The organism is Photobacterium sp. DNB23_23_1 (genome assembly GCF_052873815.1).
In genome coordinates this window covers 1-53,183 of sequence record NZ_JBNNXT010000036.1, presented here as the reverse complement: position 1 = coordinate 53,183, position 53,183 = coordinate 1, and the positions used below count along the sequence as shown (strand labels likewise).

Sequence of the window (53,183 nt, the reverse complement as noted above, 5' to 3'; positions counted from 1 at the left end):
TTCAACAACCTGCTTGAAGATTGCCGCCGTCCAGATGGCGAGTTGGCCCGTGTTGACTTTGCCAAGCACGCAGAAGCTCAAGGTGCAATTTCCGAGAAACTGACGTCTGTTGACGAGTTTGATGCTGCCTTTGCCCGCGCGAAAGAAGCGGACCGCACTTACGTGATTGTGGTTGATATCGACCCTGTATCCCCTGCGGCATGGTCTAAGTGTGACTGCTGGTGGGAAGTGGGTTTGCCTGAAGTGACGCGCAACGAAGAGACGGCGAAGAAAGTCGCTGACTGGGAAGAAGGCCGAGCGACTCAAAGACGCGGCGTCTAACCGAAAAAGAATTCCGAACATTTAAATCTTTATATTTCTAATAATTTACCCGCAGGTATCACAGCTAGCTACATAAAGCATAAGGTGGTCGTGATACCTGCCAAGGAGTGAAGCAATGTTTAATGAAGAACGTCATTTTGACCAACCAATCCGCTGGGCAATGGTAGGTGGTGGCCGTGGTAGCCAGATCGGTTACTCACACCGCAACGCAGCACTGCGTGATGGTCTGTTCAAATTGGTTGCCGGTGCTTTCGATCTAGATCCAGCGCGCTGCCGCGATTTTGGTGAAAACCTAGGTCTAGATGGTGATCGTTGCTACGCCAACTACCAAGAGATGTTCGAGCAAGAAGCACAGCGTGAAGACGGTATCCAAGCTGTTTCTATCGCAACACCTAACTCGACCCACTACGCCATTTGTAAAGCAGCGCTAGAAGCAAACCTACACGTAGTGTGTGAAAAGCCAATCACTTTCACTACCGAAGAAGCAGAAGAGCTGAAAGAAATTGCGGCGAAAAACAACCGCGTTATCGGTGTGATGTACGGTTACAGCGGTTTCCCAATGGTTCAGCAGGCGCGTGAAATGGTTCAGCGTGGCGACCTAGGTGAAATCCGTGTTATCAACATGCAGTTTGCTCACGGCTTCCACAACGAAGAGTACGAACTGAACGATCCAGGCCTGAAGTGGCGTGTAAGCCCTGAAGTATCTGGCCCAACTTACGTACTGGGTGATATCGGTACTCACGCATTCTACCTATGCGAAGTGATGACAGGCCTTGAGGTTGACCGTCTATCTTGCATGCGTCAGAGCTTCATCAAGTCGCGCACTCCGTTAGAAGATAACGCACACGTAATGATGGAGTTCAAAGGCGGCGCTGTCGGCACGCTTTGGGCATCAGCGGTGAACTCGGGCTCGATGCACCAGCAGAAGATCCGCATCGTCGGCTCTAAAGCGTCTATCGAATGGTGGGATGAGCAACCAAACCAACTTCGCTACGAAGTGCAAGGCGAGCCATCTCGTCTACTAGAGCGCGGTATGGGTTACCTACACCAAGATGCACCGGGTGTGGCATCTAACCGTGTTGGTGGTGGTCACGCTGAAGGTTACTTCGAGTCTTGGGCAAACTTGTACCACCGCTTTGCGCTGGCATTCGATGCGGCTGACCGCGACGACCAAGCTGAACTAGCAGGTATCTGGTTCCCAGGTATTGACGCGGGTATCGAAGGTGTACGCCTTTGTGAGAAATGTGTTGAGTCTGCAGATCAAAATGCGGCTTGGGTAGATTACGAGTAATAGGAACGGACCATGACAAAGATTGCACTTCAGCAAGACCGTAAGCTGGATGCCATCGTGTTGGGACGTGCGGGCGTAGATCTTTACGCCCGTGAATCAAACACGGACATGGCTGATATTTCAGGTTTCAACAAATTCGTCGGTGGCTCAGCTGCCAACATTGCAGTGGCTGTAAACAGACTTGGCGGCAAGGTAGGGTTTATCGGTTGTGTCGCTGATGATGCATTCGGCGGCTATGTGAAGCAGTACATGTCAGGTCAGGGGATCAACCTTGACGGCATGATGACAGACAATTCAGGCTCGCGTACGTCAGTGGCGTTTACCGAGATGAAGCCAAGCGACTGCACGGTATTGATTTACCGCAACAAGGCCTCTGATCTGACCATTAAGCCAGAGCAGGTCGACCCAGAGTACATCGCAAGTTCGAAAGTATTGGTGGTAACCGGTACGGCGCTTTCAGAAAGCCCGAGCCGTGAAGCAACGCTTATCGCGATGGAGCATGCACGCCGCAGCAACACGTTAGTGGTTCTGGATGTTGATTACCGTCCGTATTCATGGCGCACCGACGTTGACGCATCAATTTACTACGGTATCGCCGCGGGTCTATCCGACATCGTGATCGGTAACCGTGAAGAGTTCGACATGATGGAAACCGTGCTGGCACCGGGTAACACCGACGATGATGCAACGGCTGACCGCTTCCTTCGCGCAAACACCCAGGTGGTGGTGGTTAAAGCCGGTGAGTTTGGTTCCAAAGTGTACTGTCGAGACGGTCATAAATTCCAGCAGGGTATATTCCGCGTGGACGTGCAGAAGCCATTTGGCTCTGGCGATTCATTTGCAGGCGGCCTGATTTGGACACTGGTTAACGGTGGCGAACTGGAAGACGGCGTCAAGCATGGTTCAGCAGCAGCGGCGATTAACGTCAGCGGTAACAGCTGTACTGAAGCGATGCCGACCAAAGAACAATTATTCGATTTTATTGAGACCAGAGAACAAAGCCTGTAACTGGTGCGGTAAGCATTGAGTTACTGGTTATTTTGGTCAGCCGGGTCAGTACTGCATGGATCTTCAGTCTTCCGTCAGTACACACCATCGAGACCCGGCTTTTTTATTCCCCAAAGCTTAAGTCAACAGGCCCTGATATCAGGCCTAAATAGCAGAACCATATAATTACAAGGCTGTACTGGTTGAAAGGATGATCAGGGCAGTGAGGAGAGAGTCATGGGTAAGCATATCCCACCGTTTGATAATAAGAACCAACCTATCATCGACATCAACGATGAAGTCACACCGCTGTGTTATTTCAACCAAGTACGCCTGTCGCAAGGCGAACAGCACCAGCACGTTGTTGAAGGCTATGAGTCAGTGATTGTACTGGCTGGTGGTACCTGTTCAATCAAGGTAACCAACGGCGAAAGAACCGAAGTATTCGACAATATCGGTCAGCGTAAATCTGTGTGGGAAGGCAATCCTGAATCTGTCTATGTCCCGCTTGGCTATACCGCAGAAATTGAGTGTGTGAGTGACACCGCTGACGTGATGATTGCCGGTGGTAAGTTCGAAGAGTCGCTAGAACCCTTCTGTAGCCGTGAAGATGAAGTCGATATGGTGCAGTACGGCTCTGACGACACCAAAACCCACCGTAAGATCAAACACGTACTAGGTCAATCTAATGCCGACAAGCGTGGTCGTCTGTTGGTCAGCGAGTTGTTTACTGTTGGTGCGGGTGGCTGGTCTGGTTTCCCTCCTCACAAGCATGATGAAGATCGCGTTAAGCCTGACGGTAGCAAAGAGACACTGTACGAAGAAGTGTACCAGTTCCGTTTCAACCCTGATTTTGGTTTCGGTGCCCAGTTCCTGTATGAGCACGAAGATGACTTTGGTCCGGTTTACCACGTGCGTACCGGCTCAGTGATTGCTATCGACAAAGGCTATCACCCAAGTGTCGCGGCACCGGGTTACGAGATGTATTACTTCACCATTATCGTCGGCAAAACGGAGAAGTCGCTGATCCAGCACTTTGACCCACACCATGAGTATCAAGTAGAGACGATCCCTGGCATCAAGGACATGATCGCTAAGTTCAAATAACACGGAGGCTTACCAATATGCTCGTTAATTTAAAAGATCTTTTGCCTGAAGCTGCGGCTTCTGATTATGCCGTACCTTGCTTTAACGTGTTTGGCTACGAAGATGCTCGTGCAGTGGTTGAAGCGGCAGAAGCGGTTAACAAACCCGTGATCCTTGCTTGTAACAAAGATGTGGCTGATTTCTACGGGGTAGAAACCGCTGCGGCAATGTTGCTGCCATTGGCGAAAAACAGCTCGGTGCCTGTGTGCTTACACTTGGATCATACCTACGAAGAAGAGATCGTCTTCAAGGCGTTGAAAGCCGGCTTTAGCTCCGTGATGTTTGATGGTTCTCAGCTGTCGCTTGAAGAGAACATTGCCCGTACTCGCGCCGTGGCCGATGTTGCCCATGCATTGGGTGCTTCGGTAGAAGGTGAGATTGGCTCGGTACCTTATGATGAAGGCCGTGACCATATTAAATCTATCTATACCGAAGCCGAAGAAGCTGTGCGTTTTGCCACTGAAAGTGGTGCGGATTGTGTCGCTGTATCGGTAGGTAACGTGCACCGTTTGACTGAGCCTACATGCACCATTGATTTTGGCCGCTTGGACAAGATTGCCAGCATGGTTGATATTCCGCTGGTTATCCACGGTGCCAGTGGTATCCGCGATGAAGATATGGAAGAACTCAAGCGTACCCGTGTATCGAAATTCAACATTGGTACCTGCTTGCGCCAAGCGCTGGGCAATAACTTGCGTGGCTTCATGAATGAAGAACCTGAGAAATTTGACCGGATTTATTTTATGCAGAAGGCCATGCCATTTGTGAAGGAAGAAGCAATTCGTAATATCAAGCTGCTGTCATAACCACTGTCGTAAAAATGTTGCCCTGTTAATCGCAGGGCTTTTTTTTCTTGTCGGTATCAGCGAGGGGGAGCATTAACATATGGAAGTCGCCGAACGAGTCGCCACGAGACAAAGCGCCCAAGATTTAGATCTAGACACATTGAAGGATCAAATCATTAGGCAATATGATGATTTAAGTCCTCGCCTTCAGCAAGTGGCAGATTTTGCTATGGCGCAACCGATGCTGGTGGCGGTTGAAACTATGGTCACCATTGCCCAGCAAGCCAATGTGCCTTTGTCTACCCTTAGCCGTTTTTCCAGTGCGATGGGGTTCTCAGGGTTTAGCTCGATGCAGGCAGTCTTTCGCAATCACTACTTCAATCGTCCACGCGATTACAAAGAGCGGGTACGTAAAGCAAGAAACGAAGCTGAGTTTGGCCCAGATTCAGCCGCTGCTATTTTCCATGATTTTGGTCAGGCAAATATTGAGGCGATGGAGCACCTGCAAATATCCGTGTCTCCACAGAAACTCGATAGGGCCGTCAGCTTACTGGAAGGGGCTGAAACCATTTATATCCAGGGGATGCGACGGGCTTATCCCGCCGCATTCTATTTTTGGTATGCCTTGATGAAGTCTAACAACAACGTGGTTTTGGTCGATGATAACGGTGGAATGCTATCGCCAATGACACGTTTGATGAGCGACAAAGATGTATTGGTCACCTTTACATTTACCCCTTATGCGCCAGAAACCACAGAGGTTATTGAGTTCGCCCATCAAAAGAACGTACCGATTGTCGCCATCACCGATAACCAGATGATGGCGCAGGGGAGCATAATGGATGTGTGCTTTGAAGTACAAGAAGGTGACAACTTGGGCTTCCGATCATTAAGCTGCTCGGTGTATCTTGCCCAGACACTGGCGGTGAGTTTGATGTGTAAAGATACCAAATAGAGCCTTGCTACGAGGCTCTATATGAAGATACATATGTTGGCAAATAATCACCATAATCGCGCAGAGCTATTAGGAGTAGGAGCCTATTAAAGAGTGGCGTTACCTGTATCTAATGATATTGGTTGCTTCAGCATGTGATTCAACCTTTAACCTGTCAAGCTCTCAAATAGCGACCTCTTGGCCAGAGACTTCTTAACTTGCTCCAGCCACTCGGCCCCTTCGGTCTCAAAGTAATCCCGCGTTGTTTCGTAGCCTAATGTGTAGAGTGTTTTCAGACTGTCGTTATTGACGTTGAAGGATCCCCACCGATCAATACCTTCTGGCGAGAGGCTGATATCGGGCAGTTTGATGCTTTTTAATAAGTGAGTAGAACTGTAGATCTCGAATACCCGGTCAAGAATGTCAAAGGCATCGGAGAACTCATGATTGGCTTTATGCTCTAATGGGCTTAAGTACATACCGAGATGGGCACGGCAAAGGCCGTGGATGAGATCGGTCGGGTAGTTATTGGTGATACCACCGTCAGCAAACAGCTTATCGCCGATTTTTACCGGGGTGAACATACCCGGATAGGCGGCAGAAGCCAGCAGAGCCTGAATGAGTTCCCCTTCTTTGATGACGACTTGTTGTGCAGCATTGAGATCAGTCGTCGCCACAAAGAGCGGGATGTCTAGAGCATCAAAGTTATCTCGTTTGATCCAACCGTGAAAATGACTGTGCAGTTTTTCAGAGTTAATCAATCCCAGCTTGTTGAATGAAAAGCTGCTGACTTTAAACATCTGGCTTTCAACAAAAAATGTCAGAATTTTCTCGGGGCTATGACCGGCAGCATAGAGAGCGCCAACTAACGCGCCCCCACTTGCTCCAGATATCACATCCGGTTTTACGCCCTGCTCGTCGAGGTATTGCAACATACCGATTTGCGCCATGCACTTAGAGCCACCGCCAGACAGGGTGAGCCCGAACTTATAGGGTTTTGAGTTGAAGAATGATGATGGCAACGTCTCTATCCTGCTTAGACCAGATTCAAACTGCTAATATATCACCAACTCAGCAAGCGTCATGGCGATATTGTGTAAATCTCGTACCTGGTTTATTGGCCGGGATCGGCTTTCGTCGGGATTCGGTGTAGCGCAACGTCGTCAACCTCTGTGGCGGAGTGACCTATGAAATCATGGGAAACCTTGGGCATGGTATGACATCACCGATGATCTTCTGCAGTTCGATTATATCAACCAGCCCTTACCGCTCTGGTTCTGGTGATGTTATCTCCAGTGCTCTATTCGTTTTTATAGAAATATATTTTATACCAATCTGGATAAGTAGTTGATCAAGTATTTGCACTGGAAAAATCGTTGTTATCAAGGCAGAGATTGCAGTAACTAGTGGCTCTAATTACAAAATATCTAACATAGAGAACAGCGATTTTAACCTGCAAGACTGATCAAATATTTATGTAGGTTGGTATTACAGTATCCATTTATTTCCCGGAGTGTCGCACTTATTATCTGAAAATTGGTATACAAGCTATAAAGTTGTTTGTAGCGATCACATTTCTTGAAAATAAGTATATATGAGTAAGAATAACTATAGGATACTTAAATCATTGCTTTTTCTTATAGGAACATTAGATGAGCGTGTACTTAAAATTGCGATCTACTTCGGTGCTAGCACTGTTAGCCTGGTATAACTTAGATCACAAACTTTCCTTTCACCTGTCTTCAGAATAAACGCTAGAGGCGTATTATTGCGTCGTCTCGAAAACACTCAGAACATTTAAATTAGTTGCTGTTTTTATGGGTTTATACTTGCAAAAGTAAAGGTGTTTTAACACGCTTAACCTTTAATACCAACTAAGTATCTTAATTTCATGTGTGAATATGGGGTGAATATGTGCTTTCAATGGGCAAGTCCATTGTTGCCGCTGCCGTTGGTAATGCAGTGGTACAATGAAGACTACAAGCTATCTGACTTTTTTCCTTCAAAATAAATAATAGGAGTCGTTACACTCCTACCATTTTAAATTGAACTAATACTCTCGATATTTCGTTATTTATTTAGCGTGATTTTACTCGGCCATAAATCTAATTAGATAGGTATATGTTGAGAACTGTTATTAGTTGATACCTATTCATACAAACAGAACACTATTTCATGGTGATATTAATCATCGAGTGAAAATAAAGGCATTATTATGGAAAACTTTAAACATCTACCAGAGCCGTTTCGTATCCGTGTCATTGAACCTGTAAAACGTACGACTCGTGAATACCGTGAGCAAGCGATATTAAAAGCAGGGATGAACCCGTTCCTGCTAGATAGTGAAGATGTCTTTATTGATCTGCTCACTGACAGTGGTACAGGTGCTATTACCCAGAACATGCAGGCAGCAATGCTTCGTGGTGACGAAGCATACAGCGGCAGCCGTAGCTACTATGCGCTTTCGAATGCGGTACAAGACATCTTTGGTTATGAGTTGACGATCCCGACTCACCAAGGCCGCGGTGCCGAGCAAATTTACATTCCAGTTCTAATCAAAAAACGTGAAATAGAAAAGGGACTGGATCGCAGCAAGATGGTCGCACTGTCTAACTACTTCTTTGATACCACACAGGGCCACACGCAGGTGAACTGCTGCGTAGCGAAAAACGTGTATACCAAAGAAGCGTTTGATACTGCAGTCAATGCTGACTTCAAAGGTAACTTTGACTTGGTTAAGCTGGAAGACGCGATACTTGAAGCTGGCCCGGCAAATGTCCCCTACATCGTCAGCACCATTACCTGTAACTCTGCGGGTGGCCAGCCAGTTTCTATCGCTAACCTGAAAGCTGTGTATGACATCGCGCAGAAATACGACATCCCGGTGATCATGGACTCCGCACGCTATGCTGAGAACGCCTACTTTATTCAGCAGCGTGAGCCGGGTTATCAGGATTGGACTATCGAAGAGATCACTCGCGAGTCTTATAAGTATGCCGATGGCTTGGCAATGTCTGCCAAGAAAGATGCCATGGTTCAGATGGGCGGCCTGCTTTGTTTTAAAGGCGAGTCCATGATGGATGTGTACACCGAATGCCGTACTCTGTGTGTCGTTCAGGAAGGTTTCCCAACCTACGGCGGTTTGGAAGGCGGTGCGATGGAGCGTCTAGCCGTTGGCCTCTATGACGGTATGCGTCAGGATTGGCTGGCATACCGTATTGGTCAGGTTCAGTATTTGGTTGATGGTCTGGAAGCTATCGGTGTTGTTTGTCAGCAAGCAGGCGGCCACGCGGCATTTGTTGACGCTGGCAAGTTGCTGCCGCACATTCCAGCTGATCAGTTCCCGGCCCATGCACTGGCTTGCGAGCTTTATAAAGTAGCAGGTATCCGCGCTGTTGAAATTGGCTCGCTCTTGCTAGGTCGTGATCCGGCAACAGGCAAACAGCACCCATGTCCGGCAGAGCTGCTTCGTCTGACGATCCCGCGTGCGACTTATACTCAAACACATATGGATTTCGTTATCGAAGCATTCCAGAAAGTGAAGGCAAACGCAGCGAATGTGAAAGGCCTCGACTTTACTTACGAGCCACCGGTTCTCCGTCACTTTACTGCCAGACTAAAAGAGGTAGAGCCAGTGAGGCAGGAAGCGCCGAAGAAGGAAGTAAAAGTCTTAGAAGAAGCTTAATAACAATAGAGCGCAACCGTTGGGTTGCGCTTTTTTTTAAAAAAAATATAGCTTAAGCCCATTAGTTTATAACGTGAAATTATAAGAGTGACAGAATTATGGATAAGAGTTTGTCATTACCAGTACGCGAAAGTGTGAAGGACAATAACCCGTCATTAATAGGGGGAGCATGCATTATCGCCAGTGTCTGTGTCGGTGCTGGAATGCTAGGGCTCCCGAGTGCGGGAGCGGGGGCATGGACCATTTGGTCAGTTCTCGCGATTACATTAACCATGATCGTAATGACCGTTTCGGGTTGGATGCTACTTGAGGCATTTAAACACTATGACCTAAAGGTTTCTTTCAATACGGTAACCAAGGACATGCTTGGCGATAAGGTCAACATGTTCAATAACCTGACAGTGTACTTTGTCGGTGGTATTTTATTGTACGCCTACATCACGTCTTCCGGCCTTATTCTTCAGGATGTTTTGGGTTTCGATAGCAAAATTTCCTCTATCTTATTTGTTTTGGTGTTCTCCGCCTTTGTGTGGCACTCAACGCGGGCAGTCGACCGGATCTCCGTTGTTCTCATCGCATTTATGGTTTTAAGCTTTGTGTTTGGTGTATCAGGGTTGGCCGTCAATGTCGATATGTCCATATTGTTTGACACGATTAATGAACAAACGATTTACGCACCTTATTCCATGGCAATGTTGCCTGTCGCATTAACATCGTTCGGCTATCACCATTCAGTGGCTTCAATGCGCTCATATTATGGCGAAGAGAGAAAGGCGAAAAACGCGATATTAGGCGGCACTGCAATCGCATTAAGCCTGTATATCCTATGGTTGTTCAGTATTTACGGGAGCTTGCCTAGAAGTCAATTTGGTCCTGTGATTGAGCAAGGTGGTAACGTGGATGCATTGTTGACCGCATTAGGCTCTGTCATTGCGTCTGAAAAAGTAGCCAATGCGATCAATATTTTCTCAATGGCGGCAATTCTGTCTTCTTTCATTGGTGTCGGGCTTGGAGTGTTTGACTATTTGGCCGATCTGTTCAAGTTCGAAGATACCAAACAGGGGCGTGCAAAAACCTGGTTGGTGACTTTCTTGCCACCTCTGATCATGTCGCTGCTGTTTCCTTTTGGCTTTGTTATTGCCATTGGTTATGCCGGTGCCGCTGCAACAGTCTGGACATGTATTATCCCTGCTCTGTTGGTGAGAAAGTCACGCTTACTAGAGAACGGCAATGAAGGCTTTAAAGCGCCAGGTGGCAAAGCCATGATAATGCTGGTTATGGGCTTTGGTGTGTTAACGGCAGTGTTCCATTTCATGTCGATGCTAGGCATACTCCCAGCATTTAGGGGCTAGTCAATTTCAATTCAATATCATAATGACTGACGGGTTACGCGACTAACCGAAAAAGCAGAGGTAACCTGTCTATTGCAATTATAGGGAAGCACTTATTATCTTTAATTAAGTAGAAGCGCAGCTTCAATGCTGCAGATACCAATCTGTAGCAACTTGATGTTATTATGCTAAGGTGTTGATATTAGTTGTGAATTGACAAGGATATAACAGACGGTTTTGATGGCGGTGATATGGTATAGCTTATTAATAAGCTCTATATACATCGAAGTAATCAATGAAAAAATATCTACTTGTCGTTTCTTTTGCGCTATTAACGAGTTTTGCTAGCTACGCTAAACCGACTGTTATTGTTAAGCCTGGCAATGGTCATAAAACCCCACCACACCGTGTGGCTAAACAATATATGCCACCGAAAGGTAAATGCCGTCTGTGGTATACCGGAAGATCAGCCAACAAACAGCCGAAGGTCGGCAGCTGTAAAAAACTCGGCAAGAAAATTCCACGTGGCGCAGTGCTGCTTCGCGGCTAAGCAATAACCAGACAACCAAGAAAATTTAATAACGCTGGTGAGGACAACGTCCCTCCAGCGTTTTTTGCCTCTTACAGAATAGAGTTGGTCGGTATGGTGAATTACATTACTGGTGGGTTATTTACCGTTTCGATATCAAAGTAATGGCATTATCATGATGCTCGTCTTAATTTGCTTTTGGCCTTATCGAACATAAATGGGGTAAGGAAAATAGCGAAACAGACCAGCCAAGGCCGCACATCATCTTTGATGTATAGTCCATATCCCGCCGCTGCCAGCAGGTAGATAAAGGGTATGGTCTTGCTGTGCGCCTTGAGTAACCTCTGCGCCAGAAAATACCCCGCAATCGCATTCAACCCCAACCACACTAATGATTCTGTCGCACCAATCGATGAACTCAGCGGTGCAGGAAGATATATCTGCGAAAAACTCCCCATTGGTGAAATAACATTAGTGGCTAGGTGAATACTGATCCCTGCACTTAACCCCGCCGCGATGGGCTTGGCATAGTTTGAGCGCAATAACACCGTCACAAGTAATGGCAATAGTACGCTGTGGGTGAGGATAGAGCGGTGATGCAGCAGGGACATCAGCTGCTTATCAGCATCAGGCCAGTAAAGCCCCAAATACAGAAACAGCGCGAAAACCACCAAGAGTAAGTGCTTCATGAAATGTCCCTTTTAAAAGTAAAATAATAACTTAGCTGGGCTAGAGAGGATAGAGATGAAATGTTGCGTGTAGGGGGAATAAAACCCGAAGTTATCAAGATAATGAGATCACAGTAAGAAATAGAAAACGTACACATTAAGGGTACTTGGTGTGTACGTTTTTATCGCTTCATCAACACTGCAGTTGCTTACCTAATCTGATACATATTCATAAACCAGTAACCTAGCTATCACTACTTTTTTCGATGGCATTTTCCTCCATATATGCGAATCTATCTACACCCTCTAGAATCATTTGAGCAAACGCTTTTGCTGTTTGTGACATAGGCTTATGAGCGGGAGTAAGTATGGCATGCTCAAATGTTACTAGAGGAGAAAAAGGGATAAAGAGAATGTTACCCGTTCCAGATTTATAGAGATTATAACTAGCAGCACTAATAGGATCACAAATGCAGGCACACAACTGCTGCTCTACAAATTCAAACCCAGAAATGTAGTTCTGTAGTTCAAACCTAGGACGGTAATTGGCATTATTCTCATCAAAAATTCTACGAATTTTGTCGTTGTCAGGGTGTTGATTAAATAAGGATACTAATGGAAATCCGTCTAGATCTTTTGGTGTGATGGTGCTCTTCTTAGCTAATTGGTGATCCTTATGAATTGCACAAACCCCTTTTAGTTTAATAGGCTCTACATTATATAAATCTGTATTCTTTGGCAGTTCACAGTAACCGATATCATATTGTTGAGAGGCTATCCAATCTTGAACAATCCTAGAACTTCGCATCATCATTGTTACTTCAAGCTCAGGCTTATCCTTAACATACCGCGTAATAAGGTGTGGCATAAAAAATAGCGCGACAGCAGGCATACAGGCAACTCTGAGCTTTCCTTTTTTAAGATCCTTTACTTCAGCCATTAGTTGAGTTGTACGTGTCAAGCGTTCAAGTATCACCTCGGCTTCTTCCAATAAATAGTGGGCCTCGGGAGTGGGTATTAGTCTCCCTTTATCCCTCTGGAAAAGCTCTAATCCTAATTCAGTTTCTAGGCTGTTAATCATTGAGCTAACCGCTGGTTGTGTTCTAGATAGTGACTTAGATGCCCTTGTTATAGAGCCTGTATTCATCACCGCCCTGAAGGTCTCTAGCTGTCTGATTGATATGCCTTTATTCATTTTGTCCTATAAGATTAATTTATGACATGTAAAGTATTTTATATTTGAGTTTATATTCTGTAAACGATAACGTAACCAAACACTTACAAAAGTTTCGGTTAAGGATGTGTCAATTGGAGCGATATTTCAGGTTTTTGTTAACAGGTTTGATTGGTACGGTCGCACTGATGCAGTTCATTCAGGTTGTTACTCGTTATGTTTTAGAAGTGCCAATTATGGGCCTAGAGGAAGCGATGGTAATACCTACCTTATGGCTGTATATGCTGGGTGCTGTCAATGCATCTAGAGAAAACACACAGATTAGAGCGAATGTTTTAGAGATATTTATTAGAACTGAGCGTGGCCATACTATTTTGGCACTAATTGGTGAAGTGATTAGTTTTGTTATCTCGGCGTGGCTCACTTACTGGGCTTGGGATTACGCTAAGTATGCATGGCGAGTGTGGAAAGAAAGCCCAACGTTGTATATCCCAACTTTTTATCATGAAATCGCAGTATTCATTGGGTTAACTCTAATTACTTGCTACATCGCAATACACATTACAAAGCTAATTAGGAAGCTTTCTTTTTCGTCATATTCAGTCAGTAAGGTATAAATTATGGTTGAAATTGCGCTATTAGCTGTAGTGGTGCTCGTGCTGTTGTTGACTCTAGGTGTTCCCTTGCCGTTCTGCTTCGGTGGCGCGTTAATTGTCATGACATATGTTGGAGATATGTCAATGATAGGAAACGTGATGTGGGGAACGGGTCAGTTGATGAATCCCGTACTTCTTTGTATACCGCTATTTGTTCTGGCGGGAACAATTATGAGTCGGAGTGGGATAGCGGCCAGTTTGTTGGGCTTCGTTAATGTATTTGTAGGCCATGTTAGAGGTGGGCTTGGTATTGTTGCGTCGATCAGTTGTGCCATCATAGGCGCGATATCAGGAAGTGGCCTGACCGGTGTTGCTGCAATTGGGCCACTGTTAATCCCTGAAATGGAACAGCGGGGCTACCCAAGAGCTTACGCGACGGCGCTTATTGCTAACTCATCAATACTTGGATTACTTATTCCCCCTAGTGTAAGTATGATTGTATATGGGTGGGTTACTGATACATCTATTTTGGCATGTTTTCTAGCAACGCTAGGCCCAGGAATCCTCGTATGTTTTAACTTTGCAATCATCAATCTAATTGCATCTAGGAAGTTTCCTCTTGTATTGGATGAAAAGCCAACGTTAAAAGTCATGGTTAAGAATACATCGAAGAAAACCATGAATGCAGTCCCCGCACTTGTGATGCCAGTTATTATTTTAGGTGGTATTTATGGTGGCATTATGACGCCAACAGAGGCGGCAGCAGTTGCAGTAATTTATGCAATCCCTATTGGCTTTATGATCTATCGAGGACTAACGTGGAAGACATTACTTGAATCAGGAAAAGAATCTGCGACGGCAGTGGGTTCAATAATGTTCATGATTTTATTCAGTCTCATTTTGAGCCAGATGTTTGTTATGGAAGGGGTTCCTCAGCAACTGGTAGAGTCTATATTTGAAATTACTGATAACAAAATTTTATTACTGATACTCGTTAACATATTACTGTTTATTGTTGGCATGATCGTGAATGATCTAACAGCAATTATTCTAATTGCACCGCTGCTTATGCCATTGATGACAGCACTTGGTATTAGCCCTATTCAGTTTGCAGCAATTATGGGTGTGAACACTGCTATGGGTGGAGTGACTCCTCCATATGCTTCAATTCTATACTTGGCCGCACGAATTGGTGACGTAAAATTCTCAGAAGTAATCGGTCCAGCGTTGATGTTAATCACGTTCGGTTATTTACCTGTGGTAGTTCTGACTTCATTCTGGTCAGAGTTGTCAATGTATCTCCCTACTTTATTTGGTTACTAAAAAGGAAATGAATAATGAAAAAAGCAAGGATGCTTGGAGTTAAAAATACACTTAGAAAATATACAGTCGTAGCTTCTATGGTGGCATCAACATTAGCAATTATGCCAGCCCAAGCGATTACTTTAAAAATCAGCCACGTTCGCCCACAAGGAACGGTTATAGATAATGATATTAAACAGCTTGGGGTAGAAATTCAAAAAAAAACAAATGGTGCTTTAAAGCTAAGAACCTATGCCGCTAATGCCCTTGGTGATTACACTTTAGTTCAAGAGCGAATTTCAATGGGGGCGGTAGATATGGCAGTGCAACCGGCTTCTTCATCAACGAATAGAAGACTGCAAATTGGTTCTCTACCGTATTTGGCCAACGATTGGGAACAAGCAAAGTCTATCTATGGTGCTGACTCAGTAATTCGCGAAGCGATGAAAGACCTTTTTGCTAAAAGCGATATTACGATACTAGCTGTTTATCCAGTCTACTTTGGCGGTATTTCACTTAATAGAAAAGTTGCTGACGTCGGTGACCTTGATGTTGCTAAAGGAATTAAGTTGCGTGTTCCACCAATTAAAAGCTACCAACTACTAGCGGACAACGCTGGCTACATTGGTTCACCACTGCCTTTCTCTGAAGCATTTACAGCGGTTCAAACAGGCGTAGTAGATGGTGTTCTTGGTTCGGGTGCAGAAGGCTATTACACGTCGTTCCGTGATGTAACGAAAAGCTACATACCACTAAATACTCACTTTGAAGTTTGGTACCTAATGATTAACTCTAATCGCTTCATGAGTCTAAGTGATAGCCAAAAAGAGGTGCTACAAGCAGCAGCAATAGACTTTGAAAGTCGTCGCTGGAACGCAGCTGAAGCTGACCAGGCTGCGAATGAAAAACGCTTAGCCGATGCCGGGGCAACCATCGTTGAAGTTTCTCCAGAGCATATTAATAAAACAGCAGCTAAGATTCGCGCAAATGTTTGGCCTGAAATCACCAAGGATATCGGCGTTGAGTGGAGTCAGCCTATTTTAGATAAAGTACTTAACTAACCATATAACTATGGGAGCACACCTCAAGCTCCCATATCAATTCTAATGAAATGAGAACTCTATGAAACCTGAATATATAGTAATCGGTGGCGGAGTCGTAGGTTGCGCAGTGGCATATGGACTGTTGAAAGCAGGTCATCAGGTTACGGTACTTGATGGTGGTGACAGTGTTTCCAGTGCTTCTCGAGGTAACTTTGGGTTAGTGTGGTTATCCAGCAAAGGACTTGATGCACCTCACTATGCAGCTTGGACTCGTCGTTCGATTAAACTTTGGAAAAGCTTAGCTGATGAATTAGAAAACTTGACTGGAGAGAAGCTTAATTTAGTTCAAAATGGGGGGTATGACTTTCATTTTTGTAAAAAAGAGCTTTTGAAAAAAGTGCGGCAATATGATGCTCTAAAGGAGCAATTAGGCACAGACTATCCATATGAAATTTGGGATCAAGAAAAGTTAAAAAAAGAAGAGCCACAAATTGGCTCCGATGTAGTCGGTGCTATATTTGGTGAAGAAGATGGTCATTTAAATCCTCTAAATCTATTGAAGGCCTATACCAAGGCAATTCAGATTCTAGGTGGGCGTTTTATCACTGATGCCAACGTCACTGATGTCTTAAAGTCAGATGATGGTTGTTTTATTGTTAGTCTGGAAAACGGTAACACCTTTGAGGCAAATAAAGTAATTCTTTCAGCAGGATTAGGCGCAGCTAAACTCGGGCCCAAATTGGGTTTTATTGCTCCAATTAATCCGCAAAAAGGGCAAGTATTAATTACGGAAAAGCTACCACCGATGTTAAAGCGACCTTCAGGAATTATCCGCCAGGTCAGTGAAGGTGGTATTCAAATCGGTGACTCAAAAGAGAATATGGAGTTCAATGAAGTTGATACTGTTGGTGTGACATCCGCCATTGCTGAGCGCGCGATTAAAGTTTATCCGTTTCTTTCTCGTACCAAACTAATTCGTAGCTGGGGAGCTCTGCGTATAGTCTCACCTGATGGGTTACCAATCTATCAGCAGTCGGATACTAACACGGGAGCTTATTTTATTAGCTGTCATAGCGGGATCACCTTAGCTGCTGCCCATAGTTACTTATTACCTAATTGGTTAGAGCCATCGACTGTCGATGTGCCAGATTTGGAGTTATTCAGTGAACAAAGATTCAAAATTTCTACGCCTGCCTAGTTCTAATAAAGAGCCAGTAAATATTGTGTTCACCTGGGAAGGGCGTTCTATCAGTGCAAATAAAGGGGATACGATCGCTGCAGCACTATTGGCAGCTGGTATCCGTTCGACGAGAGATACTCCCCAATCAGGAGAGCCGCGTGCGCCATTTTGTATGATGGGGAGTTGCTTTGAGTGCCGAGTTGAGGTGGACGGGGAGAAAAATGTTCAATCTTGCATGCAACTAGTTGAAGAAGGCATGGAAGTTCAACGTCAAAAGGTATAACAGGAGTTAGCGTGTTAGGTAAATCTATTTCTGATGTAGACGTATGTATTATTGGCGCTGGTCCTGCAGGAATGTCGGCAGCTATCACCTGCGCTGAACATGGTGCAAATGTCGCTGTGATCGATGAACAGCCTCAACCAGGAGGGCAAATCTATCGCTCTGTGAGTAACCATAAAAATGGTAGTGGTGAAATATTTGGACCCGATTACTTACGAGGTGCTGACCTTGTTGAAAGGTTTCAAAACGCCTCAATCAGTTATTTTGGTAACTCAACTTTGTGGCGTATTGATAGTGACAAGACCGTCTATTGGAGTGAAAACGGCTTAGCGTACAGACTTCAGGCCAAACGAGTTATCATTGCGACCGGGGCGAGTGAGCGACCTTTCCCTTTTCCAGGCTGGACTCTGCCCGGAGTCATGACCGCAGGGGCCTGCCAGGCAATGATGAAAGCCTCAGCTTTGGTACCAAATCAAGCTGTGATGGTTGGAACTGGCCCATTGTTATACCTACTGGCGGCTCAAATGATAGACGCGGGAGCTGCTCCCAAAGCGATAGTTGATACTCAGCATCCGTCAAGCTATTTCAGTGCGTCTAAGCATATAGTATCTGCGTGGCAGGGAAGAAAATACTTATATAAGGGGCTAAAACTACTGGCAAAAGTTCGAAGGGCAGGAGTTAAGCATTATACCAAAGCGACCAACATTAAAGCGCTTGGCGAGTCGTCAGTTAATGGCATTAGCTTTGAAGTAGGTACGGTACTTCATGAGTTCGAGACTGAAATATTGCTCTGCCATATTGGTGTAATACCAAATGTTCAGCTGACGCGTGCGTTGAGTATTAAACATAATTGGGACTCAGTGCAGTGTAGCTGGTCACCTGTTTTAGATGACTTTGGAAATAGTTCACTTGAAGGTATTGCTGTTGCTGGCGATGGTCGTTCAATTGGGGGGGCTCTAGTTGCAGAAAAGCAGGGTCAATTAGCCGGATTAGCGTCTTTAAATGCAACCGATCAATTGAGCGATAAACAGTTTGAGATTGAATCACAGAAGATAAAGCAGAGTATTAACAGCGAACTTGCAATAAGGCCGTTTCTGGATGCCTTATATCGCCCGCCAGAAGAAGCGTATAGACCAGCTGGCAGTACTATTGTGTGCCGATGTGAAAACGTCACCGCAAAACAGATTCGTGATCAAATAGATGCTGGAGTAAATGGGATAAACCAAATTAAAGCATACACACGTTGTGGTATGGGCCCTTGTCAAGGTAGGCACTGTGGTACGACAGTATCCCAAATGATTAGCGATAAGCTAAACATGCCAATGGAGAAAGTCGGTTACTATCGAATCCGTAATCCAATTAAACCTCTAACGCTTGGAGAGCTTGCGAGCTTAACGCCAATTGAAGAATCGTTTGTAGCGAAATATAAAAAGCAGGAAATAAAAAATGGCTCAGGTAAAAAGATTACTTACGAATCAACGAATGAGTAAGGTTGTTATTAACAACGATACCGTTTATTTATGCGGCCAAGTTGGTGTTAAGGGTACCAGTATCGAGGAACAGACAGAAGAAGCACTAAAGAGAGTTGAAGCGTTACTTCTTGAAGCTGGAAGTGACAGTCATCATATACTCCAAACAACAGTTTGGTTGTCTGATATAAAGTATTTTAATGCGATGAACTCAGTCTGGGACGAATGGTTCGATGAAGGGTATGCCCCTGCGAGGGCATGTAGTGAGGCCAAATTGGCAAGTCCTGACCTATTTGTTGAGCTGTTAGTTACTGCAGCTCTAAAGCCTACTTAATAGGACTGGACGAATATAATTTCTTTACTTATTACTCTTAATTGCCCCTTATTCCCAGGGGCTTTTCATCTTACTTGAATACCAATAGTTTCTGGGTAAATATCGGTGCTACTCATTAGCGGCTTTCTGGGACACGATAAAAAGGTTAAAGCCCAGTCAGACACCAGACTGGGCTCTTTTATTATAAGCATCTTATTTAAAGGCTATTATTACCTATTATCTTTCTTTGTAACTCAGTACTCTGGAACATTACAAAGCTAAAAATCAGGCAAACAGCGTAAATATTACCCCTGAAATAATGAGGATCATCGCGTTGCCAACTCGGGAGGACACCTGAGCATAGGGTATCAATCTCATGCGTTTACAGGCACTGAGTACTGCGATATCCCCAGCGCCACCAGCATTAGCCATACATAACCCTGAAGTGACACCCGCTTCAAATGGAAAGAAGCCCACCAGATTGCCAAACAAAGCCCCGCCCAGAAAGGCACCAGAGACTACCCCGAAGCATACCATGATGTTGCCAATGTTGGTGATTGAGGTAATAAACACCTCAAGGTTCATAAATGACATCCCGCAGCAAAACATAATGATAACCACAAAAGCTTGAATAAAATACTTCTGCGAATAGATCAAGGCAGCCGTAATATTGGCAGGGATGATATTGCTGACCTTCAGAATCATCGTGATAATAACCACATAAGCAAAGGTGTGGATGGGAATGCCAAACAAGGTTGGCAGGATCAGCTTGTTAAACACAATCGCAAGCATATAGATGGCAGAGATGATCAGCAGGCAGTTTGCCAGATCGGCCATTGATGGGGGCGTGTGATCGCGCTGAGTGACGCCACTGGCCTTGACGGCTCTCAGCATCTCACCGTTGCCTGTAAGAGTGTCTCTGCCTGCAATCAGCTTGTTTGCGATTCCGGCGATAATGATAGCAAAGAGATCGCCGACGCTTAGCATCGCCATCGCCACCGAGATGTACTCTTCAAAAGAGTTACCGGTAATTGAGTGGTACATCTCGGCAATAGGTAGTGCGCCAGCACCCGAACCGCCAGACATGATCGGCATCACAAAGTAACACAGTACATAGCTTGGACTCATGCCAAACAGGGATCCTATCAGGGTCGCGACAATCGCAGCACCGATGACTGCTGCGATGATCGTCGGAATAAACTTACTCACAGCCGCAATCAATAGGGTTCTGTCAATAGTGACGATACTGCCGATCACGAGCACCACAATAAAGATATTCAAAAACCCCCATGGTGCGATGAAGTTAAATACGGTATCGATTGTCGACTGGGGCAACAGGCCAAAGTGTTTGATCGAGGCGCCAAGAAAGAGGGTGATTAAAACGCCGCCCCCCATATATTCTCGAATGAATTTCACTCTATTTCCCACCGCGAAAGAGATAAAACCAGCGCCGAAACAGATTGCCATTGCCCCTGCCATGCTATTGGGTAATACGCCCAGTAAACTCGCGCAAATAATAATCGCGCAACAGGCTGCCCATAAATAGATACTCATGCCATTAACAGTGATTGTTTGGCTTTTTTCATCATTGTTTTTTATGTCTTTGACGTCCAACTCGATTTCCGTGCTGTTCATGACCTTTCCTCATTAGGGATAGCAAGCGGGTATAATGATGTACCTGCGTGCCAAAGTATCAACGCTTAACTTATTGATATGGTTGAACGTGGATAACAACTTGTCGTGCGGATTAATTAAGGCGTACGTGTCAGTTGGTGAATCTGTGAGCCAAGCAACATAAGGCCATCACCATTTTTTGCCATTTACTTCCTTTGGATTTCACCTACAGTGAACACTCTTGTATAAGCTAACGGCTCTCGCTCGGCTGAGCCCGTAGAGGACTTTCCTCTCCTAGATCAACGCTGCGCTCTGCGCACCATCACATTGATGACGCAACGAGATCATGCGGTAAGCTTAACCACCCCAATGTTGATACTGTCATTAAGCTCAACCATCAATTCAGCGCGCAACTGACCATATTCGGCAACCACCGTATAATGACCTGAGTCTGGCTCAAGCTGATCAAACTTGAAATCACCGAAGCAATCACTTTGGCACTGGGCAACGGGCTGACCATTATGATAAAGCGTCACCTTGCTGTCTTCAGCACAGTCAACATGATCGCCGACATCCATCACTAAGGTGCCACTGATATGATCTTTATTGAAACGGTAAAGGTTCTTATACCAAACCCGTGGCTGGGTTTCGTACTCAGGATGTAGTACCTCTAGCGAGTCTTCGGCTACACGCATCTGCATCGCATCATCCTCGATATACACGCAACTCAAGGCGCCGGTAGGGCAAGATTGGACACAACGCGGCACTTTCCAGCCTTGGTCCAGAAGGTGCGCGTCAAAGAACCATTTCTGCGGTAACTGTAACTCCTCGTTCCACCAGATGTGGCCATATGGGCAGCTTTTCACTAGACGCTTGTGGCCCTTGGCTTTCATTGGGTCAATAATCACAATGCCGTCATCACGACGATAGATCTCCCCGTCTTTGGCCGCGTTAACGCAAGGTGCATCCTGACACTGGTTACACATGGTAGGGAGGTAAGCTACATCGATTAACGAGCCACTACCCCGCTCGCGCTTTTTGATATCGATCCAGCGGTGGCCATGACGAGGCTGCTCTTCGGTATAGCCGGGGAAGCGATTGCCACAATACTCATCCTTATCTGCCAAGAAACAATTATTGCAGTTCTCACAGCGCGATACATCGACAATTAGATTCCATTTGCGCATTATACTTCTCCCTGCCAAACGCGGATGTTAACCAAGCATGAGTTACATGCCGTAGAGTGTGATTTCTTGATTATTGGACGGCTTGGTGTCAACACATTAACTGAGCCTCCTCTATCGGGCGACTTGCCCGGCTCACCGATAGGCTCATACCGCGCGGATGATTCATACGAATGGACTGTGCCCTCAGGCAGTCGCTGGGTCAGTTGGGCAGCACACAGTACTGAGCCGCGATCATTAAACACCTCAACCACTTGGTTATGGGTAATACCTCGCGCCATAGCGTCTTTTTTATTGATCCGTATCACCCAGTAGTAATGACCATCAATATCAACGCGGTGATCCTCGATATCGTTGATATGCGAGTCTTTGCCATCCATCATCGTGTGGAAGCTGTAACGGCTATGGGGTGAGATCATCTGCAACGGATATTTTTGATACAACTCCCCCGAGTGCGGCCCCTCCCAAGATGGGATGTATTTGGTCATTAACGGTCGCTCAGGATCGTCGTGAGCAAAGCGCTTAAGGCTGTTACACACGAACTCAATCTTACCGCTCTGAGTCTGCAAACCACGCTTGAAGCTGTCTTTGTAATCACTCGGCAGGGGGTTCATCTCAGGCACATCCTTCCTGCGCCCCTCGTAGTACCAGTTCCACGAGACCGGATCCCTGTCCTCCTCTTTTGGTGGCGGCACGACGTAATAGCCCTTCTTTAAGAACGCCTTCCATGAAATCCTATCTGGAAGATCGGTACCATTAAACAACCGATGAACCCACTCGATATCAGACGAGCCTTCTGAGTAGTAGGCACCAAGACCTAGCTTGGTCGCGATCATCCGGAAGATTTCATAATCTGATTTTGACTCGCCTAGCGGCTCAATGCACTTGTGCTGCAAGGTGATCACGCGGTGATTACATTGGGTATAGCAGTGATGGATATAGCCGCCACAGTTGGCAAACTCGCCGATATCCCAGCGCTCAAAATTGGTACAGGCTGGCAAGATAATGTCAGCAAACTTCGCCTCGCCCTCCATCCAGATAGACTGGTTGACCACAATATCCAGATTCGAGCTGCGGTACATATGGGCATAACGGTTGGTGTCGGTCATGGTACCGAAGTGTGAGCCGCCGTACTTATAGTACATTTTAATGGGGGCATACCCTGGCGCTGGGTATCTAAAGGTTCCAAATTGCCCCTCTATTGACGTGGTATCGGTCGGATATCCCACGGCCTTCCCCTCAAGGATTGCTTCTGGGATATTCAGCCGCGGCACTTTCTGCTTTACCGTATTCATAGTGATAAGGTGTGGCATCCGCTGATACATGTTCACGCCGACACCAGTACCCTCATAGTCCCCCGAGAAGCCACCTTCAGAGTAACCGGGAAAAAAGAAGCGGGTATCCACCGGGGCGCCCTGCTGTAGGTTCCCCATATTTACCCCGGGTTTACCTATCCCCTGCATCGCCATCAGACATACCATAGAACGTGCCCACTCAACCCCAGTCGCACTCCGGCAAGCCGAGCCAAAGCCTTGGATGCCACCAGCAGCAAGGTAGGTGCGCTTGCTGCCCCAGCGCCTGGCTAGCGCACGAATATCATGGGCAGGGATCCCCGTTTCCTCCTCCTGCCACTCAGGTGTTTTTGCTATCCCATCCTCGTTTCCGAGCACATACTCACACCACTCGGCAAAGCCCTCGGTCTTATCAGCGACAAAATCCTTGTCATACAGGCCCTCTTTCATCCACACATAGGCAATCGCCAACGCCATCGCGTTACTCGTTCCTGGCTTGGTACCGAACCATTTCCCACCAAGCAGACCGGCGGTATGGTTAAAGAAGGGGTCGATATGCACAAACTCTATACCTAGCTGTTTGGCCCACAGCCGACGCTGGGTGCCTTCCATCGCACCATACACCCCACCGGTCGCCTCAGGATCGCTTGACCAAAATATGATCATCTCACTGTGCTTGAGTGCGTCCTCAACGGTCGAATAGGTGTCCGGAGCCCCCAGACGTAATGAGTTTCCCCAATGGTGCATTGCCCCCCAGTAAAAACCTTCCCAGCTGTCTGGGTTGTGCACTACATATGATGCCCCGATACTATTAAAGAAGCGTCTACGGGTAGAGAGTCCGTAGCCTAAATTACCCCAGTTATGGTGTGAACCACCGCCATTCATGATAGCACCCGGGCCATAATCAGTTTTCACGCGAGCGATCTCTTTCGCTACGATGTCAGTGGCTTCTTCCCAGGAGATCGGCTCATAACCGGAGGTCCCGCGGTTTTCGGGATTACGCTCACCGTTGGGATCAAAGTCCACCCGCTTTAATGGCGTTAGAATACGGTCCTTTGAATAGATAGTTGATTTGATCCCCTGTGTATGAGGGCTTACTGTGACCTTTTTCGAGGGTTTTAACTCTTGACCGCGAGCTTTGATCATCCAAGGTTCTGGATCACTGTCATCAAGATCTATCGGGGTGATACGTACAATCTTACCGTCTTTGACATACACAAACACTGGGCCACCGTTGGTATTGTTGGTCATCCGTGTTGTGCCATCAGCCATTGGCGTCCCAAATTTAACCTGATTATCAAAGATTGCGCTAAGGATACGGGTAAAGTGAATCACCTGAACTTCATCGCCGACCGCATCCATCTTAAAGTTCTTCAGAATATCGATGACCTCTTGATAGTTACGCCAAGGTGACATCACCTTTATTGCATCTTCTGCGGTCTCGTAGATCATCTGGATATCAGCCGATTGATCACACCGTCCCTTTGAATGCAGCTTGCCGTGCTCGAAATATAATGTACGTCCGGTTTCAGAGGTACGAATACATATACAGACACTAAAGTTTTTTAAGGCAACAAGCTCTCTGAATTTACGGTCGGTTTTACAAAGCAGACGGATAGTTTGCACGAGACCATAGAGAATGATCTTAAACTGCTTATCTGCCGCTATTTTTTTAATTTTTAACATACTGACACCTAAGAATTTTTTGGTTAATTTCTATTTCCGGTTGTTTCTTAGATGGCAAAATTTGTGCCAATTTTAAATGGTGATATTCAGTGATAGCAGTCAAAGAATTTTCATAAAAATGCGCAGTACACGGTGATATTTCCTAGCAATGTGAAATGTCATAATGAAATATCCTACTGGCTAGCTACACTAGCGAACTAAAGATTATCAACTTAGAGCGTTTCATGGTTCAGAACCTTTTTTATCGGCAAGCCATTGAAGCATTAACTGGCACCTTAAACCTTGAAGTGGGCCTACAGCGTTGCTTATATTTCCTCAATCAGGTGATGCCGGGGGATGTACTATCGGTTCACCTCTGGGATGAGGCCTTATGCTCGCTCAAGATCATCGCTACAGCCGATCATAATAACGCCCATATATGTCAATTCATTATCCCGATAGAAGAGCCTTCGCGGCACATTCCTCGTTGGGAATACGCCACTGATATCAAGATTGTTAACGATGTGGCTGACGATCTTATCAGTCGGTGCGTCGAGGAGGCGCTAAGTAGCCTCTACGGTGAGCACACCTATTCTCATATGATCTCACGGGTGAGGATAGGCACCGAGCGGATCTGTGATGTCGTATTGCTCGCTCGTGGTCAGCATCGCTATACCGAGGCTGATGCAGCCCTGTTCCTCTCACTCGATTCACTCTTTGGCGTTGCGGTATCAAACAGTCTCAAGCATCAAAAAATCAAAGCAATGCACGCCCAGCTGAAGGATGAGAACCTCAAGCTAATGGAACGATTTCAGCAGTTTAACCCTCACGACCTAATCGGCTGTAACAGTGGGCTAAAGCAGGTTGTTAAGATGATCGAGGAGGTCTGCCAAACCGATGCCCCCGTGCTTATCACCGGTGAAACTGGGGTGGGTAAAGATGTGATAGCCAATGCAATTCAGTCTAGTTCACGACGCAATAAACAGGCATTTATCCGTGTTAACTGTGGTGCTATCCCCGACAGCCTTATCGATAGTGAGCTGTTTGGCCATGAAAAAGGTGCGTTTACCGGCGCCACCGACAAACGGATAGGGCGCTTTGAGCGCGCCAATTACGGCACCATTTTTTTAGATGAGGTGGGCGAGTTATCAAAAGCTGCACAAGTACGCCTACTTAGGGTGCTACAAAATGGTGAGATTGAACGGATCGGTGGTCGAGGGGTGATTAAGCTTAACGTGCGGGTGATAGCGGCGACCAACCGCTCTCTTGAAGATATGGTTGCAAAAAAACAGTTCCGTGCCGATCTTTACTATCGCTTATGCCTGTTCCCAATCCCAATCCCGCCGCTTCGCGACAGGCTTGAGGACATCCCGTTATTTGCTGAGTACTTCATCAGTCAGTGCAGAGAAAAATTCCAACTGCCATTTAATGGTATCGCTGAGGGCGAGATAGAAAAGTTACAAAATTACCATTGGCCTGGCAATATCCGCGAGCTGGTGAATGTGATTGAGCGCTCGGTAATAAGTGCCCGTGGAAAATTAGTTACCTTTGCTATCCACAACGATCCACTGGCCAAACGTATCAAGGATGATCCTCTACAGACGGTGATCCCGACCCTTAATGAGATTAATGGTGACCATATCCGCAAGGTATTAGCGTTAACTGATGGCAAGATCCAAGGCGTTAATGGGGCAGCCGAGATCCTCGATATTAACCCGCATACCTTACGTAGCCGGATCAAAAAACTGGGGATCACTTGCAATAAAGGTTAGTCCCCAATCTTTGATGCATATGGCTGGCACTTTTGATGGTTATATTTGAAGAGCTATTAGAGGCTAAATCTTAAATCCTGCCTTCACTGCCGCACATGCGGATCTTGTCGATGACCACTTGCTTCATCGCTTCTTTGCCGGGAACGATGTATTTGCGTGGGTCGTTGGCATCTGGGTACTCGGCGAAGTGCCTCTTAACGGCGTCAGAGAAGGCGATCTTCAATTCAGTAGCAACGTTGACTTTGCACACCCCAAGCTCGATGCAGCGGCGGACCATTTCATCCGGAACGCCCGATGCGCCGTGCAGCACCAATGGGATATCGACGACTTCGCGGATCTTAGCTAAGCGTTCGAAGTCTAGGCGCGGCTCGGATTTGTACATGCCGTGAGCGGTACCAATGGCGACGGCGAGTGAGTCGATACCCGTGCTGCGAACAAACTCGGCAGCGGATGACGGGTCGGTAAGCAGGGCATCGGCACTGTCGACAATTAAATCATCTTCCTGTCCGCCAAGGCGGCCGAGCTCGGCTTCGACACTGGCATCGAAGCGGTTACAGTGCTGGACTACACTGCGCACGATGTCGATGTTCTTGTCGAAGGCATAATGGGAACCGTCAATCATCACCGAGCGGATGCCTTGTTCTACCTTGGTGCGAATGTCCGACAATTCTTCGTGGTGATCAAGATGCAGTACCAAAGGTATTTGATGCTTGTAAGCCGCTTCTTTGCAGATGCTGACCAAGTAATCGGTGCCAGCATATTGGTAGGTGCCCGGCGTACCTGCCAGTATCACAGGGGAGCCCATCTCAGAGGCGGTTTCAACGATGACTTGAACGGTTTCAAGGTTATGGATATTGAATGCAGGAACAGCATAGCCACCGACTTGTGCGCGCTTGAGCATTTCACGGGAAGAAATTAGATACATACAGCCTCCTGGCTACAAACATGGTCAGCGTCAAATACGAGGTTGCCGTTAACCCAAGTGTTAGAAATGGTTTGGTTAGGGTGCAGCGCGACCATAGAGGCCTGCTTGCCGATCTCCAGACTGCCGTAGCGGCTGTCGAGACCCAGTGATTGTGCGGGGGTCAGTGAGGCCCGTAGCCAAGCTTGTTCCAGTGGCAGGTTTAGCCATTGCATAAGGTGGAACACCGCTTTGGGCAGGGTTAAGGTGCTGCCTGCCAATCCACCGTTGTCAGTGGTGGCAATACCGTCGTTGACGTTGACCAAGTACTCGCCTAATTGGTACTGACCGTCTGGCATATTGGTCGCGCGCATGGCATCGGTGATCAGCGTCAAGCGTTCGCCACAGCAGCGATGGGCAATATCAATTGCGGTCGGGTGAACATGGTGACCGTCGGCGATCATCTCGACATAGCTGTGGGGATGGCACAGCCCCGCTCCGACAACGCCGGGATCTCGGTGGTGAAGGCCGCGCATGCCGTTGTAGCAATGGACAATGCCATTGGCGCCGGCATCCAAGGCTTGTTGAACCTGATCAAAGCTGGCATCGCTATGGCCTAGCATCACCTTGATACCTTGAGAATGCAGGTATTTGATGGCCTTAATCGCCCCGGCTTTTTCCGGCGCAAGGGCGACGGTCAGCAGTTGGTTGTCAGCATAGGAAATCCAGCTGTCCAGCTCATCGACATCCAGTTCGCGGAACCACTCGGTTGGGTGGGCACCGCGATTTTTCTCGGTAAAATACGGGCCTTCAAGGTATGCACCGAGTAGTTCGGCACCTTCAACACCGTGCTGGCGGCTTTTGCCGACTTGGGCCAGTGCCGCCTGAATCGCTTTAACCGGGCCGGTGACTGTGGTGGCGACAAAACCAGTGACGCCAAGGCTGGCGAAAAAGACCGACATAGCATTGAGGCTTTCATGGCTTGCGTCCATCACATCGCAGCCCACCGCGCCATGGACATGGCTGTCGATGAGGCCGGGTAACAGATACTGCTCACCTAAATCGGTTACTTCGCTGTGGCGTTCTGTTGACCCTAGCGAATTGGCCGAAAAGGACGAGAAAGGCGCAATGGCGACGATAGTGCCTTGGTTGTCGACACTGACCACGCCATCGTCCAGCCACTGCGTGTCCGCGAGGACTCTGGCGGCGCGGTAATGGCGGAGATTAGATCCCATCTTCAACGGCTTCCTGTTGTTGTGGCGCTTTGCTTGCCATTTCATCAGCAAGGCTGGTGATCCCGCGGTGGCCACAGATCAAGGCTTGATCACGGAATTCGTTAAGGGTTAGTTCATCACGTTCTAGCAGCATTTCCGCTGCCATTTGTAAGTTGGTGCCAGTGACCACTTGGATATCGTCCCGCTCTTGGCTGATCAGCGATGCGGTACGAAACGGTGTGCCGCCTAGCAGGTCGGTAAGAAAGACAATGCCTTCGCCAGAATCGAGCTCTTGGACCGCGGCGCGCATGGTTTTATCGAGCTGGGCGGTGGTGCTCTCCACTGGGAAATCAATCGCCTTGAATTGCGTTTGGGTGCCAATGATTTGTTCAATGGCTTGCCCGATGCCAGAGGCAAAGCCACCGTGGCCTGAAAGAATGACTGCGATCATGTTGTTGTTCCTACTTGAAGGGCCGGCCAGTCCCGACCCTTATTGTTTTTATTACAAGTTGCTGTTTATCTGTTTCGTTTACAGCTGTTGTTATTAGCGTAGGGCGACTGCTATTGGCTCTATAGGATACCCAGCATGCGGCCTGCGACACCGACAACGACGGTGATGCCGATAAGGCGAAGCGGGCTCCAGCCACGTTTCACCAAGGTGTACATCGCCAAGGTGTAAAGCAGCGGCAGGAAGGCGGGCATCAGCTTGTCGATCACATCAGCCTGCAGTTTGACCACGGCATCACCGGCGGTGATTTCAGCGGTGGTAGAGAGGCGGACATAAGTCGCGACCAAGGCACCGATAACGGTCATACCGACCATGGAGGCGGCGTGACCGACCTTCTTGGTGTTGGCCTTGATCGTCGGGATAGCCGCGACACCCATCTTGTAGGCGTAGTGGGCCAAGCCGAAGCGCAAACCAAAGTGAACCGTGTTAAACATCACCATGAAGAAGATTGCACCCATGATGGAGCCTTGCAGGGCAAGATCGGCACCGATACCGCCACAGATAGGCAGCAGGGTGAGCCAGAACATGGCATCGCCAATCCCGCCCATCGGCGCACCGACCGCAATCTTGGTGCTCTGGATACTGCTGATGTTTTGCTTGGAGCGCTCCATTGCCAGGATGATCCCCATAACGAAGGTCACCAAGAACGGGTGGGTGTTGAAAAACCCCATATGACCTTGCATGGCTTTGGAGAGATCAGCCTTGTTGGTATGGATTTTCTTTAGCCCGGGCAGTAGGCCATATAGCCAGCCTGATGCCTGCATACGCTCGAAGTTGAACGAGGCTTGCAGTAACAGCGAACGCCATGCCATGCGGTTGATGTCAGCTCTGGTGAGCTCTGCACCCACTTCCTTATTTTCATATTCATCCGGGGCGACCCCCGGGGCTGGTTGCACGTCAGTGTTGGTAGGACGTACGTTCAATTCGTCGCTTACATTAGATACCATCTTCGTAGTCCTCTACTGTCGGTGTGGTCGTTACAGGCGTTGGTTCTGACTTGCGCATGTAGTCGATGATGGCCATCGCGGTTGCGGCGCAGGCGATTGCCAAGATCGGGAGTTCTATCCATGCGGCAGCAACAAAGCCAAGAATGAAGTAAGGGATGTAGGCGTTCTTCATCATGATTTTCATCAAGACGGCAAAACCGATCGCTGGCATGATGCCCCCTGCCACACCCAATCCGTCAATTAGGGTTTTAGGCAGTGCCTCTACGATATTGCCGGCGTGTTCTGCGCCAAGGAAAACCGGTAGGAAGGCGCAGAGGAAGTAGAAGGTGCCCAGTACGGCAAGGGCAAAATAGTTCACGCGTTCAATACCGTCGGTATCGGCATTTTGGGCATATTCGTCACACTTGGACATCACTGCCGACATTGCCGAGAACAGTAGGGTGATCCCCATCTGAACTGCGACCGCAAAAGGTACCGCAACACCGACTGCGACATTGGGTTCGACCCGTGTGGTGATGGCAAAAGCCGTACCGACGATGGTACCGATAATAACGTTTGGTGGCTGTGCACCAGCAAGAGGGGCTAGGCCCATCCAAATCAGCTCTAGCGTACCACCGACCAGAATACCGGTTTGCAGATCCCCGAGGATCAGGCCGACCAGCGGGCCGAGTACCACCGGGCGGTGGAAGTGGGTAAGACCATTGAAGAGATCTAACCCGGCTAGAAAGGCAAGGATGCCAAGCATCAATGCTTGTAAAAATCCTATTTCCATAACGGTTGTCCTTATGAATTAGAGTAGGGTAAAGAGGTCTGTTGCACTTTCGGTGGGTACTCCCTGAACGATGCAGTTCACACCCAGTGCTTTTAGTTTGTTGAATTCCTCGATGTCATCGGCATCAACCGAGACAGTCTTGGCAATGTGGTTCTTTCCTTCCACGTAATGCATGTTGCCGACGTTGATGTTGTTCACGGGTACACCGCCTTCAACCAGCATGCGGAATTCTTTTGGTGTCTTGCAGACCAGTAGGATGCGCTGGCGATCTGCGGCTTTGTGGATGGTGTCGATGGTCTTTTGCACGGTCCAGAAACGGATGGCTATGCCATCGGCTAACACCATTTCCATCAGGTTCTGCTGGATGGTGTCGCTGGCAACTTCATCGTTGACCACCACAATGATATTGGCATCGGCAAATCCGACCCATTGCACTCCAACTTGGCCATGGACAAGACGCTCATCAATTCGGCTTAGTACGATATTTGGCATAGTTCATTCCTTTGTTTTTCTGTTTATCGCTATTGGATTACAGTGAGTACGGGTGAATAGTGACGCCCTGTACGACTCGGTTTACCTCTCCGGTCGGGCATGGGTTATCTGGCCCAAGACCTAGCTGGAGAGATTTTTCAAACGCTAACATCTGGCTGAACACGATGTAGGGGAAGCAAAGCCAGCTGTCAGGAAGTTCAGGTTGCCCAAGATCGAATACGAGCTCGCCATCGCAGCGACTGCCGGTGAGGGCAATGTGGATCCCAACTTGGTTGTCATTCTGGATTTCGTTATAGAGATCCAGATCGTATTGGCGGGTATACGGGTTATTCGACAGGTATTGGATCACCACGGCCTGCTCGTTGATGGTGAATTTCGGCCCATGGCGAAAGCCCAGTGACGAGTCGAAGGCAGTCATTACTTTGCCTGCGCTCAGTTCAAGCGATTTAAGTGAGGCTTCACGGGCAACACCTGCTAATCCGCCACTACCAAGGGTGATTAAGCGTTGGTAAGGCTGGGCTGCCAGTGTTTTGACTGTGTCCTGCCATTCGTTGATTTTGCCTTCACACAGGGTGGCGACCTTGGCGATGTTGGCATTGCGCTGCTCGGGACTTTCACTGCCGAAGATGGAGATAGCCGACATCAACATGCAGCTGAAGCTGGAGGTCATGGCAAAGCTCTGGTCATTCGAGCCATCCGGCATATGCAGGCAGTAGGCATTGTCATGGCTGTTGGCATGACGAGACAGCTTGCCGTCTGGGTTGCAGGTTAGAAAGAGGTGGTAGCTGTTCTCGACAAGCTGGTCGACCAACTCGACAGCAGCGACACTCTCAGGACTGTTGCCCGAGCGGGCAAATGACACCACGAGGGTCTTGCTGTTTGGGTCTAGGTATTCCGCTGGGTTAGAAACCAGATCCGTGGTGGGGATAGACGCGACATTAAAGCGGTTGGCCGTTTGGATAAACGGGGCTGCTGCATCACCGACAAAGGCCGATGTTCCTGCGCCGGTTAGGATAATACGCAGCGTGGGATCCGCCAGCAGCGGCTGTAGAAATGCTTGCCAATGAATGGCCTGATTGTCGAGGATCTGGGCCAGATTGCGCCACAGCGCATACTGGTGGCTGATTTCCTTGGCGGTGTGAATACCGTTGTGCTCGGTCAGCCATTGGCTGTTATAGCCCAAGAACGTAGTCATTAGATGTGCTCCTTAATTAAAGCGGAATTGGAGAAACAGGCACGCGCATAGATATCAGTGACTTCCATCACCTTGTGGATCGCTATATCCCTTGGCGAATGGCTCAGGAGCTGTTGTGAAATAGCTTTTGCTTGGTTCGGCAAGTACTGGCTGAGAATCGTCAGGGGGATAGGGTTCTGGGCTAGATTTTCAAACAGTTTCTGCTGTGCCTGTTGTACGTCGGCGTGGCTCCAGTAGTAGCGAATGCGGTCACTCAGGCTGTAGGTACAGTCGAGATATTGCTGGTGGCCGCGGCTGTGGTAATGCTGGCGCCAGTAATCGGGTTCTTCGTGCATCACTTGCTCAATGGTGCTGCGTAATTGGGCGGCTTGTTGCGGGCCCAGCCATTCCAGTTCGGCACGGTCGAGTGCAAACAGTGCTTCGCGCAGGGCAAACGTCAGGGCAGGGCCGACTTTGAGAATGGCAAAGTGATCCTCAACCAATTGGGTGAATGTGTCCGGGGTCTGGTAATCGGTCGAGTGGGCTTCGAAAACCAAGTGCGGCTGGCTTTCAATCATCTTGCTCAGTGGTTTGGCAAGCTCGCGCTGGTAGTGGTGAACCGAGTGGTGGTCAAACTCGACACCGGGTTGTACCACCAAACCAATCACTCGTGGCCAGACATAGCCAAGGCCGATATCGGAAAAGGCTTGATGGTGCGCATTGAGAGTGTCCAGCGCTTGTTCTGGTTGGGTAACGGCCAAGCCGTCGAGTGATTCCAATGCGCCGCCCGGTGTCGGTACTTCGGTTCCAATCACATAGACTGGGACTTCACCACCGCATTCATTCCAACTTTTTTCAGCGACTTCGCACAGCTTGGCGGCACGTTTGGCCATAGTCAGCTCACTCAACGGTAAGGTGTCATCGGCACAAGGCATCGAACAATCGAGGTGGATTTTCTTGAAACCGGCTTTGACATAATCGGCGATCAGCACTTCTGATCTCGCCATTGCCTCACTGGCAGCTAGTGACTGCCAGCAGTTTGGGCCTAGATGGTCACCGCCAAGTACGATGTTGTCATGAGGAAAGTCAATGCTGTCGGCGAGATCAAAGACCCGCTCGGCAAAATCACTCGGCGTCATCCCGGTGTAGCCACCGTATTGGTTGACCTGGTTGGAGGTCGCCTCAATCAGCACCAATTGGTTATCTTGTTTGGCTTGACATAATGCTGCTTCAAGTACCAGTGGGTGCGCTGAGCACACGGAGTAAACGCCAATAGGCTGCCCTTGTTTGTGTGCTGAGATCATGTCGAGTAGTGGTTTCATCTTGAGTCCTAGCAATCTGTATTATCAGCAATCATCACTTCAACACCGAGCGCCTTGAGGGCAGAGAGCGTCTCTTCGGGGATCTGGCTGTCAGTGATAAGGGTGTCTATTTGCGAGGCGGCGCGGATCATGCAAAAGCTCTTGCGGCCAAACTTACTGGAGTCGGTGACTGCAATGATTTGGCGCGACACGTCGCACATCGCCCGGTTGATTTGGGCTTCATGTTGATCTGGCGTGGTGACTCCTGCTTCTAAGTCGAAGCCATCGACGCCGAGAAAGAGTTTATCGAACAGGTAGGCACGCACCTGTGTTTCGCCCTGGTGACCGGTCAACGAGCAGGAAGAGCGGCGCAGGTTGCCACCCACCACATGCAGGTCGATGTTGTCGTACCCGCTCAGTTGATAAGCGGTATTGAGCGCATTAGTCATCACGACCAGCTGTTGCTGCTTAGTGAGGTATTGCGGCATTTTGGCGATGGTGGTGCCAGAGTCGAGAATAATGGCCTCGCCATCTTTGACCAATGCTGCGGCCATTTTGGCGATGCAATTTTTTTGGTCGCGGTTGATTTGGCCTTTGCGATGTAGGGGTTGGTCGAACGCAAAGTTAGGGTTTAAGGTCGCGCCGCCATAACAGCGGAAGACGCAACCTTCTTTCTCCAGCAGGTTGAGATCGTGACGGATAGTAACGGCAGAAACGTTGAATGTTTCAACAAAATCATCTACTTTTCCCGCCCCGTTTTGGCGGATATGCATCAAGATTTTTTGTCTGCGCTCGGCACTTGTCATAACACCCCCAACAACCTTTCATTCTTTTTCGCTTTTCAGCTAAAAGTGTTTCATTCCCTTTTGATTCTTATTGAAGCACTGGTTTGAAAGAAAAAATCGAAGGGTGATCACAATGGCAAAGTGAAGGTTTTTTAAGCGGAAAACCTTTCGTTTAATCCAAAACGAAAGGTTGTCATTTCGATGTGGTGGGAATATATACAAAGAATCCCTTTATTCTTGCGGTTTATTCAGTAAGGGAATGAAAGCTGGATTAACATGCATGCAGGTGATGTTATTTCGGATTGAAACCTGCTTGAGATCACAAGTTTGACTTTCCGCTCAAAAAGATGAGCTCAAGGTATAAACACAATGAGGGGCAAAGGGGATAGACAAGAGGCTAGTCGACGATAATGATTTCGACCCCCAATTGGGTGAGTTGTTCGACATACTCATCTGGGATACCGCTGTCGGTGACGAGCACATCAATGTCTTCTGCTTTGGCAATAAGGCAGTAGCTTTGCCGATCAAATTTGGATGAGTCTGTCACGGCGATAACTTGTTGGGCAACGTTGATCATGTTGCGGTTGATGGCCGCTTCACCTGAATGAGGCGTCGTGATCCCGGCCTGCTTGTCGAATCCATCGACGCCAAGAAACAATTTATTGAAGCGGTAGTGATTTAGCAGGCTCTCTCCGCAACCGCCATGCAGGGAATAGGAATTTTCCCGCATTTGGCCGCCGGAAACCATAACTTCAATATCGGGTTGGTTCGCCAGCTGATAAGCGACGTTGATACCATTTGTCATCACGATCAGGTTCTTTTTTCCCTGGAGGTTGAGGGCTACCTGTTCAGTGGTCGAGCCGGAATCAATGATGATGGTATCGCCGTCTTCGATAAGCTGTGCAGCCCTTTTGCCTAATAGCGATTTGATTTCGCGGTGAAGCTGCTTCTTGTCATTGAGCGGTCGGTCGAAGGTGAACTGGTTGTTGAGCGTCGCACCGCCGTAGCAGCGGGTGACACAACCTTTCTTCTCGAGGTAATTGAGATCGTTGCGGATGGTAACGGCCGACACTTCATAGCGCTCGGTGAAATAGGTCACCTCTCCCTTGCCATGCTGCTGGATAAACTCGAGGATTTCTGTTCGGCGCTGGGATGTTGAAGGCATAGGCTGCTCGTTACTAAGGGCAAGTCGAAGAAAGCGAAAGCAGTCCTTTCGGACAGTAAAGTGCTTGCATGCCTGCTACTGTATACCAAAACTTTATTGATGCAAAATCATGACTTTACAGAAGGTTCGTTTTGCAGAGTGAAATGTATTCCAACGGTTTTAGGTGGTGGAAAAGGATACGCATTGCTTTTATATATTAACTTCCACGATAAACTGATTGATAATAAATACCTATCGGCAGTCGTAAGCGGTGCCGAGCAAGGTAACCGAGGTCGTGAAGTTGTGCGGGCTCATCGTTACTACGGTATCGGCTCCGATTTGATGAGCGTTGTTTTTCAGCTCGTTGACCGCGCCTTGAATCAGTGCATCATTGCTGTAAAAAAGATAGGAATACCAGTGCCCTTCATTTCCGGTGACTTCACCCACCCAGTTGCATTTTTCTAGGTTGAGTAAGCTGGTGGTTAACACGCGGACTTGGTTGGCTTGCGGAATAAGCTCTTCGCTTGGTGTCACACAGCCGACTAGCAACAGGCTGACAAAACCTGCCAATAATATCTTTTTCATTTTAATTTCAAACAGCCTACATGTGATACTACAAATCGGCGCTAGATTATCACCTTAAGCGCTACGTGCTAAGTGATTTTTTGTAGAGTTTTAATCTCTGAATTATTGTTTAGCAGTCTAGGGTTAGTAACGGTTTATCGATACGAAAAAGAAAGTAATAGATTTGCTGGTAGCCACTCGGTTTGGCGTGTCTGTACTGGAGGTGGAAACCATCATCAATGTGAAGCGAGATACGGCTTTGACGATCATCGCCGAGATTAAAACGGAAGGAGAAGATATCCAAACTTTCGGCGAGGAGCAGAACCTCGCCGAATTGGTACTCTACTAGGGTCTATCGAAGAAGATAGTTGAACGTTAAAAGCCGGAAAGCCCCTGATAGATAGCGGTTAAGCCGCTGGCAAGACAAAGCAGCAAAGCAAATATCCTCACTACGCTTTGGGACAAGTTGCCGACAACCTTGTTCGCCAGCCAATACCCTAAGATAGCTGCTGGTAGCAATGGCAAGGTGATCTGAATGTGCTCTATGGTGAAGTGGCCATAGAAATACAGTATCACCAGTGACATGATTGAGGTGATCACAAAGAACGCCGACAAGTTGCCGCGCAGTTTGGCTGCTTCTTCATGCTGCATCAGAAGTGCCATTGGTGGGCCGCCAATGGAAGAGCTAGTTCCCATCACGCCTGACAAAAATCCGGCAACAAGCATTCGTCTTGGCGTTGGTTTCAATCGGTAGGGTAAGGCACTGATACCTACAGCTATGAGTACCATGGCGCCCAGCCACAAAGAAAGCGTTGCACCAGAGACCACGGTTAATAAGTAGCCACCAAGGAGTGAACCAGGAACACGGCCAATAATCGCTGATTTCAAGCCGCCAATTGAAACATTGCTTCGTAGCTTGAATGCATTTATCAATGAAATAACAAGCGCAACCAAACAGATAGGTGCTGGGACATACTGGGGGGAAAGTTGGAACAGTAATGGTGCTGCGACTATCGCTAAACCAAAGCCAATTGCCGTTTGAACAAAAGAGCCAAGAAAGATAAGGGTTGCCGCGAAAAGAACCGTCGACTCAAACATGAAGGATACTCAAAAAGTCATTAATAACAGCGTTTTGTTGCTGTCGTTGTTAATTGTTGTCTAGCATATCATGTTGAGTATATTGACGAGTAGCAATTATGTTGGCCGGTGAGAGGGTAGTGGTATACCTACGGTAATTTTTGCCAAAAATATACTTTGGGGCTGATCATCAAAACGGGTTAGGTTGGGAAGGCGTAAGAGGTAGCCTCTAATATTTATATTTTAAATATTAGAGGCTAAATATTATATTAAAATATGAAAGTACATTATGCGCTTTCTAACGCCCATGATGTATAAGGCTGTTTCATTAGCATTGAATTATAGTACCGTTTTTGTCCCGTAACTTCTTGTGCCAGCCATGGTGGCCTCTCAAAAGATTCATCTTCTGAGCTTAATTCTACTTCTGCAACTATGAGTCCTTGGTTTTCCCCATAGAATTCATCTACTTCATAAGTGTGCTTACCATAGGTAACCAAGTAACGTGTTTTATCGATTACACCCGGTTCGCATAATTTCAACAGTGATTGTGCTTCATCAATTGGAATCTCTTTCTCCCACTCAAAGCGACTGGCCCCAGATTCGCTACCGATTCCTTTTACGGTGAGGAAACCTTTGTTTCCTTTTACTCTCACTCGGACAGTCCGTTCGGGGACGGAGCACAGATACCCTTGAGTTATGCGTAATTGCGTTTTGGCCTGCTGAATAAAGTCGTTGGCATTGACCAAAAACTTGCGTTCGATCTCAATCATTTTTGCTCCTAGTTTGCGAGAGGTTTGTTGATCATACCAATAACTCGTTTAATGGCTTGTAGATAATTAATGTTTTCAACACCTTCAAGGCCGAGATCTGCTATTGTTTTTTTAATGTCTTCTATCTCAGTTGATTCTGAATTAATCGTATCTATCCGTGCGCCATTGACTAACACTTCTCCCACTTCGCAAATAGTATTGTTGACCATGTAACCAAAGCGGTGTTTGATGACAGTCACGGCCTGAAGATCCGGTTGCTCGTTGATGATGGCGAGAAATTCTTCTAATGTGTAAGACTCTTGAGAGAGAGAGGGCATTTCCACTTTGAATGCCGGAAAAACTTCACTCTCTAACTGAGCTGCAAGGATTGGGAATTCACCTTTTATCAATGGATTCCATTGTTCCAAGCCATCCACTGTTTGAACATAAGTTTTAATATCCATCTTTCCATCACGGATCTTAGTATTATTAACATCATTTGTTCGTGACAGAATATAGATTTCTTGGCTTGTACGCTCCCATACCTTCTCTGGTACAGGGACGGAGAGTCTTGCCATGCGTTTTGCGGCAGACTCAAAACTTTGGCCAAATGTTCGAAACTCAAAACGTGGTTTTGATATTTCCCCTATAACCATATTTTCACTCATGAAGTGACTCCTTCTACGTAATAATTGTCGGTACCTTTTTACATTACTGCCAAATTCTATTTGAAAACCGTGATGCTAATCATATAAAACCCAACTTAATCTGACATTCTCTGTTTGTGATGAATGAATTATACAGCGTTACGAATCGTTAGCCCTTTCCAAATAGGGGTTGGCTATATTTGTAAGGTTATGACGGATGTTTTGATTCGTGATCGATGGCTAAGTTGTCATTTTTAGTTGGGTCTAATTTTTTTAAAATTGATTTGTGTCAATTTTAACCATTCACCACGGTGTCACTCTATTGGGGAGAAATAACAATAAGAAATAAATAGACCAAAAGGATAACGATATGGAAAAAGTACAAACTTGGTCCCCAGGGGAAAAAGAGAACCGACCGCAGCAGGATACCCTGATCGACTCACCCCGAACAACGATCGAAGAAAAAGATCCATTAGATATGTCCCAATATAAAATGGGTAAAGTGGTTGAAAGGCCGCCTACCAAAGCGGGGCTGATGATGAAAACATGGGGATTACCTGTCGCAGTTGTTAGTTTTTTCTTATTTAGTTTTATATTTAACTTCGCGTCACTCGATCAAAAAGCTCAATACATGCTGGGGTTATTCGTAGCCTGTATTGTACTGTGGGTATCGGAATCTATTCCAAATTACCTCACATCAATTGCTTTGATTGTCAGTGTCATATTACTTGAAATTGTACCGCAGAAGGCCGCCCTTGCAGTATTAGGGCATCAGATAATCTGGCTTAATATCGCAGCATTTATTTTAGCTTCTGCTCTTGTAAAGACCAAACTTGCGGAGAGAGTCGCTTTACTATTTATTGTAAAATACGGTAAAAATGCTGGTTCTATATTCCTTAGTTTTATTGCGGTTAACTTAATACTGAGTGCTTTTATTAATGCAACAGCGGCAAAAGCAGCGCTTTTGATGCCTATCTTTATGGTGGTATCTGCGGTTTATGGTGCAACTGGAACCAAATCTAATAATTTTGCACGAAACCTTATCTTACATAATCTATTAATGATTAATGATTAATGCTGGTTGTAATGCTTTTTTAACCGGCTCAGGAGCAAACCTTGTTGCTGCTGGGATGATGGTTGGGGCTGGGGCGTCTTTATATTATTTTGATTGGCTGCTTGCGGGTTTTCCTATCACAGTAGCACTTGGTATTTTTACTTATATTCTTGGTGTGAAATTTATTTTTCCTCTTAGCAAAGAGGATCAAAAGCCAAAGCTTGAAGGTGGCATGGAGTCGATCCAAAAGGCTCTTGATCAGCTAGGTAAAGTTAGCTGGAATGAAATTAAGGCTGCGGTCATCTTTCTAACTGTTCTTGCATTTTGGGCAACGGATAAAGTACATGGTATTCACCCAACAATGATAGCTTTGATTGGCTCAATTGTTATGCTTGCCCCGCAAACGAAGCTTATTACTTGGAATGATGTCGATCTTCCTTGGCATCTTTTAATTTTCTCAGCTGGTGCCTATGCAATTGGTGCTGGGTTAACCGAGACAAAAATAATGGAGATTGCAATTTCTAATATGATGGATGCGCTGGGAATGGAGAACATGAGTTACTTCTCCCTTTACACTATTCTTACTGGTATTTTTATTGCCTCTCATTGGATATTTCAAAGTAAGACAATGAGAACTGTAATCTTTATTCCTATTGTAATCGGCATTGCTCAAGCAATGAATTACGATATTTTGTCCCTAGCTCTTCCCGTTGCACTTTGTATTAATGTTTGCTGGACATTTCCGTTTAACTCAAAACCTGCGGCTCTCTTATATGGTACGAATAAATATACAATGGGTGAGACTTGGCGCTATGGTTTGTGGACTAGTATATTTACTTGGCTACTAATGATTGTTGCTGGCCAGACATGGTTAGTGTGGATTGGGATATCTCCAGGCTTCTTTTAGTACTTATTGTATTACTTGAAATGAGTCAGGCTGTGAGTCTGACTTATTCCCACCCACACACTGCTTGGCTTTAGGTGCAGTGCAGATTCACAATAAGGAACGCTGATGAGCAAAAATATCCTCAGTTTCATGAATACCACGTTTCAATTAAAAAACAATATTGACGCCTTCTACGATTTATTAGGTGATTCCACTACAGTATTTAAAATTATTTTACAGCTTTATTTAAATAACAGCACAGCGCCGAATGAAGATGATGAGCAGCAAATTGAAATGCGTTTTAATCAACTTAGTCATATTGAGCTTACTGCTGATAAATTACGTCGTGATATTGAGAGTATTTTATATGAAAAAACACTCATGCCAGATCTACGTAGTGATTTACTAAAGCTGATTGAAGGTGTGGATGTTTTGATTAACCTTCAACAAGCATCTGCCTTCAACCTTATCAATGAGCGTCCCAAGATACCAAATGAATATCATTTTGACTTTATCGAATTACAGAAGACAGTCGCCGATAGTTGTGATCATTTAATTTCTGCCTGTCGAGCGTTTATGCGAGACCAGAGTCAGGTCAGAGATCATGTTCACAAAGTGATTTTTATTGAAAGTGAAGCCGATAAGCTAAGTACTAAAATGAAGAAGAAGCTATTTTCATCTTCGCTGGAATTAGCTGAGAAAATACATATTCGCTACTTTATTGAGCGTATCGATAATGTTGCAAATCATGCCGAGGATATTGCGGATTCTCTGGTTATATTTGCGATTAAACGCTCGTTATAGGAGACAATATGGATTTAATTATTATAATTTTTTTATCTAGTGGGCTATTTCTGGGCTGGACTTTAGGTGCTAATGATGCTGCTAATGTTTTCGGTACTGCTGTTGGTAGCCGTATGGTGCGCTTTTCTACTGCCGCCATTATTTCATCAATATTTGTCATACTTGGGGCAACATTGAGTGGTTCAGGTGCAGCGCATACTCTAGGTAAGCTTGGCGAAGTCAATGCGTTAGGGGGGGCGTTTGTTGTCTCTTTATCGGCCGCATTGACTGTTTTGGTCATGACAAAATTTGAGCTTCCTGTTTCAACAGGTCAGGCCGTGGTTGGTGCGATTATTGGGTGGAACTTTTTTGTCGGTATTGATACTGATACTCAGATATTGATGAACATTCTTTTTACCTGGGTATTGTGTCCTTTGCTCGCTGCCGTTATTGCCGTAATACTCCATTGGACAGCTAAGTGGTTACTAAATAATATTAAACCACACATTTTAACGTTAGATTGGACCTCTAGAATTGCGCTAATTTTTGCGGGAGCATTTGGATCGTATAGTTTGGGGGCAAACAACATCGCTAATGTGATGGGAGTATTTGTTAATGCCGTATCACTTGATGATTTAACATTTGGTAGTGTTACGTTAGGTACTGCTCAACAGTTATTTCTTATTGGCGCATTAGCCATAGCTATAGGTATTTTTACTTACTCTAAACGCGTTATGCTTACCGTAGGTAATAGTATGATGCCTTTGACTCCGATCACTGCTGGTATTGTTGTTATGGCACATTCTGTTGTGCTTTTTCTTTTTGCTTCAGAAGGATTAGAGTACTTACTTGCGAGTAATGGAATACCTACTATTCCACTCGTTCCTGTATCAAGTTCACAGGCTGTAGTGGGTGCTATTATCGGAATAGGCTTACTTAAGGGAGGTCAAGAGTTAGATTGGAAAGTGTTAGGTCGGATAGCTACAGGTTGGATTACTACGCCACCAATAGCGATGATGTCTAGTATCTTATTATTGTTTTTCTTACAAAATGTATTCAATTTAACCGTATATTCCCCCTTATATTATAGAGTGAGCCCACAGGTTGAGCTTGAATTAGGCGTACAAGGTCACTCAGTACGAGATTATTCAACTTTTTATAATAAAAAATTTGAGGATACTCGCTCGTTTCGAAATGCGCTTGTTGAATTTGGACTTTCAGAAGTTGAGCAAAAAAAAGCAATTGAACTGTCTTTGCTTCAACCTTCGACTATTAATGTTATGCGATTTCCTCCTGATTGGGTTCAGAACCTGAGTACTGAACGTTTGCAAGCTGTTGAGTTGTTAGAGGGGATGGAGTATGAGTATTCATGGCAGTTAACTCAAGCTCTGAGTTTGTTGAGCGACGAATGGAAATACATAGAAGATACCATTCTCAACAAGCAATATAACCGTAAGTTGAAACAAGATTTATCTACCCTTTTGCAATATTCTCAAATTCAATAAAAAATATTTAGGTGTTTATTGCGAACACCTAAATATTTCTATTTCATTAATTACATGTAATGAGTGTTGCGTAATGCGTTTTTCCGAAACAGTAGGCGCTGGTGTCTTCACGAGAGTGATTGTCTGCTTTTAGCCACTGTTCAAAGATTGGCGCAAGATCTTGAAGAGAGCCAATGCGGTGTTGTCGTGCGGTGGGGGTACAAAAATGCGCTAACACGTATTGCATATATTCAAAACATAAGCCATTAATTTTTGAGCTGTTATAGGCCTTTATCTTTAGGTGATTGATATCATTGTCAGCAAGATAATGTTGAAATTCATTATTGCTTCCAGCAGAAAAAAATTCGGCCCCTCTATCGGTCAGCATACGTGCTATTTTAATACCGTGTTTTGACAAATAAGGTTGAACTTGATCTTTGAGGAATAAAGTAACAGCTTTCGAAGTGTTGTCTGACGATAGGCTAGCAAAAGTGAAACGGCTATAGCTGTCGATAGCAAGGTGAAGATAAACAGGGCCAAGTTGTGGAAAATAATCAAACTTTATACAATCTTGTACTAGGAGGTCTCCCGGCCTTTTAGTCTCAAGTTGGCCGGATGCGTTTTTCAAGCTATTTACTTGAATGTTAAGGGCCTCTAGTTGCTTGATAGATAAGGTGAACTCCCCTCTATCCGCTTTCACTTTCAATGCCATCATTCGCTTTTTTTTAGTTTCAAGATCATAACGTAACCAAACTGAACGAACCCCGTTGGGAGATATGGGGAAGCCTTGTTCCGTGAGTTGTTCAGACACTTTCTTTTGGCCTAACTCTGGATGCTCGAAGGTGAACTCGATGAGTTTAGTCTGGATGCTTTTTGCGACTTGGTTACGCAATAAAGGTTTATCTCTAGCCTGTTCAACTAAAGCAGCCTCACCACCTTGCTCATAGAGTTTTTTTATTCGGTAATAACTGTCACGGCTATAACCGTATATTTTACATGCTTTAGAGACGTTGCCTAGTTCTTCTGCTAAACGCAAAAAAGCCAACTTTGATCTAACAGAATCATCTTTCATCTATTCTTGGATATCCATGTTAAATGTTGCCCTGCTCGTTAAGATATATTACTTGGATTGTCGCTGTAGTAAAAACAAAAAAACAAGTAATATCATTCACCGTTAATTGTTGTTCGTTTTCAATAACAAGCCGTTTTGGATCATAGAAAGATATCCTAATAGTTAGCACTATATAACGTTCTTATGGTCTCTTTGAGCCATGCGATTTTGGGATTTTGGCTATTGCGTTTGTGCCAAATCATCGTAAATGGGATCAGTAATGTGTCTAACTGTTCTTTGTCTAGCGGGATAGGAAGCGCAACCAAATCGGGGGGCATTTGCTGGCAATAACGCTGGCAATATTCCGGTGCGGTGGTGATCATCTGGTGTCCTGGTTGGGCTACCATGAACAAAGATTGCTCGAAGCTCGCCATAGTCAGGGCGACATGGCGGGTGAGCCCTTGTTCTGCCAGAACTTCATCCAATGCCCAGTTTTCACTCTTTTCCCACACGATAAACAGACCAATACCCCCATGCCTGCCATGGTGGTGAACAGACTTGGCCATGGAAACTTGAGCATGACGAGGTGACCGATCACTGGCGCAATCATCGGCACAATACAAGTGATCCCGTTGAGCATTGAAAGTACCTTGGCGCGACGTTGATCATCAAGCGTGTCACGGAGGATAGCAAAGGCGACGACATAGCATGATCCAGCGCCGATCCGGCTGACTCACGAGTTGCCATTTTGACAACAGGTATTTCCAGTTGCGACATAACAATATTGGTTCGATCGCCCGAATAAAAAAGCCGACCTCGTAAGAGGCCGGCTTGGAGTCTTTCTTGATTCTGAAAAGCGGGTTGTTTTAGCTGATATATCGTTTACCCAAACACGTACGTATACATGTAACCTGCGCCAATCGCCATACCCAGAATCACAGCGAGGAAGGCGGCGATCATCTGGTTCTTGAAGATAGATTTCAGCAAGATAACCTCGGTTAGGCTTGCGCCCGCACTACCGATGATCAATGCCATCACTGAACCCATCGCCATGCCTTTCTTAACTAGTGCAGCACTTAATGGGATCACCGCTTCAGCACGGATGTAGAGTGGAATACCAATCACGGCGGCTATTGGAATCGCATACCACATACCTTCACCAGCGTACTTGACAATAAAATCAGTCGGAATAAAGCCGTAGATGAAAGAGCCAATTAGAATGCCTAACATCAGGTAAGGAAGTACTTGCTTAAAGTCTTTCCAGGTTGCATGCCAAATGCGTACCCACCGGCTTGCTTCTTTCACGGTCAGCACTGCTTCACCACAACCACTGATTTTCACTTCAACCTCTTCTTTGGTTCCGCAGCATGAGCTGGCAACAGGGGCCGGTTCAGGCGTTGTTGTGCAGCATGATGTTGCAGTCACTGATGCTGCTTCTGGTGTTGTGCTATCACCACTGCGGCTGCCACAACTCGAACTGGTATCTGCCATTTGGTAGGCCCCTTCACGGACATAGCGTTCGAAACCCAGTTTATCTAGTACATAGCCAGCAATTACTGATACCGCTAGCGCCACCATGAAGTAGAACACGGCCACTTGGATCCCGAAAGTGACAACAAACAATCCAATGATCACTGGATTGAGCAGTGGGCTAGCAAACAGGAACACCATCATCGGACCAAAACCAGCGCGGGCACGGAGCAGACCTTTCAAGAAAGGAATGGTCGAACACGAACAGAATGGTGTTATAGAACCTAGCAGGGCTGCAATGAAATAGCCTTTACCGTTGCGTGAACTCAAGATTGACTGGATTTTCTCGGGGGTCAGGAACTCCTGCAACACGCCGACCAGGTAGCTAATAACTAAAAATAGCACCGTTAGTTCTGCGGCTAGGAATAGGAACATACCAGCGGCTTCTTTGAACATTGTTACGAATTCAGGACTCATGGTTACTGCCTCATTGGGTAGTATGTTTCGATATGCATGGAAATATAAGGTCGAAGCTTTTTGCTGTCAATTTATTATTTCGGTAAAAATAGAAATAATTTCAAAAAAAGAACGGGGAACATCAAGTGATGAGGATAAGTTTATGATTATCAATTGATAAAAATTAGGTTTAGCTAAACGTTAGCCTAATGAATTGCTGACTGGTATTTATTGGTTCTTGTTTGGGGTGTGATTGCTTGAGTTGTCCTTGGGCTTATACCTCGCGCTCTTTCCGTAAGGATTGCCTATCAAGCAAGGCTTCAGAAGTCACTCTGGTGCATTCTATTAACTCGCTATGACTGAGTTGTCGTTTTGCGAGTTCTTGGGATATAGCATCAAATCCACCGCTGTATGTATCGTAGAGTTCATCCGGGGTCTGGAATCCCACGTCATAGCACAGTGTGTAGGTGGAAATGGTTTCTGGCTCAGGCTGTTCGGTATTCAAATTGACTAACAAAATTAGCCCTGCAATTGCTGAAGTAGAAGTGTATTGGATATTCACGAAGCGCTCTAATGCCTGTTGAAAATGAACGCAAAGCATACAGGTATTGAAAGGCGTGGACTTACCATATTGTGCCTGTTTTATTTGATCTCGAACGGCATCTATAGATAAGTTTTTGCAGGTTAAAGTGCCCTGATACTCTACAAAAATCTTCCAAACGTTTTTACCCACTTATCATTACCTATGCCGTGCAGGTAACTCTCTATTTGTGAGAGAAAAGCTAATTGAACATATGTATTTATTTGTTCGTTTTGAATTAATTTATGTAGTAATTTTATCTAAATTTTATTGACTTTAATTTCTAACACTCTGTTGATGTTGAATTTTTCTCACTTGTCAGAAATAAGAACAATTTCATTGATTAGGCTTTTAATTAAGTGTTGTTATGGATTATCCATTCTCACAAATAACTGGCAGTAAAAATAAAATTAATTAGGCTAGGTTGGAGTGTTGTATGAATACCTCCCGTTATTTTTTGGCTGTTGCATTGATTGCGACAGTCTCGGCATGTCGTGAAAACTCTGATGATACTGGCTCGTTAGAAGCAAGTTCAGTGGGGTCAGAAGGGACTGAAATTGTTCAAGCGCCAGCGGATACACAACCCGAGGGAGATGCTCCTGCAAATGAGCAACCCGATGTAACACCGCCATCCAGCGAGGGCGATGGTCAAGGTAACGAACCCTCGCCACCGCCAGAGGCAAAACTAGACATTGATGGCTTGCCGTTGCCTGAGCTATCGGTGAGCCATGATTACGAGGCTTATTTATCGGCACAACCGAAGCATTACACCCGTATTACTTCGCCGTTTGGCAATGTTGATTCGCAAGACAATACCCCGTTTAGTAATAAAGTCACTAATCCCGGGGCTAACTTGGGCCGGGTAATATTTTACGATGTTCGCTTGTCGGCAAATAACACGGTTTCTTGTGCTTCTTGTCATATCCAAGAGAATGGCTTTACCGACCCCAAAACGTTCAGTGATGGCTTTGACGGTGGCAAAACTGGTCGTCATTCCATGAGCCTGAGTAATGCTGCTTACTACCGTAATGGGAAGTTCTTTTGGGATGAACGAGCTGATAGTTTGGAAGAGCAAGTCTTGATGCCGATTCAAGACTCGGTTGAGATGGGAATGAACTTGTTCGAACTTGAAGTGAAAATGGCGGAAACGAGCTTCTATCCTGAATTATTTACAGAAGCTTTTGGTGATGAGGCGATAACCAGCGATCGGATTTCAAGAGCATTAGCCCAGTTCATTCGTACCATGATTTCTTATGAGTCCAAATATGATCAGGCTTTCACAGTTGGGGAATGGGATGAGCCAGATTTTGCAGCGGTATTCAATGAGCAGGAAATGTTAGGGCTAAAGCTATTCTCCGGCTTTCCCGGACCTGAAAGCAATTCATTGGGCTGTATTGCCTGCCATCAAACCAGTGCTCACTCGATGGATCAAGCCCATGTTAATGGCCTTGACGCGGATACCAGCAGCGATCAAGGAGCGGGAAATGGTTTCTTCAAATCACCATCATTACGAAACATTGGTGTTGGTGCGCCTTATATGCACGATGGTCGGTTTGAAACCTTGATGGATGTGGTCGAGTTTTACAACAGTGGTATACAGCGCCATCGTATCTTAAGCCCTGATTTAACCAGTAACGGCCAAACTGGGGGGAATCCAATTAGAATGAACTTGAGTCAGCAAGAGAAAGAGGCACTGGTCGCTTTCTTGGAAGCGCTGACGGATGACACATTCTTGAATAACCCGATTTACCACGATCCTTTCTTCCCGAATACCGTAGAAGGTCAATTACAAGCCATCATTGATCGGGTGACTGAGCAACAGGACACTGAACAACAAGAAAGCGAGCAATCTTCAGATGGCGGTGAGTCATCACAGTAAACGGCATCGCGTTGCTTTGCTGAAGGCAAAAAAAACCTGCAACAAGGATGTGCAGGTTGTAATAAAAGGAACAAATTGACGAGATATGAACTTGTCATTGTTAACTACGCGGGAGGCGAGCTTGCCGATCAGATCGTATTTTACTTTTTGATGAGAAATGATTGGCTTCTTTTCAAAAAGTGATGTTGTGATGTGAGATTGACAGCTTAGCCTCCCCACCCCTTACTGCCACTTGAGGAGCGACTGCTGCTCCAGCCTGATTTGGCCGAAACGGTCGAACCAAACCCACCACGTGAAATGGTGCGGCTTACCGTTGGTTTGGGTTTCATATTGTCTTTGCTGACCCTTACCTTGGTTTTCTTGTAGCTGCTGCGGCCATAATCGTTGCCATCTGCTGTGGTCCAGCGGTCATAGAAAATACTGCCTGGATAATAAGATCGGAACATCGGTTGTGAGTAATAGCCACGATTACTGTCCATCATTCTGGCAAACATGAAACCAGCCATGGCTGGCATAAACCAATTGTTGCCTTGTGGCTGCATACAGGCGTTTGAACCAAACTCCGCCTCACAATCGTAGCGGGAGTTGTATTTAGGTGCGGTACGAGAAGCTTCCTGTATGGCAAACTGGTATGCGGCCTGGCATTCCTCGGTATAGTTGGGGTTGTCATCAACACAATCATTTAACGATTGATAGATGACGGCATCATCTGAGCTGTCGCTACAACCAGAAAGTACGGCGGTGGCTAAAACTGCGGTCACGGGGGCCGACATGGAGGCTATCGACACCGGGCGCCAGTTTTTCTTCATGCTGGCGAGAACGACGTGTTTACTGCGTTTCATGGCATCCCCCTTAGTATGTCATACAGGCGGCATTGAGCAGGCCTACTGACACGGAAGTCGCAGCCATGACGATACCCGCGGGGATTTCTCCGGCTTCGATACGCTCGACAATTTTTGGCATGAAGCCAAAGCGTAAAATAGCAAAGGCGATTAGCTGGGCAAACAAGGCGACCACGCCCCAAATAGCAAAATCGATCAGGTTAACTGAGTTAGTGGCAGCGCCTGCGATAGCCAAGCAATAGCCGATGATCGAGCCCGATAGCCCAATGGCTGCCGCAATATTCTGGTCTTCTTTTACTAGCTTCCACTCATCATGCGGAGTAAAGCGGACGTAGACGAACTTGAACAGCATCAGGAAAGCCAATGACAGCGAAAAATAAAGCAAGAATGCGCCGAGGCCAGCAAGCGAGTTAGTGAGTACTTCCATGTTAATCCTATTCTTTATCTAAACTATTGAAGGTTAGCCTATTAGCTTGAAGTCGGTCGGGGTTAAATCAAAACCAGTGCTAATGGCTAGGCACCGCTCAGCTTGGTTACGGTAGATCTTCTCCTCGCCAGCAACGAGCAGAAACTCAAATTGCCCATTACCTGTATCACGCTCATAGATCATCACAAATTGGTCTGTTTCAGTGACCGTGCCGTTTTCTAGCCAGGTCTTTTCTGTCATGGCGACAGGGCGGGTGTTGTCCCATACTTTGTTGAATTGATACTCCTCCAATGTCCAGTTGGGCTTGACGATTTCATTGTCCAGAATATGCTGCCACTGGCTCTGGGAATCAATGGGGCGCGATTCGTAAAAATAGTAGAGCTTGACCTCGCTGATATCTGCTTCGGACGGACCGTGGGTCAAGATTTGGATAAATCCATCGTCATCGGTGTAAAAGCGTAGCAGCCGGGTTTGCTCATCGAGCTGAACTTCACCGACCGCCTTGATCAGCTGGGTACGGGATGCGCCTTCGATAATCAGATCTGGCTCGATCAACCTCAGCTTCAGATCATCAAGCTCAAAGGCGCCGCCAAGCCTTAGTCCAAGGCATTCAGGGCTGCTCGGGGGCGTGGTTGGTGGTTGTTTTTTCTTAAACCAATCGAACATAAAAACTCCCGTTCATTTAGTGCTGTTATCTAGGTGTTATCTACGCACTTAGACCAATTGATTTGCTTGACGCGCTCATCAGCAATATAAAACAACTTGGCACCGGGAGGGACTTCACGGTCCAGCGGTGGATTTAGCTCGACCCCTTTGCCAGTGTCGATGGCAATAAGAATAGCCTTATGTTGCTGCTTAAAGCCGTTGAATAGCGGGGCTATGGTGCTCGGTGCTGACGTTGCAGGGTATTGTACTGCATACTGGGTCATCCCCTTGTGGGTACTAAGCAATTCGTGATGCAATTCGCTCGAGCCTGGATCGATTGCAGCCTTGGCAAGCATCTCGACCGCAACAGAGGGAATGCACTCGACATTGGGACAATGATGCTTGAGCAAACCACTCAATGACTCGTCATTGAAATATGCCAAGATATGGGCATTCGGATTCTGATTGGCACAAAACAGGGCAGCAGACAGGGTGACGTCATCTTCGCTGTTATCAATCACAATACAACTGGCGCTGTCGACCCCGGCTTTTGCCATTGATAGGCTATCGGTGAAGCTGAGGGTGCGGACAAACTCTATTTCCCCGGGCAGTGGATTTTCAATATCAGGGCGGACACACAGGACAATTGCGCGGTGGCCTTTTTCTTCGTGTTGCAGCATTTTTATTAGGTGCAGGGTACGCTGCTCGTTCCACCCCAGCACGAGAATATGGTTTTCCACCGATACTTTCCTCCGGCCTAACAGCCCCTGTTTCCAGTAATCAATAAAGACGCTTGCCACCCGGCCAACCGCGATGGCAAATAGCCCCAATCCGCCGGGGATCACAAACAGCATGACGACCCATTTTCCAGCCACAGTGGTTGGCGACATGTCGCCATAGCCAACGGTAGATGCACTGACAACCAAGTAGTACAGGAAATCCGTTGGACTTTGTATTAAGGCTGATTCGCCCACTGCTGCGAGTAGGGCATAGCTGATAGCGGTATAGCCGATAACCAGTAAAAGGAGGTTTCTGCCACTTAGCGCATGGAAGTTCTGAGCCGCCCAGCGGCGGAAAAAGAGCCATAACGACATACTACCTCCCTATCAAACGGCACCTACTGGCCCAAAATACGCTTAAGTTCATCTTCAGCTGAGGATTGTTTTCCTGGGGTGATCCCGGCCTCGGCCAGCTTTTTGTCTAGGCTGCTGCCTGATTGCTCATCGGCCATTTCTGCGGCGGCTTCCAGCTGGGCTGATTTTTCGGCTTGGCGTTGTTTGATGCGCTCAAGCGACTCAACCGCGGTATGCATTTTGGCATTGGCGCCGACATTGGTGGCTGATACCGCCGACTGGGCTTTTTGTACCGCTTCGTTGGCTTTTACCACATCCACTTGCTGCTCGAGCTGGCGAAGCTTGTCTTTGGCTTGGCTGATGTTGGTACGCATCTTCTGCTCAGAAGCAACGAACTGGTCAAGGTAGGCTTGCTCAGCTTGCTGTTCGTTACGGAGCTGGGCGACTTTTTGTGCACAATCAAGAGCAAGATCTTGCTGGCCTTTTTCCATCGCGGTGCGGGCATGGCCTTCGTACTCTTCGACGCCTTGCTGGAAGCCATCAACTTTCTGCTGGGAGAGCTTACGTTTAGCGACGATACTGACCAATGCTTCGTCTGAACGGCGAAGTTCTTGTTTGGCGTCGCGAATTTCCTGATCAAGGATACGCAATGCTTGGTTATCCGCGACTGCTTCTGCGGTTTCATTTACACCGCCTTTGAATGCGGTGAACAGTTTTTTCCAGACACTCATTACGCAACCTCCTTGAGGTGGTCTTGGTATAGTTCAATAAAGGCTTCGACATTGCGGAATAGAGTAGCGACCTCAATCACAATGCTTTCCGCCTTGGATTGGGAAGACAGTGAGCCAAACGCCACATAGTAGTCGTTGCCGCCAATTTCATTGATACCGATAGTCGATAGCGGGAACATCTTGTGGGTACGGAGGATATCGTTGTTAAGAGAAGTCAGGTCAATGACTTGCTCAGCAGGGAACAGTAGGACTTCAACCAGAATTTGCTCGCCAGATACGGCCAGAAAGGCTTCGATATTATCTTCGTTGCGTATAACCAGTGTTTGGTCATTTTCTTCAACTGCCCAGCCGTCGTGTTCACTCAGAAGCGGGATCAGTTCGGATACTTGCCACATCATAGTTGCTACCTTTTGTTAGGTGTCAGCGGATTGAACGAAAAATCTCCTCTTATTATGAGGTTAAATTATTCAATTACCATGAAATGCTGTTTTTTTGTTGTTTTTTTGTGAGCTGTTTTATGCCGCCGATAGGGGGTTGGTATTGTTTGAGTGCTAGATAAGAAGGCGTCCTAGTTATGATTTAGCCCCGCTTTCTTTGTTCCAGCTAAGTGTGTCCCAGGCATGAGCAGGTATAAATAGGGTATCACCTGGGCCGAGAGGGATATGTGCAATTTGATGCTTCGGGCTTTCCAGCAAGTTTTCGTATTGGCCGTTAAAAACGAGCTCAAGGCGAGGAAAAATCCAGCAAAATATTGCAGGAAGATATTCTACCGTGAAAGGAAATGAGTGAGAAGAAGGTTTTTTTTAAATGATCTGCTGGTTTTTTATTAAGATTCTGCATGTTTGTTGGTTATCTAAGCAGTTGAATGTTTTAGGGGTTTACAAGGTCAGTCGTAGCGACTAATATACACCGCACTTACGGAGAGATGGCTGAGTGGTTGAAAGCACCGGTCTTGAAAACCGGCATACGTTTGTAGCGTATCTAGG

At 46.4% G+C, this 53,183-nt stretch carries 53 protein-coding genes and 3 pseudogenes; 25 read left to right on the top strand and 31 right to left on the bottom strand.

The window, feature by feature from the left end; translation table 11 throughout:
• The 6 genes and pseudogenes from ACVA53_RS19140 to ACVA53_RS19115 all read left to right on the top strand — a co-directional run.
• Positions 1 to 321 (top strand): annotated as a pseudogene (locus ACVA53_RS19140) (3D-(3,5/4)-trihydroxycyclohexane-1,2-dione acylhydrolase (decyclizing)); the annotation flags it as partial.
• Positions 322 to 436: 115 nt separating this feature from the next.
• Positions 437 to 1,612 carry a Gfo/Idh/MocA family protein gene (locus ACVA53_RS19135; protein ID WP_446505964.1) on the top strand — a complete coding sequence of 392 codons (1,176 nt, stop codon included), beginning with the start codon at positions 437 to 439 and terminating at the stop codon, positions 1,610 to 1,612.
• A 12-nt stretch (positions 1,613 to 1,624) separates the two neighbouring features.
• Entirely contained in the window at positions 1,625 to 2,620 is a 996-nt protein-coding gene (iolC, locus tag ACVA53_RS19130; protein WP_446505963.1) for a 5-dehydro-2-deoxygluconokinase, read from the top strand.
• Between the two features lie 216 nt (positions 2,621 to 2,836).
• The gene (locus ACVA53_RS19125; RefSeq protein WP_255045231.1) at positions 2,837 to 3,706 is read left to right on the top strand and encodes a 5-deoxy-glucuronate isomerase; all 870 of its coding nucleotides are present in this window, start codon (positions 2,837 to 2,839) and stop codon (positions 3,704 to 3,706) included.
• A gap of 17 nt (positions 3,707 to 3,723) precedes the next feature.
• On the top strand, positions 3,724 to 4,551 hold the full coding sequence (locus ACVA53_RS19120; protein ID WP_255045232.1) for a class II fructose-bisphosphate aldolase: 828 nt from the start codon (positions 3,724 to 3,726) through the stop codon (positions 4,549 to 4,551).
• 79 nt (positions 4,552 to 4,630) lie between these two features.
• Positions 4,631 to 5,485: a MurR/RpiR family transcriptional regulator gene (locus ACVA53_RS19115; protein WP_255045233.1), complete on the top strand. Its 855-nt coding sequence runs from the start codon at positions 4,631 to 4,633 to the stop codon at positions 5,483 to 5,485.
• Between the two features lie 146 nt (positions 5,486 to 5,631).
• On the opposite strand, the gene ACVA53_RS19110 is transcribed toward ACVA53_RS19115, so the two are convergent.
• The gene (locus ACVA53_RS19110) at positions 5,632 to 6,486 is read right to left on the bottom strand and encodes a patatin-like phospholipase family protein (RefSeq protein ID WP_446505962.1); all 855 of its coding nucleotides are present in this window, start codon (positions 6,484 to 6,486) and stop codon (positions 5,632 to 5,634) included.
• 630 nt (positions 6,487 to 7,116) lie between these two features.
• On the opposite strand from ACVA53_RS19110, the gene tnaC (ACVA53_RS19105) reads away from it, so the two are divergent.
• The 5 genes from tnaC (ACVA53_RS19105) (at position 7,117) to ACVA53_RS19085 (ending at position 11,030) form a co-directional block, all read left to right on the top strand.
• Positions 7,117 to 7,215 carry a tryptophanase leader peptide gene (gene tnaC, locus ACVA53_RS19105; RefSeq protein ID WP_373689592.1) on the top strand — a complete coding sequence of 33 codons (99 nt, stop codon included), beginning with the start codon at positions 7,117 to 7,119 and terminating at the stop codon, positions 7,213 to 7,215.
• 140 nt (positions 7,216 to 7,355) lie between these two features.
• Positions 7,356 to 7,475, top strand: coding sequence for a tryptophanase leader peptide (tnaC, locus tag ACVA53_RS19100; RefSeq protein WP_446505961.1), 120 nt, complete (start codon positions 7,356 to 7,358; stop codon positions 7,473 to 7,475).
• 204 nt (positions 7,476 to 7,679) lie between these two features.
• Positions 7,680 to 9,149, top strand: coding sequence for a tryptophanase (tnaA, locus tag ACVA53_RS19095; RefSeq protein WP_446505960.1), 1,470 nt, complete (start codon positions 7,680 to 7,682; stop codon positions 9,147 to 9,149).
• Between the two features lie 98 nt (positions 9,150 to 9,247).
• On the top strand, positions 9,248 to 10,501 hold the full coding sequence (locus tag ACVA53_RS19090; RefSeq protein WP_446505959.1) for an aromatic amino acid transporter: 1,254 nt from the start codon (positions 9,248 to 9,250) through the stop codon (positions 10,499 to 10,501).
• Between the two features lie 274 nt (positions 10,502 to 10,775).
• Entirely contained in the window at positions 10,776 to 11,030 is a 255-nt protein-coding gene (locus tag ACVA53_RS19085) for a hypothetical protein (protein ID WP_255045237.1), read from the top strand.
• Between the two features lie 152 nt (positions 11,031 to 11,182).
• On the opposite strand, the gene ACVA53_RS19080 is transcribed toward ACVA53_RS19085, so the two are convergent.
• Both ACVA53_RS19080 and ACVA53_RS19075 read right to left on the bottom strand, forming a co-directional pair.
• Positions 11,183 to 11,698: a hypothetical protein gene (locus ACVA53_RS19080; RefSeq protein ID WP_255045238.1), complete on the bottom strand. Its 516-nt coding sequence runs from the start codon at positions 11,696 to 11,698 to the stop codon at positions 11,183 to 11,185.
• A 223-nt stretch (positions 11,699 to 11,921) separates the two neighbouring features.
• A complete protein-coding gene (locus ACVA53_RS19075) occupies positions 11,922 to 12,872 on the bottom strand; it encodes a LysR family transcriptional regulator (RefSeq protein WP_446505958.1) in 951 nt (316 codons plus the stop codon).
• A gap of 104 nt (positions 12,873 to 12,976) precedes the next feature.
• On the opposite strand from ACVA53_RS19075, the gene ACVA53_RS19070 reads away from it, so the two are divergent.
• The 7 genes from ACVA53_RS19070 (at position 12,977) to ACVA53_RS19040 (ending at position 19,055) form a co-directional block, all read left to right on the top strand.
• The gene (locus ACVA53_RS19070) at positions 12,977 to 13,468 is read left to right on the top strand and encodes a TRAP transporter small permease (protein WP_446505957.1); all 492 of its coding nucleotides are present in this window, start codon (positions 12,977 to 12,979) and stop codon (positions 13,466 to 13,468) included.
• 3 nt (positions 13,469 to 13,471) lie between these two features.
• Positions 13,472 to 14,770, top strand: a complete 1,299-nt coding sequence (locus ACVA53_RS19065) for a TRAP transporter large permease (RefSeq protein ID WP_446505956.1) — start codon at positions 13,472 to 13,474, stop codon at positions 14,768 to 14,770.
• Positions 14,771 to 14,784: 14 nt separating this feature from the next.
• Complete coding sequence (gene dctP / locus ACVA53_RS19060; RefSeq protein ID WP_446505955.1) at positions 14,785 to 15,810, top strand: TRAP transporter substrate-binding protein DctP; 1,026 nt, start codon at positions 14,785 to 14,787, stop codon at positions 15,808 to 15,810.
• 61 nt (positions 15,811 to 15,871) lie between these two features.
• The gene (locus ACVA53_RS19055; RefSeq protein ID WP_446505954.1) at positions 15,872 to 16,990 is read left to right on the top strand and encodes an NAD(P)/FAD-dependent oxidoreductase; all 1,119 of its coding nucleotides are present in this window, start codon (positions 15,872 to 15,874) and stop codon (positions 16,988 to 16,990) included.
• Between the two features lie 25 nt (positions 16,991 to 17,015).
• A complete protein-coding gene (locus tag ACVA53_RS19050) occupies positions 17,016 to 17,255 on the top strand; it encodes a (2Fe-2S)-binding protein (RefSeq protein ID WP_446505953.1) in 240 nt (79 codons plus the stop codon).
• Positions 17,256 to 17,266: 11 nt separating this feature from the next.
• Entirely contained in the window at positions 17,267 to 18,742 is a 1,476-nt protein-coding gene (locus ACVA53_RS19045; RefSeq protein WP_446505952.1) for an FAD-dependent oxidoreductase, read from the top strand.
• Positions 18,699 to 19,055 (top strand): RidA family protein, encoded by a 357-nt coding sequence (locus tag ACVA53_RS19040; protein WP_446505951.1) that lies wholly within the window; start codon positions 18,699 to 18,701, stop codon positions 19,053 to 19,055. The genes ACVA53_RS19045 and ACVA53_RS19040 overlap by 44 nt, the downstream gene beginning before the upstream one ends.
• A gap of 264 nt (positions 19,056 to 19,319) precedes the next feature.
• Here ACVA53_RS19040 and ACVA53_RS19035 read toward each other — a convergent pair whose 3' ends face one another.
• The 3 genes from ACVA53_RS19035 to ACVA53_RS19025 all read right to left on the bottom strand — a co-directional run bounded on the left by ACVA53_RS19035 (position 19,320) and on the right by ACVA53_RS19025 (position 24,810).
• Complete coding sequence (locus ACVA53_RS19035) at positions 19,320 to 20,669, bottom strand: 2-hydroxycarboxylate transporter family protein (protein WP_446505950.1); 1,350 nt, start codon at positions 20,667 to 20,669, stop codon at positions 19,320 to 19,322.
• 323 nt (positions 20,670 to 20,992) lie between these two features.
• Positions 20,993 to 21,835, bottom strand: a complete 843-nt coding sequence (locus ACVA53_RS19030) for a 4Fe-4S dicluster domain-containing protein (RefSeq protein ID WP_446505949.1) — start codon at positions 21,833 to 21,835, stop codon at positions 20,993 to 20,995.
• Entirely contained in the window at positions 21,835 to 24,810 is a 2,976-nt protein-coding gene (locus ACVA53_RS19025; protein WP_446505948.1) for a molybdopterin-dependent oxidoreductase, read from the bottom strand. Before ACVA53_RS19025 ends, ACVA53_RS19030 begins: the two co-directional genes overlap by 1 nt.
• Positions 24,811 to 25,034: 224 nt before the next feature.
• On the opposite strand from ACVA53_RS19025, the gene ACVA53_RS19020 reads away from it, so the two are divergent.
• On the top strand, positions 25,035 to 26,561 hold the full coding sequence (locus tag ACVA53_RS19020) for a sigma-54 interaction domain-containing protein (protein WP_446505947.1): 1,527 nt from the start codon (positions 25,035 to 25,037) through the stop codon (positions 26,559 to 26,561).
• A gap of 70 nt (positions 26,562 to 26,631) precedes the next feature.
• Here ACVA53_RS19020 and ACVA53_RS19015 read toward each other — a convergent pair whose 3' ends face one another.
• The 11 genes from ACVA53_RS19015 to ACVA53_RS18965 all read right to left on the bottom strand — a co-directional run bounded on the left by ACVA53_RS19015 (position 26,632) and on the right by ACVA53_RS18965 (position 36,384).
• Complete coding sequence (locus ACVA53_RS19015; RefSeq protein WP_446505946.1) at positions 26,632 to 27,486, bottom strand: tagatose bisphosphate family class II aldolase; 855 nt, start codon at positions 27,484 to 27,486, stop codon at positions 26,632 to 26,634.
• Complete coding sequence (gene nagA / locus ACVA53_RS19010) at positions 27,477 to 28,697, bottom strand: N-acetylglucosamine-6-phosphate deacetylase (protein WP_446505945.1); 1,221 nt, start codon at positions 28,695 to 28,697, stop codon at positions 27,477 to 27,479. Before nagA ends, ACVA53_RS19015 begins: the two co-directional genes overlap by 10 nt.
• Positions 28,687 to 29,127: a PTS galactosamine/N-acetylgalactosamine transporter subunit IIA gene (gene agaF / locus ACVA53_RS19005; protein ID WP_446505944.1), complete on the bottom strand. Its 441-nt coding sequence runs from the start codon at positions 29,125 to 29,127 to the stop codon at positions 28,687 to 28,689. The genes nagA and agaF overlap by 11 nt, the downstream gene beginning before the upstream one ends.
• A 119-nt stretch (positions 29,128 to 29,246) precedes the next feature.
• Complete coding sequence (gene agaE / locus ACVA53_RS19000; protein WP_255044800.1) at positions 29,247 to 30,131, bottom strand: PTS N-acetylgalactosamine transporter subunit IID; 885 nt, start codon at positions 30,129 to 30,131, stop codon at positions 29,247 to 29,249.
• A complete protein-coding gene (gene agaW / locus ACVA53_RS18995; protein WP_446505943.1) occupies positions 30,121 to 30,903 on the bottom strand; it encodes a PTS N-acetylgalactosamine transporter subunit IIC in 783 nt (260 codons plus the stop codon). Before agaW ends, agaE begins: the two co-directional genes overlap by 11 nt.
• An 18-nt stretch (positions 30,904 to 30,921) precedes the next feature.
• On the bottom strand, positions 30,922 to 31,395 hold the full coding sequence (agaV, locus tag ACVA53_RS18990; protein ID WP_446505942.1) for a PTS N-acetylgalactosamine transporter subunit IIB: 474 nt from the start codon (positions 31,393 to 31,395) through the stop codon (positions 30,922 to 30,924).
• Positions 31,396 to 31,432: 37 nt separating this feature from the next.
• Positions 31,433 to 32,590, bottom strand: coding sequence for an SIS domain-containing protein (locus tag ACVA53_RS18985; protein WP_446505941.1), 1,158 nt, complete (start codon positions 32,588 to 32,590; stop codon positions 31,433 to 31,435).
• Positions 32,590 to 33,891: a D-tagatose-bisphosphate aldolase, class II, non-catalytic subunit gene (locus ACVA53_RS18980; protein ID WP_446505940.1), complete on the bottom strand. Its 1,302-nt coding sequence runs from the start codon at positions 33,889 to 33,891 to the stop codon at positions 32,590 to 32,592. The genes ACVA53_RS18985 and ACVA53_RS18980 overlap by 1 nt, the downstream gene beginning before the upstream one ends.
• Positions 33,892 to 33,899: 8 nt before the next feature.
• Complete coding sequence (gene agaR, locus ACVA53_RS18975; protein ID WP_255044795.1) at positions 33,900 to 34,676, bottom strand: transcriptional repressor AgaR; 777 nt, start codon at positions 34,674 to 34,676, stop codon at positions 33,900 to 33,902.
• A 376-nt stretch (positions 34,677 to 35,052) separates the two neighbouring features.
• On the bottom strand, positions 35,053 to 35,820 hold the full coding sequence (gene agaR / locus ACVA53_RS18970; protein ID WP_446505939.1) for a transcriptional repressor AgaR: 768 nt from the start codon (positions 35,818 to 35,820) through the stop codon (positions 35,053 to 35,055).
• Positions 35,821 to 36,051: 231 nt separating this feature from the next.
• Positions 36,052 to 36,384, bottom strand: a complete 333-nt coding sequence (locus ACVA53_RS18965) for a DUF4156 domain-containing protein (RefSeq protein WP_255044793.1) — start codon at positions 36,382 to 36,384, stop codon at positions 36,052 to 36,054.
• Between the two features lie 163 nt (positions 36,385 to 36,547).
• Here ACVA53_RS18965 and ACVA53_RS18960 point away from each other — a divergent pair, with 163 nt between their 5' ends.
• A complete protein-coding gene (locus ACVA53_RS18960) occupies positions 36,548 to 36,712 on the top strand; it encodes a hypothetical protein (RefSeq protein WP_255044792.1) in 165 nt (54 codons plus the stop codon).
• 26 nt (positions 36,713 to 36,738) lie between these two features.
• On the opposite strand, the gene ACVA53_RS18955 is transcribed toward ACVA53_RS18960, so the two are convergent.
• From ACVA53_RS18955 to ACVA53_RS18945, 3 genes are all read right to left on the bottom strand, one after another.
• A complete protein-coding gene (locus ACVA53_RS18955; protein ID WP_255044791.1) occupies positions 36,739 to 37,461 on the bottom strand; it encodes a sulfite exporter TauE/SafE family protein in 723 nt (240 codons plus the stop codon).
• A gap of 266 nt (positions 37,462 to 37,727) precedes the next feature.
• Positions 37,728 to 38,210 (bottom strand): CYTH domain-containing protein, encoded by a 483-nt coding sequence (locus tag ACVA53_RS18950; RefSeq protein WP_446505938.1) that lies wholly within the window; start codon positions 38,208 to 38,210, stop codon positions 37,728 to 37,730.
• Between the two features lie 8 nt (positions 38,211 to 38,218).
• Positions 38,219 to 38,857 carry a hypothetical protein gene (locus ACVA53_RS18945; RefSeq protein ID WP_446505937.1) on the bottom strand — a complete coding sequence of 213 codons (639 nt, stop codon included), beginning with the start codon at positions 38,855 to 38,857 and terminating at the stop codon, positions 38,219 to 38,221.
• Between the two features lie 349 nt (positions 38,858 to 39,206).
• Between ACVA53_RS18945 and ACVA53_RS18940 the strand changes: the two genes are divergently transcribed.
• From ACVA53_RS18940 to ACVA53_RS18925, 4 genes are all read left to right on the top strand, one after another.
• Complete coding sequence (locus ACVA53_RS18940) at positions 39,207 to 39,911, top strand: SLC13 family permease (protein ID WP_446505936.1); 705 nt, start codon at positions 39,207 to 39,209, stop codon at positions 39,909 to 39,911.
• Positions 39,904 to 40,797 (top strand): SLC13 family permease, encoded by an 894-nt coding sequence (locus tag ACVA53_RS18935; protein ID WP_446505935.1) that lies wholly within the window; start codon positions 39,904 to 39,906, stop codon positions 40,795 to 40,797. Before ACVA53_RS18940 ends, ACVA53_RS18935 begins: the two co-directional genes overlap by 8 nt.
• A 105-nt stretch (positions 40,798 to 40,902) precedes the next feature.
• Positions 40,903 to 41,580 carry a DUF47 domain-containing protein gene (locus ACVA53_RS18930; RefSeq protein ID WP_446505934.1) on the top strand — a complete coding sequence of 226 codons (678 nt, stop codon included), beginning with the start codon at positions 40,903 to 40,905 and terminating at the stop codon, positions 41,578 to 41,580.
• A gap of 8 nt (positions 41,581 to 41,588) precedes the next feature.
• Positions 41,589 to 43,064 (top strand): inorganic phosphate transporter, encoded by a 1,476-nt coding sequence (locus tag ACVA53_RS18925; protein ID WP_446505933.1) that lies wholly within the window; start codon positions 41,589 to 41,591, stop codon positions 43,062 to 43,064.
• A gap of 46 nt (positions 43,065 to 43,110) precedes the next feature.
• Here ACVA53_RS18925 and ACVA53_RS18920 read toward each other — a convergent pair whose 3' ends face one another.
• The 5 genes and pseudogenes from ACVA53_RS18920 to ACVA53_RS18900 form a co-directional block, all read right to left on the bottom strand.
• Positions 43,111 to 44,115 carry a helix-turn-helix domain-containing protein gene (locus ACVA53_RS18920; protein WP_446505932.1) on the bottom strand — a complete coding sequence of 335 codons (1,005 nt, stop codon included), beginning with the start codon at positions 44,113 to 44,115 and terminating at the stop codon, positions 43,111 to 43,113.
• Positions 44,116 to 44,270: 155 nt separating this feature from the next.
• Positions 44,271 to 44,609, bottom strand: a pseudogene (locus tag ACVA53_RS18915) (HTH-type transcriptional regulator YidZ); the annotation flags it as partial.
• A pseudogene (locus tag ACVA53_RS18910) lies at positions 44,609 to 44,818 on the bottom strand (MFS transporter); the annotation flags it as partial. The pseudogenes ACVA53_RS18915 and ACVA53_RS18910, both read right to left, overlap by 1 nt.
• 158 nt (positions 44,819 to 44,976) lie before the next feature.
• On the bottom strand, positions 44,977 to 46,041 hold the full coding sequence (locus ACVA53_RS18905) for a permease (RefSeq protein WP_446505931.1): 1,065 nt from the start codon (positions 46,039 to 46,041) through the stop codon (positions 44,977 to 44,979).
• 253 nt (positions 46,042 to 46,294) lie between these two features.
• Positions 46,295 to 46,753: a hypothetical protein gene (locus ACVA53_RS18900; RefSeq protein WP_446505930.1), complete on the bottom strand. Its 459-nt coding sequence runs from the start codon at positions 46,751 to 46,753 to the stop codon at positions 46,295 to 46,297.
• Between the two features lie 283 nt (positions 46,754 to 47,036).
• Between ACVA53_RS18900 and ACVA53_RS18895 the strand changes: the two genes are divergently transcribed.
• Positions 47,037 to 48,479 carry a cytochrome-c peroxidase gene (locus ACVA53_RS18895; protein ID WP_446505929.1) on the top strand — a complete coding sequence of 481 codons (1,443 nt, stop codon included), beginning with the start codon at positions 47,037 to 47,039 and terminating at the stop codon, positions 48,477 to 48,479.
• Positions 48,480 to 48,685: 206 nt separating this feature from the next.
• Here ACVA53_RS18895 and ACVA53_RS18890 read toward each other — a convergent pair whose 3' ends face one another.
• Genes ACVA53_RS18890 through ACVA53_RS18865 form a run of 6 tightly spaced genes read right to left on the bottom strand, consistent with a single transcriptional unit; the run spans position 48,686 to position 52,595 of the window.
• Positions 48,686 to 49,321 (bottom strand): DUF1190 family protein, encoded by a 636-nt coding sequence (locus tag ACVA53_RS18890; RefSeq protein ID WP_255044787.1) that lies wholly within the window; start codon positions 49,319 to 49,321, stop codon positions 48,686 to 48,688.
• A 10-nt stretch (positions 49,322 to 49,331) separates the two neighbouring features.
• Positions 49,332 to 49,748, bottom strand: a complete 417-nt coding sequence (locus ACVA53_RS18885) for a DUF350 domain-containing protein (protein ID WP_255044786.1) — start codon at positions 49,746 to 49,748, stop codon at positions 49,332 to 49,334.
• 33 nt (positions 49,749 to 49,781) lie between these two features.
• Positions 49,782 to 50,414, bottom strand: a complete 633-nt coding sequence (locus ACVA53_RS18880; RefSeq protein WP_255044785.1) for a YjfK family protein — start codon at positions 50,412 to 50,414, stop codon at positions 49,782 to 49,784.
• A 29-nt stretch (positions 50,415 to 50,443) separates the two neighbouring features.
• Positions 50,444 to 51,487, bottom strand: coding sequence for a potassium channel family protein (locus ACVA53_RS18875; RefSeq protein ID WP_446505928.1), 1,044 nt, complete (start codon positions 51,485 to 51,487; stop codon positions 50,444 to 50,446).
• 23 nt (positions 51,488 to 51,510) lie between these two features.
• Positions 51,511 to 52,197 (bottom strand): PspA/IM30 family protein, encoded by a 687-nt coding sequence (locus ACVA53_RS18870; protein ID WP_255044783.1) that lies wholly within the window; start codon positions 52,195 to 52,197, stop codon positions 51,511 to 51,513.
• Complete coding sequence (locus tag ACVA53_RS18865) at positions 52,197 to 52,595, bottom strand: DUF2170 family protein (RefSeq protein ID WP_255044782.1); 399 nt, start codon at positions 52,593 to 52,595, stop codon at positions 52,197 to 52,199. The genes ACVA53_RS18870 and ACVA53_RS18865 overlap by 1 nt, the downstream gene beginning before the upstream one ends.
• Positions 52,596 to 53,183 lie beyond the last annotated feature (588 nt).

Excerpts from the sequence above, each read along its gene's own strand:
- ACVA53_RS19080 (WP_255045238.1), bottom strand. The coding sequence starts at position 11,698 with ATGAAGCACTTACTCTTGGTGGTTTTCGCGCTGTTTCTGTATTTGGGG.
- ACVA53_RS19135 (WP_446505964.1), top strand. The coding sequence starts at position 437 with ATGTTTAATGAAGAACGTCATTTTGACCAACCAATCCGCTGGGCAATG.
- agaR (WP_255044795.1), bottom strand. The coding sequence starts at position 34,676 with ATGACAAGTGCCGAGCGCAGACAAAAAATCTTGATGCATATCCGCCAA.
- ACVA53_RS18950 (WP_446505938.1), bottom strand. The coding sequence starts at position 38,210 with ATGATTGAGATCGAACGCAAGTTTTTGGTCAATGCCAACGACTTTATT.
- agaV (WP_446505942.1), bottom strand. The coding sequence starts at position 31,395 with ATGCCAAATATCGTACTAAGCCGAATTGATGAGCGTCTTGTCCATGGC.
- ACVA53_RS18945 (WP_446505937.1), bottom strand. The coding sequence starts at position 38,857 with ATGAGTGAAAATATGGTTATAGGGGAAATATCAAAACCACGTTTTGAG.
- agaF (WP_446505944.1), bottom strand. The coding sequence starts at position 29,127 with ATGATCGCAGTCATTCTTTCAGGCCACGGTGGCTTTGCCTCTGGCATC.
- ACVA53_RS18905 (WP_446505931.1), bottom strand. The coding sequence starts at position 46,041 with ATGAGTCCTGAATTCGTAACAATGTTCAAAGAAGCCGCTGGTATGTTC.
- ACVA53_RS18955 (WP_255044791.1), bottom strand. The coding sequence starts at position 37,461 with ATGTTTGAGTCGACGGTTCTTTTCGCGGCAACCCTTATCTTTCTTGGC.
- ACVA53_RS18930 (WP_446505934.1), top strand. The coding sequence starts at position 40,903 with ATGAGCAAAAATATCCTCAGTTTCATGAATACCACGTTTCAATTAAAA.
- ACVA53_RS19125 (WP_255045231.1), top strand. The coding sequence starts at position 2,837 with ATGGGTAAGCATATCCCACCGTTTGATAATAAGAACCAACCTATCATC.
- ACVA53_RS19090 (WP_446505959.1), top strand. The coding sequence starts at position 9,248 with ATGGATAAGAGTTTGTCATTACCAGTACGCGAAAGTGTGAAGGACAAT.
- ACVA53_RS18885 (WP_255044786.1), bottom strand. The coding sequence starts at position 49,748 with ATGGAAGTACTCACTAACTCGCTTGCTGGCCTCGGCGCATTCTTGCTT.
- ACVA53_RS19065 (WP_446505956.1), top strand. The coding sequence starts at position 13,472 with ATGGTTGAAATTGCGCTATTAGCTGTAGTGGTGCTCGTGCTGTTGTTG.
- ACVA53_RS18920 (WP_446505932.1), bottom strand. The coding sequence starts at position 44,115 with ATGAAAGATGATTCTGTTAGATCAAAGTTGGCTTTTTTGCGTTTAGCA.
- ACVA53_RS18875 (WP_446505928.1), bottom strand. The coding sequence starts at position 51,487 with ATGTCGTTATGGCTCTTTTTCCGCCGCTGGGCGGCTCAGAACTTCCAT.
- tnaA (WP_446505960.1), top strand. The coding sequence starts at position 7,680 with ATGGAAAACTTTAAACATCTACCAGAGCCGTTTCGTATCCGTGTCATT.
- ACVA53_RS19075 (WP_446505958.1), bottom strand. The coding sequence starts at position 12,872 with ATGAATAAAGGCATATCAATCAGACAGCTAGAGACCTTCAGGGCGGTG.
- ACVA53_RS18890 (WP_255044787.1), bottom strand. The coding sequence starts at position 49,321 with ATGAAACGCAGTAAACACGTCGTTCTCGCCAGCATGAAGAAAAACTGG.
- ACVA53_RS19040 (WP_446505951.1), top strand. The coding sequence starts at position 18,699 with ATGGCTCAGGTAAAAAGATTACTTACGAATCAACGAATGAGTAAGGTT.
- iolC (WP_446505963.1), top strand. The coding sequence starts at position 1,625 with ATGACAAAGATTGCACTTCAGCAAGACCGTAAGCTGGATGCCATCGTG.
- ACVA53_RS18865 (WP_255044782.1), bottom strand. The coding sequence starts at position 52,595 with ATGATGTGGCAAGTATCCGAACTGATCCCGCTTCTGAGTGAACACGAC.
- agaR (WP_446505939.1), bottom strand. The coding sequence starts at position 35,820 with ATGCCTTCAACATCCCAGCGCCGAACAGAAATCCTCGAGTTTATCCAG.
- ACVA53_RS19070 (WP_446505957.1), top strand. The coding sequence starts at position 12,977 with ATGTGTCAATTGGAGCGATATTTCAGGTTTTTGTTAACAGGTTTGATT.
- tnaC (WP_373689592.1), top strand. The coding sequence starts at position 7,117 with ATGAGCGTGTACTTAAAATTGCGATCTACTTCGGTGCTAGCACTGTTA.
- ACVA53_RS19020 (WP_446505947.1), top strand. The coding sequence starts at position 25,035 with ATGGTTCAGAACCTTTTTTATCGGCAAGCCATTGAAGCATTAACTGGC.
- ACVA53_RS18935 (WP_446505935.1), top strand. The coding sequence starts at position 39,904 with ATGATTAATGCTGGTTGTAATGCTTTTTTAACCGGCTCAGGAGCAAAC.
- agaE (WP_255044800.1), bottom strand. The coding sequence starts at position 30,131 with ATGGTATCTAATGTAAGCGACGAATTGAACGTACGTCCTACCAACACT.
- ACVA53_RS19030 (WP_446505949.1), bottom strand. The coding sequence starts at position 21,835 with ATGCGCAAATGGAATCTAATTGTCGATGTATCGCGCTGTGAGAACTGC.
- ACVA53_RS19015 (WP_446505946.1), bottom strand. The coding sequence starts at position 27,486 with ATGTATCTAATTTCTTCCCGTGAAATGCTCAAGCGCGCACAAGTCGGT.
- ACVA53_RS19035 (WP_446505950.1), bottom strand. The coding sequence starts at position 20,669 with ATGAACAGCACGGAAATCGAGTTGGACGTCAAAGACATAAAAAACAAT.
- ACVA53_RS19120 (WP_255045232.1), top strand. The coding sequence starts at position 3,724 with ATGCTCGTTAATTTAAAAGATCTTTTGCCTGAAGCTGCGGCTTCTGAT.
- nagA (WP_446505945.1), bottom strand. The coding sequence starts at position 28,697 with ATGGGATCTAATCTCCGCCATTACCGCGCCGCCAGAGTCCTCGCGGAC.
- ACVA53_RS18980 (WP_446505940.1), bottom strand. The coding sequence starts at position 33,891 with ATGAAACCACTACTCGACATGATCTCAGCACACAAACAAGGGCAGCCT.
- ACVA53_RS18965 (WP_255044793.1), bottom strand. The coding sequence starts at position 36,384 with ATGAAAAAGATATTATTGGCAGGTTTTGTCAGCCTGTTGCTAGTCGGC.
- ACVA53_RS18940 (WP_446505936.1), top strand. The coding sequence starts at position 39,207 with ATGGAAAAAGTACAAACTTGGTCCCCAGGGGAAAAAGAGAACCGACCG.
- ACVA53_RS18925 (WP_446505933.1), top strand. The coding sequence starts at position 41,589 with ATGGATTTAATTATTATAATTTTTTTATCTAGTGGGCTATTTCTGGGC.
- ACVA53_RS18985 (WP_446505941.1), bottom strand. The coding sequence starts at position 32,590 with ATGACTACGTTCTTGGGCTATAACAGCCAATGGCTGACCGAGCACAAC.
- ACVA53_RS18895 (WP_446505929.1), top strand. The coding sequence starts at position 47,037 with ATGAATACCTCCCGTTATTTTTTGGCTGTTGCATTGATTGCGACAGTC.
- dctP (WP_446505955.1), top strand. The coding sequence starts at position 14,785 with ATGAAAAAAGCAAGGATGCTTGGAGTTAAAAATACACTTAGAAAATAT.
- ACVA53_RS18880 (WP_255044785.1), bottom strand. The coding sequence starts at position 50,414 with ATGTTCGATTGGTTTAAGAAAAAACAACCACCAACCACGCCCCCGAGC.
- agaW (WP_446505943.1), bottom strand. The coding sequence starts at position 30,903 with ATGGAAATAGGATTTTTACAAGCATTGATGCTTGGCATCCTTGCCTTT.
- ACVA53_RS19115 (WP_255045233.1), top strand. The coding sequence starts at position 4,631 with ATGGAAGTCGCCGAACGAGTCGCCACGAGACAAAGCGCCCAAGATTTA.
- ACVA53_RS19055 (WP_446505954.1), top strand. The coding sequence starts at position 15,872 with ATGAAACCTGAATATATAGTAATCGGTGGCGGAGTCGTAGGTTGCGCA.
- tnaC (WP_446505961.1), top strand. The coding sequence starts at position 7,356 with ATGTGTGAATATGGGGTGAATATGTGCTTTCAATGGGCAAGTCCATTG.
- ACVA53_RS19085 (WP_255045237.1), top strand. The coding sequence starts at position 10,776 with ATGAAAAAATATCTACTTGTCGTTTCTTTTGCGCTATTAACGAGTTTT.
- ACVA53_RS18870 (WP_255044783.1), bottom strand. The coding sequence starts at position 52,197 with ATGAGTGTCTGGAAAAAACTGTTCACCGCATTCAAAGGCGGTGTAAAT.
- ACVA53_RS19025 (WP_446505948.1), bottom strand. The coding sequence starts at position 24,810 with ATGTTAAAAATTAAAAAAATAGCGGCAGATAAGCAGTTTAAGATCATT.